36 protein-coding genes and 4 pseudogenes (1 of these 40 running past the window's edge) are annotated in these 42139 nt (G+C 62.7%); 20 read left to right on the forward strand and 20 right to left on the reverse strand.

What is annotated here, in order from left to right; genetic code table 11:
* From IAQ70_RS18670 to IAQ70_RS18685, 4 genes are all read left to right on the forward strand, one after another.
* On the forward strand, positions 1-148 hold the end of the coding sequence (locus IAQ70_RS18670) for an acyl-CoA dehydrogenase family protein (RefSeq protein ID WP_190991020.1). Its footprint begins 1010 nt before the window's first position; the window shows 148 of its 1158 coding nt (coding positions 1011-1158); the start codon falls outside the window, past its left edge; the stop codon is at positions 146-148.
* A 101-nt stretch (positions 149-249) separates the two neighbouring features.
* Positions 250-1488 carry an MFS transporter gene (locus IAQ70_RS18675; protein ID WP_190991022.1) on the forward strand — a complete coding sequence of 413 codons (1239 nt, stop codon included), beginning with the start codon at positions 250-252 and terminating at the stop codon, positions 1486-1488.
* Between the two features lie 49 nt (positions 1489-1537).
* Positions 1538-2320, forward strand: coding sequence for an electron transfer flavoprotein subunit beta/FixA family protein (locus tag IAQ70_RS18680; protein ID WP_190991024.1), 783 nt, complete (start codon positions 1538-1540; stop codon positions 2318-2320).
* Between the two features lie 113 nt (positions 2321-2433).
* Positions 2434-3423: an electron transfer flavoprotein subunit alpha/FixB family protein gene (locus tag IAQ70_RS18685; protein WP_190991026.1), complete on the forward strand. Its 990-nt coding sequence runs from the start codon at positions 2434-2436 to the stop codon at positions 3421-3423.
* Between the two features lie 113 nt (positions 3424-3536).
* Here the strand turns inward: IAQ70_RS18685 and IAQ70_RS18690 are convergent, their stop codons facing one another.
* The gene (locus IAQ70_RS18690; protein WP_190991028.1) at positions 3537-3824 is read right to left on the reverse strand and encodes a hypothetical protein; all 288 of its coding nucleotides are present in this window, start codon (positions 3822-3824) and stop codon (positions 3537-3539) included.
* Between the two features lie 22 nt (positions 3825-3846).
* Between IAQ70_RS18690 and IAQ70_RS18695 the strand changes: the two genes are divergently transcribed.
* Both IAQ70_RS18695 and IAQ70_RS18700 read left to right on the forward strand, forming a co-directional pair.
* A complete protein-coding gene (locus tag IAQ70_RS18695; RefSeq protein ID WP_190991030.1) occupies positions 3847-4902 on the forward strand; it encodes a cytochrome b/b6 domain-containing protein in 1056 nt (351 codons plus the stop codon).
* Between the two features lie 312 nt (positions 4903-5214).
* Positions 5215-6153 (forward strand): acyl-CoA thioesterase domain-containing protein, encoded by a 939-nt coding sequence (locus IAQ70_RS18700; protein WP_190991032.1) that lies wholly within the window; start codon positions 5215-5217, stop codon positions 6151-6153.
* An 889-nt stretch (positions 6154-7042) separates the two neighbouring features.
* On the opposite strand, the gene IAQ70_RS18705 is transcribed toward IAQ70_RS18700, so the two are convergent.
* Positions 7043-8377: an MFS transporter gene (locus IAQ70_RS18705; RefSeq protein WP_190991034.1), complete on the reverse strand. Its 1335-nt coding sequence runs from the start codon at positions 8375-8377 to the stop codon at positions 7043-7045.
* Positions 8378-8785: 408 nt separating this feature from the next.
* Here IAQ70_RS18705 and IAQ70_RS18710 point away from each other — a divergent pair.
* Positions 8786-9064, forward strand: a pseudogene (locus tag IAQ70_RS18710) (IclR family transcriptional regulator); the annotation flags it as partial.
* Between the two features lie 126 nt (positions 9065-9190).
* On the opposite strand, the gene IAQ70_RS23120 reads toward IAQ70_RS18710, so the two are convergent.
* From IAQ70_RS23120 to IAQ70_RS18720, 4 genes and pseudogenes are all read right to left on the reverse strand, one after another.
* Complete coding sequence (locus IAQ70_RS23120; RefSeq protein ID WP_263406520.1) at positions 9191-9316, reverse strand: hypothetical protein; 126 nt, start codon at positions 9314-9316, stop codon at positions 9191-9193.
* A 44-nt stretch (positions 9317-9360) separates the two neighbouring features.
* Positions 9361-9585 (reverse strand): annotated as a pseudogene (locus IAQ70_RS23410) (enolase C-terminal domain-like protein); the annotation flags it as partial.
* Positions 9586-9588: 3 nt separating this feature from the next.
* Complete coding sequence (locus IAQ70_RS22895; protein WP_223860341.1) at positions 9589-9906, reverse strand: hypothetical protein; 318 nt, start codon at positions 9904-9906, stop codon at positions 9589-9591.
* A 354-nt stretch (positions 9907-10260) separates the two neighbouring features.
* Positions 10261-11400, reverse strand: coding sequence for an alcohol dehydrogenase family protein (locus tag IAQ70_RS18720; protein WP_190991036.1), 1140 nt, complete (start codon positions 11398-11400; stop codon positions 10261-10263).
* Positions 11401-11576: 176 nt separating this feature from the next.
* Between IAQ70_RS18720 and IAQ70_RS18725 the strand changes: the two are divergent.
* A pseudogene (locus IAQ70_RS18725) lies at positions 11577-11864 on the forward strand (zinc-binding dehydrogenase); the annotation flags it as partial.
* 134 nt (positions 11865-11998) lie between these two features.
* The gene (locus IAQ70_RS18730) at positions 11999-14140 is read left to right on the forward strand and encodes an amylo-alpha-1,6-glucosidase (RefSeq protein WP_190991038.1); all 2142 of its coding nucleotides are present in this window, start codon (positions 11999-12001) and stop codon (positions 14138-14140) included.
* Between the two features lie 76 nt (positions 14141-14216).
* Here the strand turns inward: IAQ70_RS18730 and IAQ70_RS18735 are convergent, their stop codons facing one another.
* The 4 genes from IAQ70_RS18735 to dapA all read right to left on the reverse strand — a co-directional run bounded on the left by IAQ70_RS18735 (position 14217) and on the right by dapA (position 20153).
* The gene (locus tag IAQ70_RS18735) at positions 14217-16709 is read right to left on the reverse strand and encodes a GcvT family protein (protein WP_190991041.1); all 2493 of its coding nucleotides are present in this window, start codon (positions 16707-16709) and stop codon (positions 14217-14219) included.
* A 31-nt stretch (positions 16710-16740) separates the two neighbouring features.
* Entirely contained in the window at positions 16741-17652 is a 912-nt protein-coding gene (gene purU, locus IAQ70_RS18740; RefSeq protein WP_190991087.1) for a formyltetrahydrofolate deformylase, read from the reverse strand.
* Positions 17653-17662: 10 nt separating this feature from the next.
* Entirely contained in the window at positions 17663-19174 is a 1512-nt protein-coding gene (locus IAQ70_RS18745) for an aldehyde dehydrogenase family protein (protein WP_190991043.1), read from the reverse strand.
* A 79-nt stretch (positions 19175-19253) separates the two neighbouring features.
* Entirely contained in the window at positions 19254-20153 is a 900-nt protein-coding gene (dapA, locus tag IAQ70_RS18750) for a 4-hydroxy-tetrahydrodipicolinate synthase (RefSeq protein ID WP_190991045.1), read from the reverse strand.
* Positions 20154-20514: 361 nt separating this feature from the next.
* On the opposite strand from dapA, the gene IAQ70_RS18755 reads away from it, so the two are divergent.
* Positions 20515-20754: a hypothetical protein gene (locus IAQ70_RS18755; RefSeq protein ID WP_190991047.1), complete on the forward strand. Its 240-nt coding sequence runs from the start codon at positions 20515-20517 to the stop codon at positions 20752-20754.
* 174 nt (positions 20755-20928) lie between these two features.
* Here IAQ70_RS18755 and IAQ70_RS18760 read toward each other — a convergent pair.
* Positions 20929-21669 (reverse strand): annotated as a pseudogene (locus IAQ70_RS18760) (SDR family NAD(P)-dependent oxidoreductase).
* Between the two features lie 178 nt (positions 21670-21847).
* Between IAQ70_RS18760 and IAQ70_RS18765 the strand changes: the two are divergent.
* The 6 genes from IAQ70_RS18765 to IAQ70_RS18790 all read left to right on the forward strand — a co-directional run bounded on the left by IAQ70_RS18765 (position 21848) and on the right by IAQ70_RS18790 (position 29085).
* Positions 21848-23245: an LLM class flavin-dependent oxidoreductase gene (locus IAQ70_RS18765; protein WP_223860343.1), complete on the forward strand. Its 1398-nt coding sequence runs from the start codon at positions 21848-21850 to the stop codon at positions 23243-23245.
* Positions 23242-23787 carry a flavin reductase family protein gene (locus tag IAQ70_RS18770; protein WP_190991049.1) on the forward strand — a complete coding sequence of 182 codons (546 nt, stop codon included), beginning with the start codon at positions 23242-23244 and terminating at the stop codon, positions 23785-23787. Before IAQ70_RS18765 ends, IAQ70_RS18770 begins: the two co-directional genes overlap by 4 nt.
* Positions 23788-23824: 37 nt before the next feature.
* Complete coding sequence (locus IAQ70_RS18775) at positions 23825-24952, forward strand: quaternary amine ABC transporter ATP-binding protein (RefSeq protein WP_223860345.1); 1128 nt, start codon at positions 23825-23827, stop codon at positions 24950-24952.
* Entirely contained in the window at positions 24942-25859 is a 918-nt protein-coding gene (locus tag IAQ70_RS18780) for an ABC transporter permease (RefSeq protein WP_190991051.1), read from the forward strand. Before IAQ70_RS18775 ends, IAQ70_RS18780 begins: the two co-directional genes overlap by 11 nt.
* Positions 25860-25897: 38 nt before the next feature.
* Positions 25898-26785: a glycine betaine ABC transporter substrate-binding protein gene (locus IAQ70_RS18785; protein WP_190991053.1), complete on the forward strand. Its 888-nt coding sequence runs from the start codon at positions 25898-25900 to the stop codon at positions 26783-26785.
* A gap of 707 nt (positions 26786-27492) precedes the next feature.
* Complete coding sequence (locus tag IAQ70_RS18790) at positions 27493-29085, forward strand: aldehyde dehydrogenase (NADP(+)) (protein WP_190991055.1); 1593 nt, start codon at positions 27493-27495, stop codon at positions 29083-29085.
* Between the two features lie 91 nt (positions 29086-29176).
* On the opposite strand, the gene IAQ70_RS18795 is transcribed toward IAQ70_RS18790, so the two are convergent.
* The 7 genes from IAQ70_RS18795 to IAQ70_RS18825 form a co-directional block, all read right to left on the reverse strand.
* On the reverse strand, positions 29177-30031 hold the full coding sequence (locus tag IAQ70_RS18795) for a fumarylacetoacetate hydrolase family protein (protein ID WP_190991057.1): 855 nt from the start codon (positions 30029-30031) through the stop codon (positions 29177-29179).
* Positions 30032-30132: 101 nt separating this feature from the next.
* Positions 30133-30918 carry a 2-keto-4-pentenoate hydratase gene (locus IAQ70_RS18800; protein WP_190991059.1) on the reverse strand — a complete coding sequence of 262 codons (786 nt, stop codon included), beginning with the start codon at positions 30916-30918 and terminating at the stop codon, positions 30133-30135.
* Between the two features lie 85 nt (positions 30919-31003).
* Positions 31004-31414 carry an ester cyclase gene (locus IAQ70_RS18805; RefSeq protein ID WP_190991061.1) on the reverse strand — a complete coding sequence of 137 codons (411 nt, stop codon included), beginning with the start codon at positions 31412-31414 and terminating at the stop codon, positions 31004-31006.
* On the reverse strand, positions 31411-31959 hold the full coding sequence (locus IAQ70_RS18810; RefSeq protein ID WP_190991063.1) for a flavin reductase family protein: 549 nt from the start codon (positions 31957-31959) through the stop codon (positions 31411-31413). The genes IAQ70_RS18805 and IAQ70_RS18810 overlap by 4 nt, the downstream gene beginning before the upstream one ends.
* A gap of 43 nt (positions 31960-32002) precedes the next feature.
* On the reverse strand, positions 32003-32524 hold the full coding sequence (locus IAQ70_RS18815) for a flavin reductase family protein (protein ID WP_223860347.1): 522 nt from the start codon (positions 32522-32524) through the stop codon (positions 32003-32005).
* Positions 32521-33825, reverse strand: a complete 1305-nt coding sequence (locus IAQ70_RS18820) for a flavin monoamine oxidase family protein (protein WP_190991066.1) — start codon at positions 33823-33825, stop codon at positions 32521-32523. The genes IAQ70_RS18815 and IAQ70_RS18820 overlap by 4 nt, the downstream gene beginning before the upstream one ends.
* Positions 33826-33861: 36 nt before the next feature.
* Positions 33862-35262: an LLM class flavin-dependent oxidoreductase gene (locus IAQ70_RS18825; protein WP_190991068.1), complete on the reverse strand. Its 1401-nt coding sequence runs from the start codon at positions 35260-35262 to the stop codon at positions 33862-33864.
* Between the two features lie 225 nt (positions 35263-35487).
* On the opposite strand from IAQ70_RS18825, the gene IAQ70_RS18830 reads away from it, so the two are divergent.
* A complete protein-coding gene (locus tag IAQ70_RS18830) occupies positions 35488-36306 on the forward strand; it encodes an IclR family transcriptional regulator (protein WP_190991070.1) in 819 nt (272 codons plus the stop codon).
* A gap of 256 nt (positions 36307-36562) precedes the next feature.
* Here the strand turns inward: IAQ70_RS18830 and IAQ70_RS18835 are convergent, their stop codons facing one another.
* Both IAQ70_RS18835 and IAQ70_RS18840 read right to left on the reverse strand, forming a co-directional pair.
* Entirely contained in the window at positions 36563-37606 is a 1044-nt protein-coding gene (locus IAQ70_RS18835) for a mandelate racemase/muconate lactonizing enzyme family protein (RefSeq protein ID WP_317983710.1), read from the reverse strand.
* Between the two features lie 100 nt (positions 37607-37706).
* The gene (locus IAQ70_RS18840) at positions 37707-39188 is read right to left on the reverse strand and encodes an MFS transporter (RefSeq protein ID WP_223860349.1); all 1482 of its coding nucleotides are present in this window, start codon (positions 39186-39188) and stop codon (positions 37707-37709) included.
* A gap of 610 nt (positions 39189-39798) precedes the next feature.
* Here IAQ70_RS18840 and IAQ70_RS23440 point away from each other — a divergent pair.
* The 3 genes from IAQ70_RS23440 to IAQ70_RS18855 all read left to right on the forward strand — a co-directional run bounded on the left by IAQ70_RS23440 (position 39799) and on the right by IAQ70_RS18855 (position 41287).
* Complete coding sequence (locus IAQ70_RS23440) at positions 39799-40041, forward strand: CBU_0592 family membrane protein (RefSeq protein ID WP_425564853.1); 243 nt, start codon at positions 39799-39801, stop codon at positions 40039-40041.
* A 151-nt stretch (positions 40042-40192) separates the two neighbouring features.
* Positions 40193-40618 carry a hypothetical protein gene (locus IAQ70_RS18850; RefSeq protein ID WP_190991079.1) on the forward strand — a complete coding sequence of 142 codons (426 nt, stop codon included), beginning with the start codon at positions 40193-40195 and terminating at the stop codon, positions 40616-40618.
* A 174-nt stretch (positions 40619-40792) separates the two neighbouring features.
* Positions 40793-41287, forward strand: a complete 495-nt coding sequence (locus IAQ70_RS18855) for a hypothetical protein (RefSeq protein WP_190991081.1) — start codon at positions 40793-40795, stop codon at positions 41285-41287.
* The last annotated feature ends 852 nt before the right edge of the window (positions 41288-42139 follow it).

Genomic DNA, 42139 nt, shown 5'->3' on the forward strand with positions numbered 1-42139 from the left:
CGACATTGGCCTTCAGGTCTACGGCGGATCCGGCTACGCCATGGAATACGACATGCAGATGTACTTCCGGGATTCACGGGTCGGCCCGATCGGCGGCGGTACCAACGAGATCCAGCGGAACGTCCTCGCCAAGAGGATGGGCCTCTAACCCTCGAGGACGGGCCGGCAGGCCCGCCCTCGTCCGGGAGGCGTGAGCACCATGACACTTCATGCGCAGCAGTACCACAGCGGGAGCAGGGAAACCGAGCGATGATATCCACCTCAACGGTCACGGCCACCCCGTGGTCCAAGCAACGGCTCGCCAGCTCGCTGTTCCTCGTTCTGGGCATGGACATGTTCATGGTCTCGCCGCTGCTGCCTCAGATCAGCGCGGGCTTCGGTGTGAGCATCGGGGAAGCTTCCGTGGTTGCGTGGAGTTTCTCCCTCGTTTACGCACTCCTCAGCCCGGCGGTCGCCCTGATCACCAACCGCTTCACACGACGATCGGCCATGTGGGTCGGAGCGGCAGTATTCAGTGCCGGCGTGCTGGGGGCAGCACTTATGCCAACGCTTGGGCTGGTGGTTGCCGGGCGGGTACTGGCTGCCGTTGGCGCCTCAATCATGGGCCCGCCGGTATGGTCTTTCGCTACGGAGACGGCGGCGCCCCACCAAGTGGGCAAGGCCGTAGCGGGCGTGGCATCGACCTTTGCTGCCGGACAAATCGTAGGCGTTCCGCTGGGAGGCCTCGTTGCCTCCTTCGCATCGTGGCGGTGGACCTTCCTGGCCATTGCCGTGCTCGGTGCAGTGCTGGCTGCGCTGATCGGGCTGCGTTTGGGCAAGGAAGCCCGTGTCCCGGAAAAGGTCGGGATCCGGGAGGCGTTCGCGGATTCCTTGAACTTGTGGCGTCGTAGGGAGTTCAGCTTTCTGTTGACGGCCAATTTCTTTGCACAGGCCACCCGGTATGCCACCTACACCTTCGCCGGGGCCTTGCTCTTCACCCGGTTCGGCCTGGATACCGCCCAGCTCGGCCTTGTGGGTGCGACCGTGGGAGCAGGTTCCCTGGTGGGAGCCACCGTCGGGGGGCGTCTCGTGGACTGGGTTCGCGCCCGGAAGGGCTCGCAACAGCTGCTGAACCTTTCCTTCGCCGCAGTGATGACGGGCTTCGTCATCCTGGCCACCGCATCGGGTCACCTCTGGTTCTCCCTGGCCGGCTGGGCGTTTACGTTTGCGGCAGGATCGGCCTTCGTCAGTAACAGCCAGGAGATGCTGACGAACTCGGCCGGCAAGAACCGCGCCTACGCGCTGTCGTGGAACAACTCGGCCCTCTATGCCGGGACCGCGCTGGGCACGTTTGCACTGGGGCTTGTCCCGTTGGGTACAACGCCGTTCGTCTTGATGTCCTGCGGTTTCGGCGCATTGACCGTAGCTGCCAGCGCCCTCCTGTGGCGGCTGACAACCGGTCCAAGAGCCCCTGAGCCGTTACTCAGCCCTCCGTCCCCTCAGCAATGACAGCCTCGGGACGTAGTCAATTGAATGCGTTATTAGAAGGAGAAGTGAAGTGAAGATTGTCGTGCTGGCTAAGCAGGTTCCGGATACCTGGTCGGACCGGAAGATCGATTTGGAGTCGGGACTGTTGGACCGGGCCGCGTCAGATCCGGTGCCGGATGAGATCAACGAGCGTGCCTTGGAAAATGCACTGCTGGTCAAGGATTCCACCAACGATGCGGAAGTAGTTGTGTTGGCCATGGGCCCGGAGGACGCCAACAAGGCACTCCGGAAGCTTTTGTCAATGGGCGCGGATTCGGCGGTGCTTGTCAACGACCCGGCCCTGACGGGTTCGGACATGGTCCAGACGTCCCGGGTGCTGGCAGCCGCGATTGACAAGATCGGAAACGTCGACGTGGTGCTGGCCGGCAATGAGGCCACCGATGGGCGCGGCGGGATGGTCCCTGCGATGGTTGCCGAGATCCTGGGCTGGCCAGTGCTGCCGGGATTGGATGAAGTTGCGATCACTGCAAACGAAGTATCGGGACGGGCTCAGGTTGATGGGGGCACACTCCGGTTGTCCTCCGCATGCCCGGCGGTGATTTCCGTGACGGAGAAAACCGCGGAGGCCAGGTTTCCGAACTTCAAAGGCATCATGGCCGCCAAGAAGAAGCCGCTGGAGACGTGGTCACTAGCGGATCTGGGAATCCAGGCCGGGCCGGAAGCCGCCTCCGTGCGTTCCGTGATGGTCTCGGCCACAGCGCGCCCGCCCAAGCAGGCCGGCCCGAAAATCACCGACGACGGCACTGCAGCAGCCCAGCTGGCCGACTTCCTGATCTCCAACCGCCTGGTCTGACCGGGCTCCCCCATCCCCGCCCTGTCTTTAGTCGAATCCGGGCGGCCCCTGAACAGCCCCCGCAGCCTCCGGCATCCTGAGCCGGTGCTGGCCAAGTGGTAAAGGAACCCATCATGGCAAATTTTGGAAATGTACTCGTGTTGATCGAGACCACCGGCGGCGGATCGCCGAAGTCGACGGCGGCATCCCTGCTCGGGGCGGCTGCCGGCATCGGCACCCCCGTGGCTGTCGTCGTCGTCGCCACCGGAACAGGCGAAGACTTGCCTGCACAATTGGGCGCGTTGGGCGCCGCCCACGTATACGTGGCCGAGGCCGACCCTGCGGCCGCAGGGCTAGGCTCGGCGCAAGTCGGTGCCCTGGCAGATGCCATCCAAGCCTACTCTGCACGACTGGTGTTGGTGCCGGGAACAAACGACTCCAAGGCGGTGGCCGGCCGGCTGGCCATCGCCGCTAACGGGTCGGTGGCCGCGGACGTGGTCGGGGTGCGCTACGACGAGAACGACCAGGAAGTCATCGCCTCACACGCGGTCTTCGGTGGCGACTTCACCACCGAGTCCACCGTGGAAGGCGGGCTGATGATCGCGTCCGTGCGTCCAGGCTCCGTCGAAGCCCGTGCGAAGGCCATAGTGGCCCCGCAGGTCGCCACCGCAGCTGTCACCACCCAAGTGGCTCGGGGAGCGAACATCGTCGAGCTCTCGGATACCCCTGCCGAAAACGGGCGTCCGGTGCTGCGTGGGGCCAAAGCCGTGGTTTCCGGCGGCCGGGGTGTTGGATCCAAAGACGCTTTCTCCCTCGTGGAAGACCTCGCTGACGCCTTGGGTGCCGCAGTGGGTGCCTCCCGGGCGGCAGTGGATGCCGGCTATGTGCCACAGTCCTATCAGGTCGGCCAGACCGGGGTAACCGTGACACCTCAACTGTACGTAGCCCTCGGGATCTCCGGGGCGATCCAGCACCGCGCCGGGATGCAGACCGCCAAGACAATCGTGGCGATCAACAGCGACGAGGACGCCCCAATGTTTGACATCGCCGACTTCGGGATAGTCGGGGACATTTTCGCCGTGGTCCCGCAGCTCATCAAGGAAATCAACAGCCGCCGCAATTGACAGGCGCACGGACGCAGCCGCGACGTATCCCATCCCCCGAACCCAGGACAGACACCTAAAATGACCAGCGATCACACCCCAGACAGGCCAACGGCCCCGCGCCGCATGGCAGGTTACAAGCCGCTGGACACTCCCCCGGGCGTGCCGGCAAGCGACCCCTGGCCGCCCACCCCAGGCCCCGCGGCGGCAACGCCGTCGAGCTCCCCGGCCACGGTGGATTCACCCGTCGCAGCGGATAACAGGGCCACGGCGGACACGGCTGCACAGCCAACTGCGGCAGCGGCACCCCCCGCACCGAAACGACGCATGGGCAGCGGTACCCCGGCACCCTCCGAGGCCCCCTCAGCCGCGGCAACATCCACCTCCGCCGCCGGGCGGATGGCGGCGGCGGAAACCCGCAAAGAGGTTGCTCCCAAAACGCGTATGGGGAGCCCCCCCGCTTCCACGCCGGCCGCGGGCCCGTCCGCCGCGCAGACCAAGGCTGAAGCCCCGACCCCTACGGTCGCGGGAGCCGCCGCTGGCACTCAGGGCAAGACGACCCCCACCGCAGGTGGAACGGCCCAGTCACCGACCGCTCTTCCGAGGTGGGTGAAGCCTGCCGCGATCGTCGCCGGGCTGCTGGTCCTGGCTGCAGCAGTCGTATTAGGCGCCCGGTGGCTGCGGACCCTCGAAGGTGTGCAGCAATTCATTGCCACCTACGACGGGCACGGCTCCCAGCCGGGGTCGGCCCCTGAGGGCATCCCGTCCTGGTTGGGCTGGCAGCACTTCCTAAACATGTTCTTCATCGTCCTGATTATCCGCACCGGCCTGCAGGTCCGCAGTGAGCGCAAACCCCCGGGCTATTGGACGCCGAAGAAGAACTCCTTCTTCGCTCCGAAGGGCAACAGCCCGAAGAAGGTCTCCCTCACCCAATGGCTGCACCAGTGCCTAGACGTACTCTGGGTTGTCAACGGCCTGGTGTTCGTGGTGCTGTTGTTCGCCACCGGGCAGTGGATGCGGATTGTGCCCACGCACTGGGACGTCATCCCCAACATGCTCTCCGCAGCGGTCCAATACGCCTCCCTCGACTGGCCCTCCGAGAACGGGTGGGTGCACTACAACGCCCTGCAGGTCATGGCCTACTTCGTCACCGTGTTCATCGCTGCCCCCCTGGCCGTGCTCTCCGGGATGCGGTTCTCCACGTGGTGGCCGGAGAAGGCCGAACGGCTCAACAAGGCCTACCCGGTGGAGTGGGCCCGTGCAGTGCACTTCCCGGTGATGCTCTATTTCGTGGGGTTCACCATCGTGCACATCTTCCTGGTGTTCTTCACCGGGGCACTCCGGAACCTGAACCACATGTACACCTCCCGGGACGTAGTGGACTGGTGGGGCCTGGTGGTCTTCCTGGCATCGCTGGCCGTGGTTGCCGCCGCCTGGTTCCTGACCCAACCTCTGTTCACCACACCAATCGCCACCCACATGGGCAAAGTCACCAAATAGCCGAACGCATACCCGCCTGTGGCCGTCCAGCCACTACTTTTCCTCTGAGGACCGTTATGACTACGCGAAGAGAAACGCTCGCAATCCGCTCGGGTGAGCACTGCCCTAAGACGGGCTGGTGGCAACCCCTGCAGTCCGAAGACCGGGACCAAACAGCGCCTTCCCGGTTCGTGGGCCAAGGATGCGTCATGCCCGACATGAACGGCGCCTCCACCTTGTGGGTCCAAAGCGGCAATGCTAGCTTGCAGACCGACTACTAGCCTGCCGGCCTCTTGTCCTGTTCACGCCCAGCAACGTCCCCGAGGAAGCTCCATGAATCACCAACCACCGCACGCCATGGAAACTAAGGCCCGCACGGACGCTGAACCACTCACGGATGTGCACAAGCTGCCGGTCAAACGCCCGACCATAACGGGCCCTGTGGAGAAGATGATGAGGGTCCGGCTGCTCAGGGACCGTCCCGACGGGCTACGTGGCGTTCGTACGGGTGTAATGGACACCGGCCACTGGGTCCTCGACATGGACGGCCGCCCGACAGGCGCCGCCGCCGCCGTCATCTTGGATAACACCCTTTCCGCCGCCCTCCGCTCTGGCGTGGATGGGCTCAACTGGGTGGTCACCACCGAACTGAACCTTAACTTCATGCGCCCGCTGCCCGCCGACGGAACCGTCCTCGAAGCCTGGACCCGCACACTGGTGGGCGACGAGGGCGGCGGAATGGCCACGGGAACACTCCAAGGGCCGGACGGGACCGAATATGTCCAGGGCACCGGCTGGTTCCAACGCGCAGACGGAAACACCCCAGAAGGGCTGGACCGTTTCGAGGCTTTGGCGAGGCAACCGCTCGGCGAGGAGGAAGGGGCCTCTTTGGGTGCCTTGCTCGCCGCCGGTCCCGCAACCCCCGCCCTGCCGGGTGGCCGCCCCGATTTCGCCCAAAGCTTCGTTCCCGGACTCGGTTTTGCCCGCAAAGACCTTCTCCGGAACTCCCAAGGCGCCCTCCACGGCGGCGCATTGATGATGATGGCCGCCTTGGCCGCCCAGCAAGCAATGCCCGACAGAACCGGCTACGACCTGCAGTCGCTCCGGGCTGCCTACCCGCGACCGGCATTCGGTGCGATCGCCACCCGAACGCATGTGCGCTATGCAGGTTCGTCACTGCGGGTCGTCGACGTCGAACTGTTCAGCGCCGAACCAAGCAACACCGGTAAAGCCTTCGTTCAGGCCACCGCCATATTCCGTCAAGCCCGCTAAGCTCCGGCGCCTGGCTTACTAAAACCAGTTCTAGACACCATGTGACGCCCGTGGCTCCAAGTCCGCTGGCCCGAATGCCGCGCGCAACAGTTGCCGCAAAAGAAGGTGGAGGCCTTCGTCAGAAACAGCCGGTTCGGAAACCGCGCCGCTAGGCGCCCCATCAAACCCCTTAGCTTTACCGTGTCAAGCTTTTTCAATAGCCAAAAAACACGAAATGCCCTTGACCTGCGGGGACGCTCTGCCCGAGGCGGGACTCGAACTGCATTCCAGACCTTGCGAACGCTGAGCTCCCGCGGAAATATACGGAATCCGGCCCGATCCGGTACCAGACCGGGCTTCCTAACCAGACGCCCGGACGGGCGCGTTTCGATCCAATACGATGAGTTTTGGTGTCGGCGAACTCTCGCCGGCTGCACCACCAAGCAGAGGACCGTCAGCTCGGCCGCCCGTTCGGTAGCCGGAAACCGCCAATCTGAACCGCTGCGTGCTCTCGATCGCAAGCGCCGTCGGACTTCTGATCCAAGCTCACACGACGCGTTAGGCTCGCTGTTGAGCATTCCATACGCGTGCGCTCAGGGTCCCGACCGCTGGAGCGTCGCTACCGCTCAGATGAATGATGCGGGGCCCGCTTAGGGCAAGGGCAGCCCTGCAGGATGCGCCGGGAACGCTGCGCCTCGGCGATGGCAGGCTCCCAGATGCCGACGGCGTCACGATGTCCGCGCCGTCCCTGCTCCCGACCAGACTCAAACCTGTGCCGGACTAAGCCTGCCGGAAGAGCCCGGGCCGCAACCGATCTGCGGATGTGAGGGCGCAGGCCCTGTTGGACGATCGGCGCGAAGTCATCCGCACAACAGGAGCCGAGCCATGACCAAGTCGCGTCACGCCGGCCTTAGTCCGCGTAGCCGGACGACGTCTCAGTGAGCGTCTTCCCCTTCGTCTCCGGAGCCAGCCACTGGGATAGTGCTGCACCGACGAGGGCGACTCCGGCGGCGATCAGCATTGTGGGACCGGCCCCGAGGCTCTCCATCGACATCGGGAGGAGGAAGATGCCGATGCCTGCCCCGACCCGGCTGACGGCGGCCGCGAAACCTGTTCCGATCCCTCGGATCTCGGTCGGCAGGACCTCTCCCGGGTAGACTCCCGTCAACGTGGTGTACATCGCATTGAAGAACGAGAACACCAGGAACAAGATGAGCACTACGGGTCCCGGCGCGCCGGCCCACAGGCCGATGATTGCGAGGACAACGGCACAGATCCATTGCGGTGGAACGGCCAGTACGCGTCGGCCGGCCTTGTCGATCAGGAAGAACGTGACGACCACGCCTGCCAGGGCGATGGCTGACAGCCCGACCCCACCAGCGAGCCCGCCACTGAGCCCGTACTGATTCAACACGCTGTCGGCAAAGGTGGCGATCGCGAAGTACGGTGTCACTGCGCAGAACCAGAACGCCGAGATGAACAGTGTGGAGCGCCAGTGCTGCTTGGAGAACAGCATCCCAAAGCTGCCCCTGCAAACGTCCTCGTGCTGGACATCGTCAAGCGCGTCGTCGGGCATGTACTTTGCGGCGAGGGCACGGGCCTCGTCCTTGCGGCCCACGCTCCACAGCCAGCGAGGCGACTCCGGCAGGCCGAGCCGGGCGAGGAACAGGGCCACCGCGATGAAAGTGCTCGTGCCAAGGATGAAGTGCCAGCTCAAGTCGGTGTACTCACTGAGCAAATGGCCGATAAGGAACGCGATCATGAAGCCGCCGTACCAGGCGATCTCCATGGCCCCCATTAACCGGCCCCGCAGGTGGGTGGCGGAGAACTCAGCCATCAGGGGCCAGCCGACCGCGTACTCGGCGCCGATCGCGATACCCATCAGCAGCCGCACCACCAGCAACCATGCAGGTGAGTCGATGAAGAACTGCATGCCCGACGCGACCGCGAACAGGCCGACGTCGAACATGAAAATTGACTTACGGCCCCACTTGTCGGCGGCCCAGCCGCCAAGCGGTGAGCCGACAAGGATGCCGATCAGAGCGGCCGCGGCGATTAGACCCTGCCATACCAGATCGAGCTGGAGATCCTCGGCCATCCTCGCCGACAACGGTCCAAGAATGCCGAGGACGTAGCCGTCCAAGAACATGCCCCCGATCAGGACGGCGACCATCCTGACCATGAAGCGTCGTTTGCTTGCCGCTGAAGCACCGCGCTGGGCGGTTGAATTATTTATGGCTGACATTTTGTCACATCACCACCGTTGGGGACATAGGCTCAGCCGCGTTTGCGGCACTCAGAAGTTGTCGTGTGAGCATGTGTTGATCTCCGGTCAGTCGGGGCGTTGGGCGTGCGGTTAGCGCTGGGGTGTCGGTAAGATCCGAGTCCGACTATGCCCTCAGTGCGCGGTTACCCGCCCAATGCGACCCTGAAGTTGTTACGTGGGCGGCCTAATAACGACACAGACCGCCGTGCTGGCAGAATTCTCTTGCCTCATTGCGCCAGAATTCCGGCGGGATGAACCCAGTGGTCCCTGGGAGCTAACCATGCCCGCTTCGTTCAATAAGCGAACATCATGATCAAAATATGACACGCACCACAGCCGGAGTCAAGACCCGAAAGCAAAATGACACTTGATTGGGCGCGGCCATTGATCGCGGCCGGCCAGGAGGACGCCGGCTTAACCGCCGAAGTCTTAAGGTCCCGGCTGCCGGAGCCTGCTACTGATTTCGCCTACTCGGCCGATGAACGGGCCACAGGGGTCCTGTCAGTGGCCGTGGCCGTCCCGAACCGGGCAGGGCGGCCGAGTGAGTCCGTTTCTCTTACCAGCCCCGTGGAGGCAGCCGGCGAAGCCACATTGAAAGCCGGCGTCCCGGAACTCCGACGCGCTGCGGGCAGACTATCCGAACTGCTTGAGGGCTCTGTTTACTAGAAGGGTCGTTACTACAAGTTGTTGCCGGTCGTCCCGAGGTTTCGACGATCTGTATCCTTACTGCCTTCCTGTCGGGTTCGGCGTCTATCGAAACTTGCGACGTTTCCACTCTTAACAACTGGAGCGCTATTCGCCCCAAACGGCAACGGGTTCGCCGAGTACGCCCTCGTTGACGTCGATGCCCAGTCCGGGCAGGTCGGGCGGAAGGACTCCGCCGTCCTGGTAGACAGCATCGAATTTAGCGGTGTCCACGGTGACCATGTCCTGGCAGTTGAGGACGCACCTGAGGAGCCGGGAGGGACGGTGGCGCCGAGGTGGGTGATCGCGGCGAAGGCGATGGCCGATCCGGCTGTCTCCTGCACGCTAATCGTCAGTCCGGCGGCGCGTGCAATATCGCGGTGCCGGCGGCCGCGGGTCAGCCCGCCGGCCTTGGAGATCTTCAACCCGATCCCGTCCGCCGCATCATTGGCGATCGCCCACGCGATGTCCTCGTCCTGTTGGGCCAGTTCGTCCGCGATGATGGGCTACGGGCACCGCTGCCTGAGCGACATTGTCTCGCGCCACGTGGCGCACGGGGCTTCAAGGACGAAGTCGAAGCCCGGCGGGAGCAGGCGCAGCATCCGCAGGGCGGTTTCCGGAATAAATCCCCCGTTGGCGTCGACAATGAAATACTCCCCGGGCCGCTTGTCGACCAGCGAGGCACCGACCTTGATGGAATGGCCAAGGTAGCCCCGGGCCCGGTGCTCGGCGACGCGCTGCCGCATGTCCTGAGGGTCGCGCGCGTAAATTGAGGAAATCATGGGCATGGGAACCCCCGTGGAACCTCCCAGGAGTTCGGACACTGGCAGCCCCACCGACTGCCAAAGGCGTCCCGGCATGCGACATCGAGCGGCGTTTTTGCATGGTTGTGGCCGACGAGTGTGGCATCCATGAGGTCGTTGATCCGGTCAACCTGCCGTGGATCACGACCCAGGAGGACGCGGGCGAGTTCGGCAATGCCGGCCCTGGCCCCGAGCGCGCGGCCGCAACGAAAGTGGATCCGAAAGGCATGCTCTCCCCCACCCCTGTGTCCCGTCGTCGCAGATGATCCTGACTATCGACGCGTCAAACGACTCATACGTGCGGCCGCCGGAAAGCAGGTACGTGCCTCCGGCGTAGGGAAGGTCTACCTTGAAAAAGTTCAATCCGTGCGATCTTCACTGCGCGGCCTCCGTTGTGATGGTGTCGGGTGTTGTCCCTGCGCGCAGGACGGAAGGTGGGAGAAGGACAAGCTTCCCGGTGTGCTGTTTGGAAAGGAAATCCTCCTGCGCTTCTGCAATGGCGGACAGAGGGTACGTCTTTGAGACGATGGGACGGATCTCATTGCGCTCGATGTAACCCACGAGATTGTCGAACACCTCGTCGTCCTGGAAAGTGCATCCGAACAAACTCAGGTCTTTGAGGTACACCGTCCGCAGGTCGATTTCGGCAAGCGGCCCACCGATGGCTCCGGCAATCGCGTAGCGGCCGCCAGGGCGCAGCAGGTCGAGGAGGTCCGCTGTTTGGGAACCGCCCACGATGTCGATAACGACGTCGACCGAGTTTGGTCCCAGCGCGTGGACCAGATCCGCCCCTCGATCCAACGTCAGGACTGCGCCTTCGGCCAGGACCTGGGCCGCTTTGGCCGAGGAGCAGACAGCGATCACAGTCGCGCCGCGGCGTTTGGCGAGTTGGACGGCGGCGAGACCAACTCCACCCGATGCCCCAGTCACCAGGACCCGTTCTGCCCCCACCCGGGCGCGGTGCAGCATGTTTTCCGCAGTCGAATAAGCGCAGGGTATCGCGGCGAGCTCCGCATCGCTCCAGTCGGAGCGTACTGTGTGGGTCTCGCGGTCCGGTGCGACCGCGAACTGGGCGAAGCCGCCGTCACATTCCCCGCCCAAGGTCCAGCATTCAAACGGCCGATAACCGACGTAGGTCCGCAGCATGTTCCGGACAAGAACACGCTCCCCGATCCGCTCCACAGAGACCCCCTCGCCGACTGCGGCGATGCGTCCGCATACGTCCGCGCCTTGGATCCGGGGAAACTCCATGGCTTCCCCCGACCACGCCGCGTCAGAAGCAGTGAGCGTGGAGAACCCCGCGGTGCCGCCGGCGCTGGTAGCCGCTTCCACGGCCTTGGAATACCAGCCAATCCGCGTGTTGATATCGGTGTTGTTGAGAGCGGCCGCGGCGACCTCAATCAGCACCTCCCCTGCCCCCGGATGGGGTACGGGGACATCAGTCCGGTAGTCGAGTTTGTCCAGGCCACCATGGCCCGTGAGTAGCGCGGCTGCCATAACTTCAGGTAAAGACACTTCTTGGCTCCCTTTTGTCGAGGTCCACATTGACCTACTTGGTTGGCTGCCTGACCGAGCGTCGAAGCGACCGGCATAGCACCAGATCCGTTCATTTAATGAACGGCACGATCAAAAATATGGGCAGATAGCGCACCGAGTCAAGGGGTTGTCATGAAGAAGGTGGCAGCTTCCACTTCGGCGGCGCGTCGGGGCAGGTGCCTCCCTTTGACCTCCAGCAGCTCAACGCACAGGGCTCGCTGACCGTCACCCGTCCAAGAATCGACGACTTCCTGCTCGACGCCGAGGAGCGGCGGTGGCGCTCCGACGAAATCTTCGGGCTGGTCGCGGACGGGAAGCTGAAGGTCAGCATCGGTGCCCGTTTTCCCCTTGAGCACGCCGCTGAGGCCCATGCCGCGCTGGAGTCCAGGGCTACAACCGGCAAGATCCTCCTGCTCCCTGCCGCTGTCGACGGCCGCGCATAAACCTGTCAATGCAGAGTGCCTATGATGCAAGGCTGTGCAGGCGTAGCGTCTATCGAGGGTGCGAAACTGCGATGGGCGGGTTCATTTTAAAACCGCCTCAAGCCGCCCCGGTCTAACTCTTGAAGGAGGCGGTAATGGCTGGATGGAATGCCGACACCGCTGCCGGGCCTGTAGGATCCGGCACGGTTACTCTGGTGGAGGGTTCATCCTTCTGCATTTCCTCGGCGAACGGGGACATCCATCCGGAACATCCGCACGGAGTCTTCCACGAGGACACGCGCATCTTGTCCCGCTGGAATCTGGCAATCAATGGCCAGGTCCTTGAGCCGTTGACAGCCTCAACGCAGGAACCCTATCGCGCCTTGTTTATCGGCCGCGTACCCCGCTCCGATGGCTACGCGGACAGCCCCATGATCGTGGAACGCCTGCGGGAAGTCGGCGCCGGGATCCTGGAGGAGATAACCATCCGCAACTACTCCTCGGTCGAAGCCGAATGTATGGTCACCCTCAGCGTTGGATCGGACTTCGCGGATCTCTTCGAAGTCAAAGAGGCGCGCATTGAGCGGCGCTGGGACGAGTCCCGTCATTGGGAAGGCGACTCACTGACCATTAGGGCTTCCTGGCAGGACGTCCAAAAGAGCGTCGTTGTTAACGCCAGCGGTGCCGACGTCACCACCGAGGGACTGACCTACAGGGCGGTTATAGAGCCGCGCGGCAGCTGGAGCACCCTCCTGACCGTGGTGCCCGCCGTCGACGGCGCACGACCGGCGTCGTTCGTTCGTCCGGTGGGAGGCGAGATATCACCCAGCGACCGCCGCCGCCAGGAATGGGTGGGAAAGATCCCCAAACTGCATATAGGGAACCGTTCCATCGAGCGGACCCTGCGGCGCAGCTACGATGACCTCGGCGCTCTTCGGATTGAGGACCCCGCTCATCCGGAGCGGATCGTTGTGGCCGCCGGGGCGCCGTGGTTCATGACACTCTTTGGTAGGGACTCTCTCTGGGCATCGGAAATGGCGCTGCCGGTGGACCCTTCCCTGGCGCTTGGCACCCTGCAGACGCTGGCTGACCGCCAAGGCAGTGTGGTGGATCCGATGAGCGAGGAGGAACCGGGGAAAATCCTTCACGAGGTCAGGCTCGGCGTCTCCGGCGGGCTGGCACTGGGTGGGAAATCCGCCTACTACGGCAGCGTCGACGCGACCCCACAATTCGTGATGACGCTCGCATCGGTCAGCCGTTGGGGCTTTGCCAAGGACACCATCGCCGCGCTACTGCCCAACGCTGACCGCGCGCTGGACTGGATCCGGAAATACGGCGATAAGGACGGCGACGGGTTCGTCGAATATGAGCGCCTCAACGACCAGGGCCTCATTAACCAAGGCTGGAAGGACTCCTGGGACGGCATCAACTTCGCCAACGGCCGACTGGCCGAACCCCCCATCGCACTCTGCGAAGCCCAGGCATTGGCCTACACCGCGTTCTTGTCACGGGCATGGATGGCGTACGACGCCGGCGACCGGGATTTGGCGGCCCAACTCACCGGCGAAGCAGCTCGGTTGAAGAAAAGGTTCAACGAAGAGTTCTGGATGCCTGACCGCGGCTACTTCGCCATCGCGCTCGACGGGAAAAAACGGCAGGTCGACGCTTGCGCGTCCAACATGGGGCAATGCCTGTGGCACGGCATCGTCGATGAGGACAAGGTGCCGCAGGTAGCGGAACGGCTGATGTCCCCCGAAATGTTCAGCGGCTGGGGCGTTCGAACACTCGCAAGCGACATGGGCGCCTACAATCCCGCCAGTTACCATAATGGGTCGGTCTGGCCGCATGACAACGCCATCATCGCTGCCGGACTGATGCGCTACGGCTTTGTAGAAGAGGCACAGCGCATCGCCACCGCCCTTTTCGAGGCGGCCGATTACACCAACGGCCGGCTGCCGGAACTCTTCTGCGGCTTCAGCCGTGACCAGGTCGCCGAGCCCGTGCCGTATCCGACGGCATGCTCCCCGCAGGCCTGGGCCGCGACTGCGCCGATCATGCTGGTGACCAGCCTCATGCGGTACGACGCCCATATTTCGCTCGGTGGGTTCTGGATGGATCCGGCACTTCCGGAGGCTTATGGCGACCTGCACATCACCAACGCGCCCATGGCGGGAGGCCGGATCACCATCGATATCATCGGATCCGAGCCTTCCGTGCAGGGGCTGCCCGAAGGAATCGCATTCCACCGTGAACACCGTCCATGGCTGACAGAGTTGATCAAGCAGGCCGGACTGTAAGGCGAGGTCCAGTCGCAAGGAACGCCCGGGGCTTCGTTACCATGAACCCCGGGCGTACCTTCCCTCAGCTCTGCGGCTAACCCCGCAGCCGGGTCATCTCCGGGTCGTAGAGAGGTTCGGCCGAGACAGTCGCCTGGACCCGCTTCCCGAAGTACTCGATCTCGACGGCGTCGCCTTCAGACACTGTTGACGGCAGATACGCGTAGGCGATGGGCTTGGCCACGGAATACCCATATGCCGCGCTGGTCACGTATCCGACGACTTCGTTCTTATAGTGAACGGGTTCCTTGCCCAGGACTATCGAGCGGCCGTCGTCGATGGTCAGGCACCGGAGCCTCCGGGCCGACGCCTCTTCCGACCGTCCTTCCAATGCGGCTTTGCCCACAAAGTTGTCCTTGGACATCTTCACGGCGAATCCGAGTCCGGCCTCGTACGGGTCGTGCTCGGTAGTCATATCCGCTCCCCAGGACCGGTATCCCTTTTCGAGCCGGAGGGCGCTGAAGGCTGCCCGTCCTGCCGCAATGACGCCAAACGGCTGGCCGGCCTTCCACAGAACATCCCACAGCCGTTGGCCGTTATCGGCGGAGGTGTAGATTTCCCAGCCAAGCTCGCCCACATAGGAGAGCCGCATGGCGGTGACGGGAACTCCCCCGATGCTCGCGTTTTTGGCTCGGAAGTATCGGAGGCCCTCGTTGGAGAAGTCATCCTCGCTGCTGGTGCTGATCAGGTCCCGGGCCAGCGGACCCCAGAGGCCGATGCAGCAGGTGCCTCCGGTGGTGTCGCGGACCTGAACCCAGGATGATGAACTTCCGCTTGCCGTCTGGTGACGGGCTGCCCGGGTGAAGTAGCCCAGGTCGATGTTGCCGTTGGCACCAAGCTGGAAGGTGTCCTCGGCGAGGCGGGCGACTGTGATGTCGCTGCGAACTCCCCCGGCGTGGTCCAGAACCAGCGTGTAGGTAACAGCGCCGGGCTTTTTGTCCAGGTCTGCCGTCGTCAGGTCCTGCAATAGCTGCAGTGCGCCCGGGCCGGAGACTTCCAGCCGTTTCAGGGGCGTCATGTCGTACATGGCGACGGCTGTGCGGGTCTTCCATGCCTCCGCGGCGGCAATCGGTGAGCTGAACATCCCGGACCAGGCATCGCGGGCGGGCGGGAGCCAGTCCGCGGGCATCTCCTTCAGGAGCTCTGCGTTGGATTCGAACCAGTAGGGCCGTTCCCAGCCGCCGCCCTCGAGGAAGTATCCGCCGAGTTCCTTGTGGCGCGTATGGAAGGGGCTGACCCGCAGGTTTCTGGGTGACAAGCGCGGCTGGAGGGGGTGGAGCACGTCGTAAATTTCCACAAAGTTCTGCTGGGACGTTTCGCTGACGTATTCCGGGGTGAGCTGCACGTCTTCAAAACGGTTGATGTCGCACTCCCCCAGATCCGTTTCCGAGCGGCCGGTGGTGAGAAGCTCGGCCATCGCACGAGCCACGCCTGCAGAGTGGGTGACCCAGACTGCCTCGGCAACGAAGAAGCCGTCGAGTTCTTTTGCTTCACCCAGCAGCGGGCCGCCGTCGGGCGTGAAGGAGAAGATGCCGTTGAACCCGTCCTCGATCTCGCTGTCGGCCAGGCCGGGGAGGATGTCCTTCGATGCTTCCCACGCCGGCAGGAAGTCCTCGAGTGTGAAGTCCAGGCGTGAGGGCATGCGGTGTTCGCTCATCTCCTCAGGGGCGATGTCATCCAAGTCACGAAGATCCACGGGCATGGGCCGGTGCGCGTAGGAGCCGATCCCGTAGCGTTCGCCGTGTTCGCGGTAGTACAGGTCCTGGTCCTGGTGGCGAAGAATCGGCAAGCCAGCGCCGTTCGGCAGTTCATTCTTGCCCTTGAGGTCAGGGACAGGCGTCGTCTTGACGTACTGGTGCGCGAGGGGAAGCAAGGGAACGGACATCCCGATCATGGCACCGATCTTGGCTCCCCAGAATCCGGCACAGGAGACGACGATGTCCGCGGGAATGACGCCGTCGGCTGTTTTGACGCCGGTGACCCGGCCGTCGGCACGTACGATGTCGAGCACGGTAGTGGAACCGAGATAAGTGACGCCGGCGTCCTGGGTTCGCTTGATGAGCAGCTGTACTGCCCGGGCCGCCAGGGCGAGCCCGTCACTGGGCACGTGCAAACCACCGAGAACGATCTCCTCGTTCAGGTGCGGGTAGAGCTCTTTGCACTCCCCCGGAGTCAGAAGTTTCCCGTCGATGCCCCAGGCTGCGGCGTAGCCGAGCTTCCTCTTGAGCTCGGTCAGCCGGGTTTCCGAGGTGGCCACCTCCAGTCCGCCCACCTGGTTGAAGCAGCTCATGCCGTCCTCGGTGAGGGAAAGCAGCTTCTCGACGGTGTACTTGGCGAAGGTGGCCATAGTCTTTGAGGGGTTTGTTTGAAAGACGAGGCCAGGGGCGTGGGACGTTGAGCCGCCGGGCATGTTGAGCGGCCCCTGGTCCAGGACCGTGATGTTGTTCCAGCCGCGGGATACGAGTTCGTCGGCCAGATTCGTGCCGACAATACCCGCCCCGATGATGACGATGCGTGGCGTAGATGCCATGGTGTTTCTCCTGCTAAGTGGGGAGTCGTTATTAACGGAAGACGACGGTGCTGGACTGGTCGGGAAGCACCCGGTGTTCGCAGTGCCAGCGGACGGCGCGGGAAAGTGCCAGTGCTTCAGCATCCTGCCCCACCGTGGACAAGGCCGCGGGGCCGTACGTGTGGTCCACCCGGATGACTTCCTGCTCGATGATCGGTCCCTCGTCAAGGTCGGCTGTCACGTAGTGGGCTGTCGCACCGACCAGTTTGACCCCCCGGTCATACGCTTGGTGGTAGGGGCGGGCACCCTTGAACCCAGGCAGGAATGAGTGGTGGATGTTGATGGCTTTACCCTCAAGAGCGCGGCATAGATCATCGGACAGGACCTGCATGTAGCGTGCGAGGACCACCAGGTCGATGTTGTGTTCGTCCACAAGCTCCAGAAGCTGACGTTCCGCAGCGGCCTTGGTGTCACTGGAGACTGGAATATGGATGAAGGGCAGGCCGGCTGCTTCTGCCATTGGCCGGTGGGTTTCGTGGTTGGAGACAACAAGGACCAGGTCGCCGCCCAGGCTGCCGCCGCGCCATCTGAAGATCAGGTCGTTCAAGCAATGACTGAACTTGGACACCATGACGAGGATGCGTTTCTTGGTTTCATCATGGAAGTCGTATTTCATGTCGAAGCGCCGGGCAATTGGCGCAAACTCCTCCGCGAGGGTCTCGGGTGAGTAATGAGCCGGGCCTGAGAAAGCCGTCCGAAGATGGTGGGTCTGGCGCAGCCCGTCATCGAACTGCTGGTGTTCCTCGATGTTGAAGCCGCGTTCGTAAAGGAAACTCGTGACCGAGTGGACAATTCCGGGCCGTTCGGTGCATGACATCGTGAGGACAAACTTTCCGGTCACCGGAACTTTCGAGGCCGGGGCCCCGTCAGCGGTTGCCTCTGGCAGCGCGGGCGTTTTCAGCATGGACACGTTGTTACCGCGCCTTGTTGTGCATAACGTGCTTGGTGCGGGAGTAGTCGTCCAGCGCGTAGGCAGACAGGTCCCGGCCATACCCGGAGCTCTTGAAGCCGCTCCACGGCATCTCGTTGGCAAGAACCAGGTGCGAGTTCACCCAAACTGTTCCGGCGTCCAGGCGTGAGGCCATGTCATGGCCCAGCTGTGCGTTGAGGGTCCAGACCGACGCTGCAAGTCCGTAGGGCACCTCGTTGGCACGGCTGACTGCCTCGTCCTCGGCGGAGAACGTCTCAATAGTGACGACGGGGCCGAAAATTTCTTCCAGGGTGCAGGCTGCGCCTTCGGGGACATCCACCAGGACAGTTGGGGCTACGAAGTAGCCACTTCCTTCCAGGGCACCGCCGCCCAGTACGGCCTTCGCTCCAGCTTCCTTGGCCCGCTCAAGGTGCCCGAGTACTCGCTCAAAATGGGCCTTCGAAATCATCGGGCCAATTTCGACGTCGGAACCGGCGGTAGGCTCCCCAACCACAAGGGTGCCCACCTGCTCGACCAGCAGCTCGGCGAAACGCTCTGCGACCGATTCGTGCACCAGGACGCGGCAGCCGGCGCCGCACTCCTGCCCAGAGTTCCAGTAGCCTGCGACCCGCAAGGATTCGGCGGCCGCCTGCAAGTCAGCGTCGGCAAAGATCACGACGGGTGCCTTGCCCCCAAGTTCCAGGTGAACCCGTTTGACGGTTTCGGACGCGGTCCGGGCGACGGCGCGGCCACTGTTAACCGAGCCCGTGAGGGCGATCATGTCCACGTTCGGGTGTGCGGCCAGGCGCTCCCCAATGACCGGGCCAAGACCGGTGACGATATTCAATACACCCGGCGGCAGCAGGTCTGCGGTCAGTTCGGCGAACTTCAACGTGGTCAGCGGGGTCTGCTCCGAGGGCTTGAGGACGATCGTATTGCCGGCCGCCAGGATGGGCGCAATTTTCCAAACGGCCATCAGCAGCGGGTAGTTCCACGGGGTCACGACCCCGACCACGCCGAGTGGTTCCCGGAGAATGACGGACAGGTGGTCTTCGGCATATTCCCCGGCGGCAAGGGAGGTTGTAGCGCGGGCTGCCCCGGCCATGAAACGAAACGAGTCGATGGAAGAGGCGACGTCGTCCTCCGACACCATCAGGGGCTTGCCGGTGTTCAGCGATTCCAACCTGGCCAGCAGGTCGGCGTTTTCCTCCAGGCGGTCGGCGATGGCAAGCAGGGTTTCCGCCCGCTTCTTGGGCAAAGTCCGGCCCCACGCTTCCTTCGCCTCCACTGCTGCGAGGACGGCGGCGTCGGCGTCTTCAGCGGTGCCCTGCGCGACCTCGCAGATGGTGGACTCGTTCGCGGGGTTTACCACGGCCTGCTTCTCGCCCGTGATTCCGGGCCGGAACCCACCTGCGATGAAATGCTGGCCCGGGGGCAGCGCCTCGCTAGCGAGGATGGGGGTCGTGCCGGTTCCTCGCCGGACGGTGCCTGAAGTTGTTGTCGCCGTAGTTGTCATGGTCACTCCTGATAGTTGATTGGACCTGAAGGTATGTCTGGACTGTCGGTTTGATCCGGCTGCTCGCTGCTTTCGCTGTCTAGGCGTAGGCCGCCTCGATCTGCAGTTCGACTATGAGCTTTTCGATGCGGGCAACACGTGCAGCGTCAAGGTCTGCGGTGGGACGGCGCGGGGTACCGATGGGGTGGCCCAAGGCTGCCAGCGTGGCTTTGATGGCGGGCACGAAGGGGGCCGAAAGAATGGCGTCGATCAGTGGGTAGATGCGGTTCCATTCGGCTTGGGCGGTGGCGAAGTCGCCGGCCGCGACTGCCCGGCGCACGGCTACGATCTCGCGGGGCAGGATGTTCGCGGTTCCGGCCATGACTGCGGTTGCCCCTTCCGTCAGGGCCGCCAGGATCAAATTGTCCGATCCGATGATGGTGGTGATGTGCTCGCGGTGGCGGTGGATGAGCTGGATAGCCTGTCCCATGTCGCCACTGGAGTCCTTGATGTACTGAATGTTCTCCACCTCGCGGGCCAGTTTTCCCACTGTTTCGGGGTCGAGGTTGACTCCGGTGGCTGACGGGTAGTTGTAAAGCATGACCGGCAGCTCCACGGCCTCGGCCACGGCACTGAAATACCCGGTGGTCTCGGGCAGTGAGAGCGGCTCGTAGTAGGGCGTGATCAGCATGAGCACGTCGGCACCGCAGTCCTGCGCATGCCGGGACAGCCGGATTGCCTCCGCCGTGCTGGTCGCCCCGGTCTGCGCCACAACCGGTACGCGTCCAGCGGTATGCTCCACAACCGTCTCCACGACCAAGCGCCGCTCATCAGCGCTGAGGGCCGCGAATTCGCCGGTGGAGCCGCAGGCAACAACCCCGTCCACGCCGCCATCGATGGACCGGTCAACGAGGAGACGCAGTTGCGACTCATCAATCAGGCCGTCGGCAGTGAAGGGGGTGGCCAGTGCGGTGAGGACACCGCTGAGCTGTGAGGACATGGAGTTTCCTGTCTGCTATTGGTGGGACGCGTCGAATCATGGGCCTTGGATGCACCATCAAAATCGTTCATTTTTTGAACGTCCTGATCAATTATTAGCCGCGGATTCACAGCTTCGCAAGGGTTTTTGTGAGATGAGTTAATGCCGGATGAAATTGGTACGCAAAGGAAACGGGGTCGAAATGTGGCGGAAATATTTGAGCGCACGACCTGGGCGCTCTTCGCCTTGCGCCCCAGTGTGATGCGTGGCATACTCATGCAATGCCGTTCACTCAATGAACGTCACGTTCAAAAATAACAATCAGCCCGACTCGCTCGAGCCCCGAATTCCCACAGTGGATCGCTTCAGAGAGGAAGCCACCATGACCATCGCCCACAGCGTTATGTCACTCTCCTTCGGCCGCAAAGGCAGCAGGCACCCGGCGGCGGAGTCGGCCCGGGCCTCAGCGGAAGCGGCTACCCGTCCGTTGCCCGATGGCATGATCTGCACGCCATGGGAGGGCCTCTACCTCCCCTCCGCAGAAGCCGACACCAGCGGGGAAGTCATCGTCCCCAGTCCCGAACTGGAGCGATTTCTGACGAGCCTCTTTTCCGGTGAATAGCGGCGCGACGCCAAGTGGCGCGGCGCCGGAGCGCATCGTGCTCATCGACGGCGGCTGCGACACCGGGCCGGATGCCAGTGAATGCTTTTTCTGCACCGGTCCCGAGACTGACTGATCCCCAATAGACCCCGGAGCCCTCCGTTTCGCAACGCGGGGGGCTCCGGTACCAACCGTTCAGGATGGCAGCGGAAGCTTCGCCGTCCTGCCGCCGTCCAGCACGATGATCTCTCCTGTGAGGAACCGGGACCTTTCGCTGCCAGGATAGACGGCCAGGTCGCCCACATCCTCAGGGCGCCCCACCCGCCCCAGCGGATGCAGCCGATTTAAGGCGTCGCGGGCCGCGTCCGGCTCGGGCAGTGTTGCGAGATAGATGTCGCTGAGTTCGGACCCGATCCATCCGGGCGCAATGGCATTGCACCGGATATTTTCCTCCCCGTGGTCCACGGCCATGGCGCGGGTCATGCCGTGGATCCCGGCCTTGGAGGCGTAGTAATCGGCATGCCCGGGGTTTGCGGCCAGGCCTTCAATGGAGCCGATATTGATAATGCTCCCGCCGCCTCGCTTTCTCATGTGCGCCAGCGCGGCCTGGGCTAAAAATAGCGGTGCCCGGAGATTTATCGCCATCATCAGGTCCCACTCCGCCACGCTGATTGCCGGAATGCTGCGCTCGAACATGATGCCGGCGTTGTTGATCACGACGTCGATTCCGCCGTAGTGCCCCACCGTGCGCTCGATGACTTCTCAGGCTGCCGCGGGCAAGGCGAGATCCGCCGCGATAGCAAGAACGCTGGGATTGTTCTCCAATGACCCGTCCAGATGATGGCGCTGGACGATCGCCACGTTGGCGCCTTCCTCCAGGTAGCGGTCCACGATGCCGCGGCCGATGCCCTGTCCCCCGCCTGCAACCAGGGCGATTTGCCTTCAAGTTGCACTGTCCGCTCCAACTCCCGGCCGCTCATCGGGGCCGCTGTTTCTTCGAATTATCAGGATGGCCACTACTCGCCTGTTGACGATGTGACCTCGCCCACTCTATTCTTTTGTTCACTAGCTAATCAAGCTGTTCACTTAGTGAACGTATCAGGAAGCGCATCCCATGAATCAAATGAGACTGTTCGCGTTCGACTTCGCTGGTCCCGCCCACCTCTCAGCCGGCCTGTGGAGGCACCCCGCTGACCGCGGTGGCGAGTACAAGTCCGTGAAGTACTGGGTGGAATACGCGCGATTGCTCGAAGAAGCGTGTTTTGACGGCATCTTCTTCGCCGACAATGTCGGATATCACGACGTCTACAACGGCAGTGTTGCCGAAGCACTCAAAGACGCCGCGCAGATCCCGGCCAACGACCCCGCATTCGCCATCCCTGCCATGGCTGCGGCCACAACCCATCTCGGCTTCGGAGTAACCTCCACCACCGCCTACGACCACCCCTACGCGCTGGCACGGAAGTTCGCCACTCTGGATCACCTCACAAACGGACGCATCGGCTGGAATGTCGTGACGTCCTATGCAGACAGTGCTGCGAGGAATCTCGGAACGGGTGTTCAGCGTGCCCATGACGACAGGTATGAGGTGGCCGAAGAGTTCATCGATGTTGCCCTCAAGCTGTGGGAGGCCTCCTGGGAAGAGGGCTCGGTGGTTTCGGATGCCGCCAGCTCGACTTACGTAGACCCTCAGCGCGTCCATCCAATTGAGCACGAAGGCAAGTACTTCACCGTGCCGGGAATTTTCCTCTGCGAGCCGTCACCGCAGCGCACCCCCGTAATCTTCCAGGCCGGCGGCTCCAGCCGCGGCGTGGCTCTCGCGGCGGCCACCGCCGAAGCCGTTTTTATGAACGCGACATCCAAGGCCGGCCTTAAAAAGCAAGTTGACTCACTCCGCCGGCAGGCGGAAGAAGCAGGCCGGAATCCCGCCCACATCGCCGTGCTCCAGATGATTACAGTTATCAGCGCCCCCACTGACGCCGAGGCCCGGGAGAAGTACGAGGACTACCGCAAACTGGTCTCCTACGAAGGTGCCATGGCCCGGTATAGCGGCTGGACGGGGTTGGACATGTCAACGTTCGATCCCGATGTCCCCCTCCGCCATGTGAAGACCAACGCGGGCCAGACGATGGTGGACATTTTCTCCAAGATGGATCCGGAGAAGGAGTGGACACCCCGCGACATTGCAGAGTACATCGGCATCGGCGGGACATCACCGGTCATTGTCGGGGGCCCCGAGACCGTAGCCAATGAACTGACCGCATGGATGGACGAGACAGGCATCAACGGCTTCAACGTTGCCCACGCGGTCAAATACCAGGACATCAAGGACTTCACCGAATACGTGGTCCCCGAACTGCAGCGCAGGGGCGTTATGAGGTCCGCATACGAGGGATCGACGTTGCGTGAAAGCCTCTTCGGCGCCGGCAATTCCCGCATCGCCAATGACCACCCGGGTGCTGTCTACCGCGATTCCCTGTCATCCAACGCTTTGCAAGGGCAGCAGTCATGACTGCCGCAGCAACCGTATCCGCGCCAGCCGTGGACCCCGGCGCCTACCGCCAAGTGTTCGGCCTCCTTCCCACGGGTGTCGTTGCTGTCACGGGGCTGGACATCAACGGGAAACCTGCAGGGCTCGTCGTCGGAACCTTTCAGTCGCTGTCCCTGGAGCCGGCCCTCGTAACCTTCTGTGTCGACAAGTCCTCGAGCACGTGGCCGGTACTGCGGTCCTTGGGACGCTTCACGGCCAACATTCTTTCCACGGACCAGCTCAACGTGTGCAGGTCGCTGTCCCGAAAGGGCGAGGAGAAATTCCAAGGGATCCACTATGCGGACAGCGCTTTGGGCACCCCCCGGATTTTGAACTCCACCGCATGGATCGATTGCGAAGTGCTCTCGGAGGTAGTCGCCGGTGACCACTACATGATCGTCGGAGCCGTGAAGGCAATGCAAGCCGGTACAGGCGAAGCCCTTGTCTTTCGGGGCGGAAAGTTTGGCGAATTCCACCAATGGCCTGTGCCCGCCCCTACAGCCACCGAGAGCGCCCAGCCATGACCGTCCGGCACCCAGACAGCGAAGTCAGGAGCAACCCATGAACGCCATGTACCTCGAAGCACCCACCCAAGATCGCAAGGAAGACATGAACACCGCAGCCCCCTTCATCAAGGCGGAGCATCTCACCAAGATCTTCTATCCGCCCAGGGCCAGGTCCCTGCTATCGCGTAAGTCGTCCCTTCAAAACGGCTTCAAAGCCGTCGACGACGTCTCCTTCGAGGTCAAGCGCGGGGAAATCTTCGTCATCATGGGCCTATCGGGGTCCGGGAAGTCGACGATCATCCGCATGCTCAACCGGCTCATCGACGCCACCCAGGGTTCCATCGTTATTGATGGGAAAGACGTGGGCGCACTCGATCCGGCCAAGCTTCGGGCGTTCAGGAACGAAACCATCAACATGGTGTTCCAGCATTTCGGCCTCTTTCCCCATAAGTCCCTGCTCGACAACGTAGCTTTCGGGCTGAAGATTCGCGGGGTGGACAGGCAAACACGCGAGGCGAAAGCCACAGAGGCTTTGAACCTGGTCGGGCTGGGAGACCGGACACACGCCATGCCCGATCAGCTCAGCGGCGGCATGCGGCAGCGCGTCGGGTTGGCCCGTGCGCTGGCAACTGACGCGGAAATTCTGCTGATGGATGAACCCTTCAGCGCGCTTGACCCGCTGATCCGGCAGGATATGCAGCAGCTGCTGATTGAGCTGCAGCGCAACTTCAAGAAGACCATCGTGTTCGTCACCCATGACCTGGATGAAGCAATGCACCTCGGGGATCAGATCATGGTCATGAAGGAAGGCAAACAGATCCAGCGCGGAACCGCACTGGATCTCCTGGAATCCCCCGCCGATCCATATATCGAAAAGTTCGTAGCCGAAGTCAACCGCAGCAAGGTCCTCCACGCCGGCATGCTGGCAGAACCCTTCACCGGGGCAGACCACGAAGACGGCTGTAGGACCGGCGCGCGACCCGTCACGCCCACCACGGACGGTGCGGAACCACGGGTACAACACACCACCACCACGACAGTCATTGCCGATCTGCTGCCGGTGTTCGCCGGCGGATGCGACCGGATCCACGTCACCAACCATCAGGGTCTGGTACTTGGCCAACTCACGGCGAAAAAAGTCTTCGCCGCCCTCTCCCCAAAGGAATCTGTCCATGGAGCTTAATGTTGGAGGGTGGTTTGAGTCCCTCATTAACTGGTGTTTGGCGAACCTCGGTTGGTTCTTCGACGGCATCGCCTGGCTCACCACACAAATCGTTGGCAGCGTCGAATTTGCACTCATCGTCCTGCACCCGCTGGTCATCATTGCGCTGCTCACCGCGACGGCGGCATTCATGACCCGGAGCATCGGTATCACGGTCTTCTCGGCGGCGGCCTTCCTGCTCATCCTTTCCATGGGGCTGTGGCTTGAAACCATGGCCAGCCTCTCGATTGTGCTTGTGTCCGTCGCTGCCGCCCTTCTGATCGGCGTTCCACTTGGGATTTGGGCGGCCCTAAGTTCCGCTGTGAGCGCCGTGATGCGTCCGGTCCTGGACCTCATGCAGGCCATGCCCGTGTTCGTCTACCTCATTCCGGCCGTTTTCTTCTTCGGAGTAGGCCAAGTCCCCGGTATCGCGGCAACGATCGTGTTCGCCATACCTCCTGCCGTACGCCTGACCGAGCTCGGCATCCGCCAGATGGACTCCGAACTCCTCGAAGCAGCGCAGGCCTTCGGCGCCAAGAAGAGCCTGATCCTGCGCGATGTCCAGCTTCCTCTGGCCTTCCCATCCATCATGGTCGGCGTAAACCAAGTCATCATGCTCGCCCTTTCCATGGTCGTCGTCGCCGGTCTGGTGGGAGCAGGCGGACTGGGAGGCGTTGTTGTCCAGGGCGTCGCCCAACTTGATACCGCCCGAGGCTTCGAAGGCGGCCTCGCCGTCGTCATCCTTGCCGTATACCTCGACCGAGTCACAGGCGGCGCAAGCTCCCTGCCGGGGGTACTGCGCAAGAGCAACCGGCTCCGGAAAGAACGCGCCGCCGCCAAAGCCATCACCCCGCAGGCCAATCCCGAACCAGCCCTCGCAGTTCATTAGTACAAACCACCCCACCCAGGAGCCCACCTTTGAAAAACATGATCAGAACCGCAATTGCCTGCGTTGCCGTCGTCGCCAGCCTCAGCGCTTGCTCTGGAGTCACACCGGCTTCAAGTGGAGGCGGCAATAACGACGGGAATAATAAGACTGTCAACTTCGCCACGGTCCCCGGATTTGATGACACTGTAGCTGTCACAGGCCTCTGGTCTGTGCTGCTGAAAGAAAAGGGCTACACGGTCAAAACCACCAGCGTGGACCTGGCAGCCGGATTCTCCGGCATCGCCCGGGGAGACCTCGACGGTTACCTCAACGCATGGCTGCCATCAACGCATGCGGCCTACATCGACAAGTACAAGAATGACCTCGTGATCCCCGATAAGCCGTACTTCGCCAACGATGAGCTGGTCTTGGCGGTGCCTGACTTCGTCCAGGAAAACAGCATCAGCGACCTGGTCCAGAACGCGGGGAAATACGACTCCAAAATTGTCGGGATCGAAGCCGGTTCCGGAGAAATGAAGCTGCTTCCCGATGTTTTGGCCAAGTACTCCGCCCAGGACAAGCTCAAGATCGTCGAAGGCAGCACCCCGGCCGCCCTCGCCGCCCTGAAGAGCGGAGTCGACAACAACAAGCCGGTCGTTGTAGCCCTGTGGCAACCGCACTGGGCCTTTGCATCCATGCCGATCAAGGCCCTCAAAGACGACTCCCAAGGCTGGCCGAAGCCCGATGGCTCCTACGTCGTACTCTCCAAGAATTTCGCTGAAAAGCACGCAGACGTGCGCGGCTGGATGGAACACTCCGAACTCACCGACGAGCAATACGCATCGCTGATGCTCGCAGTCAGCGAAACGAAGGATGCCATCACAGGAGCCCAGAAGTGGTTGGAGACGCCCGCTAACCGGAAAGCCGCAGACGAATGGCTCAAGTAGGCGAATAGATCCACGGCCCGCCACCTAGTGGGGTCACCAAAGAGTCACCGAAGGTCCGAAACGCGCATCAATGGCGTGTTCCGGGCCTTTGGGCGTGCAGCCTCAGTGCTCGACGTCGTCGGGGGTCCGTGGGGAGCCGGTGGTCCAGGCGCGGCTTGTCCCACTCGCAATGGCCCCGGACAATTCCCAGCTGACCTGACAGATGTGGCCGACTCGCTCCGATTCTTTGACAGTGAGCCCGCTTACATCTAAAATTGAATACGACGTTCAATATGTGAATTGCAGGATACTGTAAGGAAGGTTCCGAAGCTCAATCGGACTCCCGCAAGCGCTCACTCAACGAGGAGGACAGCCATGAGAAGACCGCTCCGTACCAGAATCCGCCGTACTTCGGGGCCCTCCCTTGAACTGGTGGGTAACTGGACCGCACTGAACCCCAGCGACAGGGTTGTCATTTACCGCGGGGACACGGCAACAGCGTCGGGCTCCGTTGACCTCAGGAGTCCGGCTGGAAGCGTTTTCTGGATCCTGCAGGCGGGCGGACAGGGGAGGGTGATGATTCACAAGGCCGACGGCGTCGCCGTTTATCGCAGAACCGGCCACTCTGCACCTCCCGGGATCCTGTCCAGCTTGCGTTAGAGAGCTGAATCCACAAAAGCTTCCACCCGGCCGAATCATCAAACGGTCACTTACCTTCAGGAGAAGAAATGCCAGTAAACGGACATTCGCTCATCGCCGGACAGCAGGTCAGCGGCGAAAATGGAACGACCTTTGGCTTTAATCCAGCCACGAATGAACAGCTCGACCCCGCCTATTCGCTGATCACGGGAGACCAGCTCAAGCAGGCGACCACGGCGGCCGCCGATGCCTACCCGTCCTTCAGCACCTTGGACCCGGAGACGCATGCAGGCTTCCTGGAAGCCATCGCGGACAACATCGAGGCCATCGGTGACGAACTGATCATACGCGCCGGCCAGGAAACCGGGCTGCCCGCCGCCCGCATGCAGGGTGAACGCGCCCGCACGACCGGCCAGCTGCGCCTTTTCGCGAACGTTGTCCGCCAGGGCGACTTCCGCGGCGTGCGGATCGACCGGGAACTGCCGGACCGCGCCCCTCTCCCCCGTGCAGACATCCGGCAGCGCCAGATCCCGCTGGGTCCGGTCGCCGTCTTCGGCGCCAGTAATTTCCCGCTCGCGTTTTCGACGGCGGGCGGCGACACCGCGTCGGCCCTCGCCGCCGGCTGCCCGGTCGTCTTCAAGGCCCACAACGCCCACCCCGGCACTGGTGAGCTGGTTGGCCAGGCCGTGGCCAAGGCCGTCAAGGACTTTGGCCTCCACCCCGGTGTGTTCTCGCTGGTGTATGGGCCCGGCGCCAGCATCGGCCAGGCCCTCGTGGCCGACCCCGCCATCAAGGCCGTCGGCTTCACAGGATCCCAGGCCGCCGGCATCGCGCTGATGCGCACCGCAGCCGCTCGGCCGGAGCCGATTCCCGTGTACGCGGAAATGTCGTCGCTCAACCCGGTCTTCGTTTTCGAAGGCGCCCTCAAGGGTGATGTCCAAGCCCTCGCGCAGCAGTATGTCACTGCGGTCACCGGCAGCTCAGGGCAGCTCTGCACCTCCCCCGGACTCCTGTTCGCCCCCGTCGGCGAGCTGGGCGACAAACTCGCGGTGGCCGTCGGACGCGCCGTTTCCGCCTGCGCCGGGCAGACCATGCTTACCGAAGGGATCGCTGGCTCCTGGAACGCGGGCGCCGAGGCACTGGGCTCCGCGGCCGGGGTCAGCCTGGTCGGTCAGGGCACAGAAGGCGCAACCAAGAACGCCCCTGCCCCCACGATCTTCGGCACCCTGGTCAGGGACTTCGTCACCAATCACGTCCTGCATCAGGAGATCTTCGGTGCCGCCAGCCTCGTTATCCGCTACAGCTCCGTGGAGGAACTGATTGAGGCCGTCAACCGACTCGAGGGGCAGCTCACCGGGACCCTGCAGCTCACGGAAGAGGATTACGCGACGGCGGCACCGCTGATCCCCGCGCTCGAGCAGAAAGTGGGCCGGATCATCGTGAACGGCTGGCCCACCGGCGTCGAGGTAGGCCACGCCATGGTCCACGGCGGTCCGTTCCCGGCCACCTCTGATTCCCGCACCACCTCGGTGGGTAGTCTTGCCATCAACCGGTTCCTGCGGCCCGTCGCCTACCAGAGCCTGCCGCAGGAGCTCCTTCCCGCTTCGCTGCAGGACGAGAACCCCTGGCACCTGAACCGGCTGGTCAACGGCCTGGTTGAGAAGGCGGAAGCAACGGTCTAACCGACACCCAGCCAGCCGAAACTGGCTCCGGACAGCGAAGGGAGCAGCGGAGAAATCCGCTGCTCCCTTTTCGTGTTGCCCTCGGCCGGTCCTATCCCCCGGGTGTCATCCGATGGCGCATTTCGCCGACGCCCTGCACGTAGGTGACAAGTTCGTCTCCAGGAGCGAGGAAGCGTTGCGGAACGCGGCCCACTCCCACTCCCGGCGGCGTGCCGGTGAAAATGACGTCGCCTGGGAGCAAGGGCGTAATCCTGGACAGGCGGGCGATGATCTCCGGAATCGGGAAGACCATATCCATGGTGTTGCCCGTCTGGACCTGTTCCCCGTTGATCGTGCAGCTGAGATCGATGCTGTTGGGGTCGCCGTACTCGTCCGGAGTGACCAGAAACGGCCCCATGGGGCCGAATCCCGGGAATGACTTCGCCAGGCTGTATTGGGGGGCCGGTCCCGAGGACTGCCTGGTGCGTTCCGAGAGGTCCTGCCCGGCGGTAAGCCCGGCGACGTGCCGCCACGCATCGGCGGTGCCTATGTTCGCTCCACCACTGCCCATCACGGCCACCAGCTCCACCTCCCAGTCCACCGTTCCCGGCGGCAAAACGATGCTCCCGTAGGGGCCGCTCAGCGACGAGAGGAACTTGGTGAAGACAGTGATGTCCGCCGGCACGGCCAGGCCCGCCTCCGCCGCGTGGGCAGCATAGTTGAGCCCGATCGCAAAAATCTGGCGTGGCTGTGGCGCGGGGGTGCCAAATTCTTCGGGGGCAATCCCTAAAAGCGCCCTTCCCGTTGCCGTCTCCAACTCCCCCGCGGCTTCCCTGAGTTCGTCCCAGCGTCCATAGCATTCCTGGATTCTGGGGCTGAACCTGCCTTCGGTTTCGTGCGATACGTCAATGACCCGGTCATCTCGGGTAACGAGCATCAGGCGGTTTGAAATATTGGCCAAGCGCATGTGAAGACCTTACTTTCAGGGGCCGAAGCCTGCTGGCATACGGGAGTGTCAACACGTGTGGCCGGCCCCTTGGGGACCGGCCACACGGCTACAGATTTCGGTCAGGCAGATACATCGAATTCGATGGTGCCCCAGCCTTCGAAGGTGCCGGACCAGTGCCCGGCTTCCCGCATCGGAACTGCCTTCAGGCAGCTGCCGGGAAGGATCACTTGCCCGGGCTCAAATTCGACGTCGTATGCAGCGAGGCGGTTGACCAGCCACGCCGTGGCGGCGAAGGGGTTGCCGAGGATGTTCCGCGTGTTTCCCGAAATGATTTCGCGGTCGTTGAAGTTCAGGACACCACGGGTGTTGCTGAGGTTCACTTCGTTGACCCGCCTGGGGGTGCCGCCCAGCAGGATGGCTCCCGTTGACCCGTTATCGGCCAGCGTGTCAGGGAGGCTGATGGCCCAGTCCCTGACGCGTGAGTCAATGATTTCGATGGCGGGTAGGACGTATTCGACGGCGTTGATAACGTCGGCGACCGTGGTGTTGGGGCCGCGGAGGTGCCGCTTCAGCACAAAAGCAGGTTCGAGTTCAACGAACGGCTCGATGAATTTTCCCAGCTCCAGGGTGGTGCCCTCGTAGGCGAAGGTGCTGGCCAGCAGGTGCCCGTAGTCCGGCTGGTCAAGGCCGAAAGCGTCCTGCATAACTTTGGCGATATTGCCCAGCTTGTAGCCGACGAGGCGGTCACCGTTGGCGACGGCGTGCTCAACGTTGATCTTTTGGACTTCGAATGCTCCGTCGACGTCCAGGGCCGGCCAGGTTTCGGACGGTGCTGTGATGGATGCGCCTTCGAGCCGCGCCGTGCGGAGGGTGCCCGCGATGTCCTCGAGAGAGAGGGTGGACATGGGTGAGATTCCTTTTCGGTTCGTCTTGCTGTTCGGGGACCGCAATGTCCGCCAAGCAGCGGGTTACTGCGTGGTTGTCGTTCGGCTAACTGCCCAGGTGCCAAATGCCGAGGGCTGAGAGCAGCTCCCTTGGGTCCCAAACCACCCACTCTTCGGCGAGCTTGTCGTCCTCGAAGCGAAGGAACGAGGCGCCCGAGACCGTCACGGCCCTGCCGGTGGCGGGTACATCCATGAATTCGCCCTTGTGCGTGCCTTGGGTCTGCCAGTGGATCGCTACCCTGTCGCCGTCCTCAACCATTTGCAGGATTTCGATTGTTGAATCCGGAAATGCTGACTGCATGGCTTTAATGGTCTCCTGCAGACTGGCGAAATCTTCAGTGCCGGTCTTGGACCGGCGGATGTAATCGGGTGCAAGGATCCGTTCAAAGGAGGACAAATCGCCGTTCCCCCACGCGCCGTTCCACGCCTTGAGGATTGTTTCCTGCCTGCTGCTCATGATGCGCTCCTTGCTGCTTCGGTGGGGATTTCGATGGGCTGGTACTGGCCGAACTTTCCGCCCCGGAAGATCAGGGCGTTGCCGCTGCCTTCCTCCATATTGGTGACGGCGCCGACGACCATGTAGTGGTCGCCGACCACCACCTCGGCGGTGACTTTGCAGTCGATGTACGCTGTGGCTCCATCCAGGTGCGGAGTGCCGAGGGGGCCCTCCGTGCATGGCAGGTTCTCGAACTTTTCGGGTCCTTTGCGGGACAGCGAGCGGCAGATGGCGATCTGGTCGTCGGCCAGGATGTTCGCGGTGAAGTTTTTCAGCTGGCGGAGCCTGGGCCACGTGGAGGAGGACTTGTCCACGCAGAACATAACCAGGGGCGGCTCCAGCGAGAGTGACTGGAAGGTACCAACCACCAGACCCAGTTTTTCGTTGTCGCCGTTGACTCCGGTAATGGCCACGACGCCGGTGGGCAGCTTGCCCAGGACCTGGCGGTAGAAGGCGGGGGTGATATCCGTGGACGGAGTTTGTTCCGTGGCTGGGGTTATATCCATAGCGGTTTCCTTTGTAGGTTTCGGTGCGGGCCTCGATGCCTGCTTAGAAGGGAGTGGGACGGCTTTCAGTGAAGCTTCCGAATCGTCCGCCGTGGAAGATGAGGGGCGCGCCCTCACCGGCGGTCATCTCCAGAACCTTGGCGACGATGATCAGGTGGTCGCCGGCAAGGATCTGCTGCTCAACGGTGCAGTCGAACCAGGCGAGCGAGCCCTTGATGTGGGGATTCCCCCAGGAGGACTCGGACCAGTCAACTGCACTGAGTTTGTCCTCGACCTTGGCTGAAAGTGCCCGGCAGACCTGCTGTTGCTCCTCGGCGAGCAGGCTGACGCTGAAGCGTCCTGCCTGGGCAATCTTCGGCCAACTGCTGGACGTGTGCGTGACACTGAACGTGACCAACGCGGGATCCATCGACAATGAGGCGAAGGTCCCCACGATCATTCCGTTCCGGGCACCGGTGTCGGGGTCCGTGGAGCAGAGCGCCGCGACCCCGGTGGGAAGGTGGCGCATGACCGCACGGTATTGATCCGAATCGATGCGGCGGGTTGCGATTGCCATAGTGCTCATGGCTGCTCCTGATTCAGTTCTTCGTGGACGTTCCGGCCCGCACGGAGTCCGCTTTCGACGGCGCCGTCGAAGAAGCCGGCCCAGATGTTGGCGATGTCGCCGCTGGCGAAATGCAGCGCACCTTCGCTGGCCTGCTGTTCCCGGTGATATTTGGTCAGCTGACCGGGGCGCTGAATCTGCCAGGTTTCCTCCGCGTACGGGTCGGACATCCACTGGTGACCGGCGACCTCGAGGACTTCCAGGTCGTCGCGCCATACTTTGATGGCTTCCTGGACCTGCCCGATGTCGGTGACGTCGATGCGGTCCGCGGCGGCACCGAAGCCGACCAGCACGGCGTCGGTATCGCTGACGAATTCGGTGCGGATCACGGACAGCGGCTTGTCCTGGGCGGAGTAGGCGAAGAACGGCTTGATGGGTCCCTTGACCCGGATCCAGGCCTTAACGCCCTGGGACGCGGTCTTTTCGCGGCTGGCGGCGAGCTTAGCGTCAGACAGTGCCGGCTGAACATCGAGCTTGTGCAGTATGTTCTGCGGCAGGGTGATGACGACCTTCTTGGCACGGATTTCCTGGCCGTCCCCGTAAGTTACGATGGCTCCCCCGCTGCTGTGGCGGACGGCGGTCACCGGCGCATCGAGGCGAATGTCAGCGTTGGCGTCCTCGGCGATTGCCTTGGTCAGGGTGTCGTTACCGTCCTTGAGACGGTAGATTGCCGAGGCCTCGTGCATCAGGTGCCAATGTCCGGAAGACGCAGCGGTCCAGCGCAGTGCGTTGACGTAGGCGCACTGGTTCAGTGGCGCGTTGAAGTGGCCCACCCAGGCGGCCTCGTTCGCGTTCCGCTCATCCTCGGAGAGGTCCAGTTTGTCGAGCATTTCCTGCAGGTTGTACTGATCGACCTCGGCCAGGTTCGGGTTGGTCAGTGGTGCATCCGGTCGCGGTAGCCACTTCATGGTGTCTTCGAGGAGCCGGGTCATTCCGGGGTCGATGAGTGACATGAAGTCTTCCAGGTTGCCGCGTCGAACCTCGTTCCCGGCGAGCCAGAATGTTTCTTCCGACCGCGGGCCGCGGGAGACCTCGAGGCCGTAGCGCGTGACCTCGGCCCAGACGTGGGGCTGGGTCCAGTGCAGCCAGTTGCCGCCAATCTCCAGGTTCTGGCCCAGACGGCGATCGGTCCACAAGCGGCCGCCGATGCGGTCGCGGGCTTCCAGGACCACCACCTGGTGGCCGCGGTTGGCGAGTTCGCGGGCAGTGATGAGACCGGCGACGCCGGCGCCAATGACGACGACATCGGTTTGTTCAGACATGTGCAGCTCCCTTCTCTTCGGTGTAATCGGGGCCGGTCAGCTGCTGGCGCTGGTGAGCCGCTTGGTGCGGTGCTCGGTCGCAGGGTGGGAATCCAGCGTGTATTTGTGGCCCGGGAAGAGCTTCTCGCGCAGGGTTGTTGGCTGCTGGTCTGCGGCCCGGACCGGGGACACAATGCCCTGGGCACGCAGTTCCGGAAGGGCGAGTTCAATGAACTCTTTCCAGCTGCCGGGCTTGGTGGTGTAGCTGAGGTTGATGCCGTCGACGTCGGCGTCGTCGCGCCAGCGGCGCAGTTCTGCTGCGACCGTCTCAGGTGAGCCGATGATGGTGCACCCGCTGCCGCCGACAGCAAGGAATTCCGCGATCTGGCGGGGAGTCCAGTCCCGGTCCGGGTCGGCTTTGGAGAACATGTCCACCATGGACTGTGCTGCCTTGGTGCCGACGGATTTCAGCGGAGCGTCCAGGTCATAGGTAGACATGTCGATTCCGGTCCATCCGCTGAACCGTGCGAGGCACCCCTCTACTGGGGCGTTCGCCACGGCGATGTCGTACTTGGCCTGCGCTTCCTCGTCGGTGGGTGCCACCACCACGGTCAGCAGGATGACCACCTTAACGTCCCGGGGATCACGGCCAGCCTCCGCCACTGCCTGGCGGATCTTGGCAACCGAGCGCTTGGCGCCCTCCACCGATGTGCTCTGGATGAAGACCGCTTCGGCGTGCTTGGCACCGAATTCCATGCCCCTGGCGGATGAGCCGGCTTGGAACAGCACCGGGGTACGCTGCGGGGAGGGCTCGCAAAGGTGGAACCCGGGGACGGTGAAGTAGCTACCGGAGTGGTCGATCGCGTGAACCTTGGCGGGGTCTACGTACGTTGCTGCCTCAACGTCCCGAACGACGGCGTCCTCCTCGAAGGAGCCCTCCCAAAGCTTGTACACAACGTCCATATACTCGTCCGCCATGTCGTACCGCTCCTCCGGGCTGAGCTGCTGCTGCTTACCCAGGTTCCGCGCCGCGGCTTCTGAATAGGAGGTCACGATGTTCCAGCCCACCCGGCCGGCTGTGAGGTGATCCAAGCTGCTGAACTTGCGGGCCAGGAGGTATGGAGGTTCGTAAGTGGCCGAGCAGGTAACGCCGAAGGTCAGGTGCTTCGTCACGGCGGCCATGCCGCTGATCAACACCGTCGGATCATTGATGGGGAACTGGGCCGCGTCACGGAGGGCTGCGTCACCGGAGCCCCTGTAGACATCGTGGTAGCCCACGTTATCGGCGAAGAAGATGCCATCAAAGCTCGCCTCCTCAAGCATCTGCGCGAGGCCGGTCCAATACTGCAGGTCGGTGTAGCGGTGGCCTTCATCGTTTTCATTGCGCCATGACCCGGATGTCAGGTGCGCGGGGGCAAAAACATCGAAGGCGAAGAGGCTCAGGGGTTCGTTTTTCATGGCAGCGGTGCTTCCTTGGACGGCGCGACAACTATTCTTGAGCGTTCTAAAAATGAACACTGCGTTCAATTTAGATGTTGCGTGGCTCACTGTCAAGAGGCACGCTTCAGCACACAAGGCGACACAGGATTGAACGCACGGTTCGCAATGTGATTAGGGCCTAGAATGGACGTGGCAATTGAAGTCAAGCCGCCAGGCCCAAGCGGAGGCGGAGTGGGAGCGGAAATGGCAGCGGAACAGAACGCAGTACCGGACGAAGCATCTGAAGACGCCGTGGCCCCGACCACGCCAGAGCCCTTCGACCTCATCAACAAGTCCGTAGTAAAGGCCACTGTGCTCCTCCGGGAGCTTGGACGCCACCGGGACGGCATCAACGTGACCGAACTGGCGCAGAGCGTGAAGATGTCGCGCCCAACGGCCTTCCGGCTCCTCCTGAGCCTGGAACAGACGGGCTTTGTAGAACGCGAGGACAACCGTTACAAGCTCGGCTGGCAGCTGGCACATCTGGGCAGACTGGCTGACCCGTACGCGGGGGCCGTGGCCAGGATCCAGCCCGTCCTGGACGAATATGCCACCAGGCTCAACGAGACATTCAGCTTCGTCATCATGCGTGGAGACTCGGACCATGAGGTGATCGCAGAGGCTTCCGGCTCACGCTACCTGGCCACACAGCTTTACCTGGGCGGAACGTACCCACTGCACGCCAGTGCCACGGGAAAAATCATTCTCGCCGAACAGTCTGACGACCACATCAAGGCGACGTTGCCCGAGAAGCTGGAGTCGTTCACCGCCCACACAATCACCAGCCGGGGATCGCTCCTCAAAGAACTTCGCCATGTCCGGGAACAGGGCTATGCCGTTACGGACGAGGAACTGGAAGAAGGACTGTTCGCGATGTGCTGCGCTGTGCGCGATCCTTCCGGCGGACTCGTCGGCGTTCTGTGCATCAATGGGCCGGTCCAGCGCCTGAAATCCGACCGTCAGTCTGAGTTCGAGCGCGAGCTGCGGCAAGGGGCCGAGGAGATCGCCAAAATCCTGGCATAGGAGCATCAGCGCCGCGGGGGCATTTTCCGTCCTTGCAGCTGCCGAAGGCAACGGCGCGCAAGGCTCTTACTGAGTCCGGTCCGTCTGGCCAGGTCCACGGCGTCTGTACGGCGAGCCGGGTCTCGTGGCTCCATGTCGAGAACTGTCGCCACCCTCCGTATAGCCCACACCGGGAGCGATGCCGGCGAGCCCGCTGCAGCGCCGCCACCGGATGTTTTTATGCTTCCCTTCTCCGTGAGGCCCACGATTGCCGGGGTCATGCGAAGGACGCAACGGGTTTACCGAAGACGCCCTGGTCGGGAACAACTCCCAGGCCTGGGCCAGTGGGAACCTGGATGTGCCCGTTCACAACCCGAACCGGATTCGTCGAGTCATAGTGGCCGTCCATGGAGGGCTGTGCCAGCCAGACCCCTTCAAGCAAACGCGGCTGCACCGTTGCGGCCATGTGGACGCAGGCGGCTGCGATGATATCGCCTCCCCAGCTGTCATCACACGTGTGCGGCATGGATCGGGATTCGCAGACGTCCCTGACGGAAGCGAAGTCAGCGAGCCCGCCCAGGCGTGTGACCTTCAGTCCAAAGCCGTCGGCAATGCCAAGTGAGATGGCACGCAGCACGATGCTGAGATTCTCGGTGTTTTCGTCCAGGTAGATCGGACGCCGCACCTGGGCGCGGATCGCAGCGATTTCCTCCATGGTGTTGCAGGGCTGTTCGAGGACGAAGGGTATGTCCGCACAACCCTGCTCGATGCGGAGGACGTCACGGGTTGTCAATGCCCGGTTGGCGTCCACCGCGAGGCGTGTGCATCCCGTGGCCTCCCAGACCTTCCGGATGGTCTCGATGTCGGCTTCGACCGGACGTCCGCCCACCTTGATCTGAAGCCTTTGGTAGCCCTCGGCGATCTTCTCGGCGGCGAGCTTGGCGACTTTGTTGGGTTCGTCTACTGGAAGTGCATAGTAGGAATTCACATACTCAGTCCTCGCGCCGCCCAAGAGGTCACATACGCGCATGCCGTAGGCCTTGCCGATGAGATCGTGGATCGCGATGTCGATTGCGGCTTTGGCGTAGTTGTGGCCGTTGAGGAGCTGATCCAGGGACCGACGCACTGCACGTGGGCCCGTGACGTCACTTCCAATCAGGCCGGCCGACATCTGGGCGAGGGCCGCGCGGGCACCCAGCGCATGTTCCGGCTGATACACCGGCCCGACCGGGCACGTCTCCCCCCAGCCCGAGATGCCGGTATCAGACACGATCTCGACAATCGTCGAGTCAAAGGACGCATAGGCGCCTCCGGCTGACATCCGATAATTCTTGTCGCTGACTGGCAAATCCATTTGGTAGAGGTGAATTTCAGCAATGCGCACGTGGTTCTCGTTCGTTTAGGGAGCAGTTGATGAGTGTTCAGTTCAGAACGGACTGTCTCGGGACGACTGGCAAAGGCGTGAGGAGCATGGTGGAAGTGTCGATGTGAGGATTCGCGTCTTGGTCCCTGACTAGCAGCGCAGCTTCCTCGGTGCTTGAGACGACGGGTACGGACCCGAGGAGGGGACGGGCGGCTGATTCGCGCATCTTTGTAAGGGCGAAGAGTGCCACCGCGGAGAAGAACATGACATAGAAGGCCGGGGCGTAGGAGTTCCCGGTGACTTGGACGAGGAGTTGGCTCACCAACGGAGTAGTGCCACCGAACAGGGAGATGGCCACGTTGTGGGTGAGGCCGACACTGCCGTAGCGGGAGGCCGTGGGGAAAAGCTCCGACATCACGGCACCCGTGAGGGCCAGGAAGAACGCACTCGGCAGGGAAACCATAAACAGGGCGAGATACAGCGACCACATTTCCCCCAGGTGCATCAGCGCAAACGCCGGCACTAGCAGGACAAGGTTCCCCACCGTGGCTATCACGTAGATGGGCCGGCGGCCTATCCGGTCCGACCACCGCGCCACGAACGGGACGATGACCGCTTGAAGGAGGAGGATCACGACCGTCGCCACTGCCGTCGTCACGGAGGCCATACCAATCTGCGACTCCAGATAGGTGGGCATGTAGCTGGTAACGGTGTATGAGGACGTCCCATCAGCGGCGATCAAAGCAATTCCGACCAGTATCTGCGGCCAGTAGAGCTTGACGATCTTCGGCAGGCTCTGCCGGACAAAAAGGGGATTGACGTCATCCTGTTCGGTTTTTTCGTGCGCCACCTCAAAACTCGGCGACTCCGGGATGCGTTTTCGCAGGGAAATAGCAACCAGGCCAAGCGGCAAGGCGAGGAGGAACGGGATCCGCCAGCCGCCGTCGAGCATTGCCGACGCTCCCCACACGGAGGTGGTGATGATGGTCGTCGCGGCCACCACTGCCGCGCCGGCCGCAAAACCCAGCTGCGCGCCAGTGTTCAGCAGCGCCGTCCAGAACCCACGGTGGCGGTCTGGGGAGAACTCGGCGACGTACGTCGCGGCGCCGGAGTACTCGCCGCCGGTGGAGAATCCCTGAAGCATTTTCAGCAGGTACAGCGGGACGATAACCCAGAGACCCATCTGGTCGGCGGTCGGCAGTACGCCGATGAGGGTAGTTGCCGACGCCATCAGCGCCATGGTGAAGAAGAGAACCTTGCGCCGCCCGATCCGGTCCCCCAGCGGACCAAGGATCATGCCGCCCAGGGGCCTCACGATGAACGAAACGGCGAAGCCCAGGAGCGTCACCAGCAGGCCGGTACTCTGGTCCATGCCTTGGGTAAACACGCTGGTCATCGTGAGTGTCAGGTATCCATAGATCCCAATGTCGTACCACTCAATGAAGTTGCCGACTCCGGCGCCGATCTGCGCTTTACGCAGTTCGCGCTTGTCGACGATGATGCAGTCGTCCGTCCGCAGGCGGCGGGTGGCACTAGACAAGGCTGGGAGTTGTGTTCTCGGGTAATCGGACATCTTTGTCTTTCCTTCGTGGATGAAAAGCGCAGTTCATCGGGGGCGTTGAGCCTTGGGGCGGCCACGGCGGTGACCGCGCGGCTCCATTGGACGCTTAGGACCTGCACTTGCAGGCATACGTGATTGCTTCATCATTTTTTGTAAACGTTCATAAGATGAACATGCTAGTTGTTTACTGAACACTAACGGTAGAGTGGTACGCGCCACACCGTCAAGTTTTCGCGCGTAATCTTTACCCGTTTTGGGTCTGACCAGCCCCCACTCCTACGGGGCCGTGGGCCACACCTGACAAGATGCCCACCCCTGAGATCACTCCTGCACAACGGCAACTGTCGGGGTCGGAGGCTAGCCCGAGGCACAGTCTTGATTATGCGTGTGAGACGTGCCATAGTATTCGTGTTCGTTCGATAAATGAACATCATGTTCAAATTGCAGGTCGACTGGATCTGTAGCTCACGCGTCACGGAGACCGCCATGCGGTTTCCTTCATCTGAGAAAGAAAATAATGGAACTGGTGTCGGAGATCGCCGGATGGTCCGGGGCAGCATCAATCCTGGCTGCCTACCTGCTGGTTTCCATGGGCTGGCTCCGTGCAGGACGGAGGTTTCAAGCAGCAAACCTCGCAGGGGCGTGTGCCTTCGTCATCAATGGTGCTCACAATGGCGCTTGGCCCTCGGTCGTGACAAATATCGTGTGGTTCCTGATCTCTTTGGTTTCCCTGGTACGGATAGCACGCAAAAAGACTGCCGCGGAGCCGGGCAAAGGCCCGTCGCGTGAAGAACCAGCGGCGACGTCCGGGCGCCAACACAAGGCCTCCTGAGAACCGCAGCGTCACAGAACGGACGACGACAGGACTCCCCTGCCGTCGTTTTTTGCGAGCTTCGGCGCCAGCCAGCACGTGTCTGCCCCACCGACCGGCCACGAACTCCCCTACGCCCGCGCCGTCACCCACTACCTGACGGTCGACACCAGTGCTACAACCATCATCTTCGCCGTCTACACCAGCGAAACCACCCCACCCCGGACAGACCAAACCCCACGCCGGCAGCATCGCCGCGCTCACCGGAGTCCTCGCCGAGCAGGGAATCAACATACGGGACGGCCTCTTCGTCGGAAACGAGACCCCCTACGACGACGAACCCGGCACCAACCTCACCCTGCCCGTCAGCTCCACCCAAACAAGCGCGATCAACGCCGATTTCATCTACCGGGGCAGCTTCGTCGAACCGACCAACCGGATCACCCTTCGAGCCGCGTCCACGAAGCAGCAAAAGCGGCCGCCGTCGAACGAGGCTATCGGCCAGTATGCCTTGTTGGCCCAGTACACCTGCATCGTCGCCTACCTCCTGGCGGGGAGGATCGAGTACCCGGTACCCGTGCGCTTCAACCCGCAATAGCTTGTACTGGTATCTGTACTACAGCTCCTACCGCATGCCGCTGGGAACAGCAAAGTGATCGAGCGGATGGGGGAATCGAATGTAAAGCAGCGTCGCGCCCCATTTGAGAGCCCTTGCTGCGGCCCCTACGCCGCGGGGCGCAGCGGCAGGACAACTTGAAGGAGAAAAGCCGGCATGACCCCTCGCGAAGCACAAGCCCCCGACTTCCGTGTCGGGGAAGACGCCTACGAGCCGGCGCAGTACGAAGCTAAAGGGCGGTTGAGGCCGCGCCCGTGGCCTATTGGTCCGAGTGAAAGCTACGGGAAAGTGGATTTTGATGACGGCGAGGGAAAGATCGTCCTCACCCTCTACATTCAGCGCGGGCACGAAGAAGGTTACGTCCTGCACGTCGAGCACCTAGCCGCGCCGCTGCGGGTAGATGGCACGCTCCTTCGCCTGATCCCGGCGCCTCGCGTTGACAAGGACGCCGCGGACTTCCGCCGGATCACCGCTGCCCGTACGGCTGCCGCGAAGGCCGAGGCCGAGCTGGACGGCGCTGTCAGCGCCGCCCGCGAGAACGGAGACTCCTGGGAGGTTATCGGTGCCGCCCTCGGCACGTCCGCTCGAACTGCGCGGGAGCGGTTCGGACACGCACTGAGGCGACCGCGAAATGGGATGCCGACGAGGTGACGAACGTGCGCGTGATTGCGTCGAGCAGGAGGACGCAAGAATCATCTGCGCTATTGGACACCTGGGGATCGTTCGCAGAAAGCGGCCGGGCCTCCGATGACGGACCCCTCGACGGCGACGCGCACGACCAGATCCTGGACGCCTCCGACCAGGCCCCCGATACCTGATGACTACGCAGAAAAGCGTGATTACTGAAGACCAGGCAGCCCACTGCGCCACCTTGGAATGGTTCGGCATCAGCTTCCAGTTTCCGAGTTGCTAGTGGTCCGGCTTTTCAGCGCTTCTTCGTAAAATGCGAGCCTTGTGGCCGTCCGTGCCATATCGTGCTGAGCATGAATAAACCAGTGGGCAATCCAAAAGCCTGCGAGCAAGACCAGAAGTGCACAGGCTAAAGTTGCGGCGAACGGTGGTTAGAAATCCGAGGATCCAAACCTGACACTCGACAAAGCCGCTTCTGCCATCCAATAAAGCAGACGTAAGTGTGGACACTGTCCACACCCTCGTTGGCAGGACAAATGCGGGCATCCGACTCCCCCGGGGTGCCTTCAGAGCCCTTCCCCGAACGCCCTCATCGGACTCGTTGGAGTCATGTTGTCCCCGCTCTCGCGGCTCATGAATAGTTGTGGGCCACCCCGGGCCCCAACCCGACAAAACCGGAACGAGGTACCGCGAGGACACACTCACAGCAGGCGGAGGGCTCATTAGCCAGGGAACTGAACCCGCCACCCCACACACCTGAATAGGCTCCCTCGGCCCACAGTCCGCACACCCAGCCGCCAGAGCGACGCGACCACAAGCTTTGTCAACAGATCAAAGCAAAATCGACCCTGACGAGGGGATATGCTGTGCGCG

It is taken from the genome of Pseudarthrobacter sulfonivorans, assembly GCF_014712225.1.
GTDB classification, from domain to species: domain Bacteria; phylum Actinomycetota; class Actinomycetes; order Actinomycetales; family Micrococcaceae; genus Arthrobacter; species Arthrobacter sulfonivorans.

Bases quoted from the DNA above. Each gene is read 5' to 3' on its own strand.
- IAQ70_RS18675 (WP_190991022.1), top strand. From the start codon at position 250: ATGATATCCACCTCAACGGTCACGGCCACCCCGTGGTCCAAGCAACGG.
- IAQ70_RS18745 (WP_190991043.1), bottom strand. From the start codon at position 19,174: ATGACAACTACGGCGACAACAACTTCAGGCACCGTCCGGCGAGGAACC.
- IAQ70_RS18810 (WP_190991063.1), bottom strand. From the start codon at position 31,959: ATGGATATAACCCCAGCCACGGAACAAACTCCGTCCACGGATATCACC.
- dapA (WP_190991045.1), bottom strand. From the start codon at position 20,153: ATGTCCTCACAGCTCAGCGGTGTCCTCACCGCACTGGCCACCCCCTTC.
- IAQ70_RS18785 (WP_190991053.1), top strand. From the start codon at position 25,898: ATGATCAGAACCGCAATTGCCTGCGTTGCCGTCGTCGCCAGCCTCAGC.
- IAQ70_RS18765 (WP_223860343.1), top strand. From the start codon at position 21,848: ATGAATCAAATGAGACTGTTCGCGTTCGACTTCGCTGGTCCCGCCCAC.
- IAQ70_RS18770 (WP_190991049.1), top strand. From the start codon at position 23,242: ATGACTGCCGCAGCAACCGTATCCGCGCCAGCCGTGGACCCCGGCGCC.
- IAQ70_RS18775 (WP_223860345.1), top strand. From the start codon at position 23,825: ATGAACGCCATGTACCTCGAAGCACCCACCCAAGATCGCAAGGAAGAC.
- IAQ70_RS18705 (WP_190991034.1), bottom strand. From the start codon at position 8,377: ATGTCAGCCATAAATAATTCAACCGCCCAGCGCGGTGCTTCAGCGGCA.
- IAQ70_RS18835 (WP_317983710.1), bottom strand. From the start codon at position 37,606: ATGTCAGCCGGAGGCGCCTATGCGTCCTTTGACTCGACGATTGTCGAG.
- IAQ70_RS18730 (WP_190991038.1), top strand. From the start codon at position 11,999: ATGGCTGGATGGAATGCCGACACCGCTGCCGGGCCTGTAGGATCCGGC.
- IAQ70_RS18800 (WP_190991059.1), bottom strand. From the start codon at position 30,918: ATGTCCACCCTCTCTCTCGAGGACATCGCGGGCACCCTCCGCACGGCG.
- IAQ70_RS18820 (WP_190991066.1), bottom strand. From the start codon at position 33,825: ATGTCTGAACAAACCGATGTCGTCGTCATTGGCGCCGGCGTCGCCGGT.
- IAQ70_RS18805 (WP_190991061.1), bottom strand. From the start codon at position 31,414: ATGAGCAGCAGGCAGGAAACAATCCTCAAGGCGTGGAACGGCGCGTGG.
- IAQ70_RS18830 (WP_190991070.1), top strand. From the start codon at position 35,488: ATGGCAGCGGAACAGAACGCAGTACCGGACGAAGCATCTGAAGACGCC.
- IAQ70_RS18685 (WP_190991026.1), top strand. From the start codon at position 2,434: ATGGCAAATTTTGGAAATGTACTCGTGTTGATCGAGACCACCGGCGGC.
- IAQ70_RS18700 (WP_190991032.1), top strand. From the start codon at position 5,215: ATGAATCACCAACCACCGCACGCCATGGAAACTAAGGCCCGCACGGAC.
- IAQ70_RS18755 (WP_190991047.1), top strand. From the start codon at position 20,515: ATGACCATCGCCCACAGCGTTATGTCACTCTCCTTCGGCCGCAAAGGC.
- IAQ70_RS18815 (WP_223860347.1), bottom strand. From the start codon at position 32,524: ATGAGCACTATGGCAATCGCAACCCGCCGCATCGATTCGGATCAATAC.
- IAQ70_RS18855 (WP_190991081.1), top strand. From the start codon at position 40,793: ATGACCCCTCGCGAAGCACAAGCCCCCGACTTCCGTGTCGGGGAAGAC.
- IAQ70_RS18790 (WP_190991055.1), top strand. From the start codon at position 27,493: ATGCCAGTAAACGGACATTCGCTCATCGCCGGACAGCAGGTCAGCGGC.
- IAQ70_RS18780 (WP_190991051.1), top strand. From the start codon at position 24,942: ATGGAGCTTAATGTTGGAGGGTGGTTTGAGTCCCTCATTAACTGGTGT.
- IAQ70_RS23440 (WP_425564853.1), top strand. From the start codon at position 39,799: ATGGGCTGGCTCCGTGCAGGACGGAGGTTTCAAGCAGCAAACCTCGCA.
- IAQ70_RS18735 (WP_190991041.1), bottom strand. From the start codon at position 16,709: ATGGCATCTACGCCACGCATCGTCATCATCGGGGCGGGTATTGTCGGC.
- IAQ70_RS18695 (WP_190991030.1), top strand. From the start codon at position 3,847: ATGGGGAGCCCCCCCGCTTCCACGCCGGCCGCGGGCCCGTCCGCCGCG.
- IAQ70_RS18795 (WP_190991057.1), bottom strand. From the start codon at position 30,031: ATGCGCTTGGCCAATATTTCAAACCGCCTGATGCTCGTTACCCGAGAT.
- IAQ70_RS18825 (WP_190991068.1), bottom strand. From the start codon at position 35,262: ATGAAAAACGAACCCCTGAGCCTCTTCGCCTTCGATGTTTTTGCCCCC.
- purU (WP_190991087.1), bottom strand. From the start codon at position 17,652: ATGCTGAAAACGCCCGCGCTGCCAGAGGCAACCGCTGACGGGGCCCCG.